This is a genomic window from Streptomyces sp. NPDC026575, assembly GCF_055567415.1.
On sequence record NZ_JBVHQM010000014.1, the window covers coordinates 112290 to 167498 of the forward strand.

56 protein-coding genes (1 of these 56 cut by a window edge) are annotated in these 55209 nt (G+C 72.8%); 39 read left to right on the forward strand and 17 right to left on the reverse strand.

Features of this window, described 5'->3' with window-relative positions; all coding sequences use genetic code 11:
• Positions 1 to 7 precede the first annotated feature (7 nt).
• The 6 genes from ACZ4NB_RS20765 to ACZ4NB_RS20790 all read left to right on the forward strand — a co-directional run bounded on the left by ACZ4NB_RS20765 (position 8) and on the right by ACZ4NB_RS20790 (position 5528).
• Entirely contained in the window at positions 8 to 253 is a 246-nt protein-coding gene (locus ACZ4NB_RS20765; protein WP_393488195.1) for a hypothetical protein, read from the forward strand.
• Positions 254 to 269: 16 nt separating this feature from the next.
• Positions 270 to 473 (forward strand): hypothetical protein, encoded by a 204-nt coding sequence (locus ACZ4NB_RS20770; protein WP_467663505.1) that lies wholly within the window; start codon positions 270 to 272, stop codon positions 471 to 473.
• A gap of 252 nt (positions 474 to 725) precedes the next feature.
• Positions 726 to 1025, forward strand: a complete 300-nt coding sequence (tatA, locus tag ACZ4NB_RS20775) for a Sec-independent protein translocase subunit TatA (protein ID WP_393488192.1) — start codon at positions 726 to 728, stop codon at positions 1023 to 1025.
• A 65-nt stretch (positions 1026 to 1090) separates the two neighbouring features.
• Complete coding sequence (gene tatC / locus ACZ4NB_RS20780; RefSeq protein ID WP_467663507.1) at positions 1091 to 2056, forward strand: twin-arginine translocase subunit TatC; 966 nt, start codon at positions 1091 to 1093, stop codon at positions 2054 to 2056.
• A gap of 149 nt (positions 2057 to 2205) precedes the next feature.
• Positions 2206 to 5025: a DEAD/DEAH box helicase gene (locus tag ACZ4NB_RS20785; protein WP_467663509.1), complete on the forward strand. Its 2820-nt coding sequence runs from the start codon at positions 2206 to 2208 to the stop codon at positions 5023 to 5025.
• A gap of 146 nt (positions 5026 to 5171) precedes the next feature.
• Positions 5172 to 5528, forward strand: coding sequence for an L-rhamnose mutarotase (locus tag ACZ4NB_RS20790; RefSeq protein ID WP_467663511.1), 357 nt, complete (start codon positions 5172 to 5174; stop codon positions 5526 to 5528).
• Positions 5529 to 5575: 47 nt separating this feature from the next.
• Here ACZ4NB_RS20790 and ACZ4NB_RS20795 read toward each other — a convergent pair whose 3' ends face one another.
• Positions 5576 to 6100 (reverse strand): ABA4-like family protein, encoded by a 525-nt coding sequence (locus tag ACZ4NB_RS20795; protein WP_467663513.1) that lies wholly within the window; start codon positions 6098 to 6100, stop codon positions 5576 to 5578.
• On the reverse strand, positions 6097 to 7023 hold the full coding sequence (locus ACZ4NB_RS20800; RefSeq protein ID WP_467663688.1) for a hypothetical protein: 927 nt from the start codon (positions 7021 to 7023) through the stop codon (positions 6097 to 6099). Before ACZ4NB_RS20800 ends, ACZ4NB_RS20795 begins: the two co-directional genes overlap by 4 nt.
• Positions 7024 to 7234: 211 nt before the next feature.
• On the opposite strand from ACZ4NB_RS20800, the gene ACZ4NB_RS20805 reads away from it, so the two are divergent.
• Together ACZ4NB_RS20805 and ACZ4NB_RS20810 are read left to right on the forward strand one after the other, a co-directional pair.
• Positions 7235 to 7858, forward strand: coding sequence for a MerR family transcriptional regulator (locus ACZ4NB_RS20805; protein ID WP_467663515.1), 624 nt, complete (start codon positions 7235 to 7237; stop codon positions 7856 to 7858).
• Positions 7859 to 7957: 99 nt separating this feature from the next.
• The gene (locus ACZ4NB_RS20810) at positions 7958 to 8395 is read left to right on the forward strand and encodes a phage tail protein (protein WP_467663517.1); all 438 of its coding nucleotides are present in this window, start codon (positions 7958 to 7960) and stop codon (positions 8393 to 8395) included.
• A 35-nt stretch (positions 8396 to 8430) separates the two neighbouring features.
• On the opposite strand, the gene ACZ4NB_RS20815 is transcribed toward ACZ4NB_RS20810, so the two are convergent.
• Together ACZ4NB_RS20815 and ACZ4NB_RS20820 are read right to left on the reverse strand one after the other, a co-directional pair.
• Positions 8431 to 9285 carry a siderophore-interacting protein gene (locus tag ACZ4NB_RS20815; protein WP_467663519.1) on the reverse strand — a complete coding sequence of 285 codons (855 nt, stop codon included), beginning with the start codon at positions 9283 to 9285 and terminating at the stop codon, positions 8431 to 8433.
• 48 nt (positions 9286 to 9333) lie between these two features.
• Positions 9334 to 10248 carry a 5'-3' exonuclease gene (locus ACZ4NB_RS20820; protein WP_467663690.1) on the reverse strand — a complete coding sequence of 305 codons (915 nt, stop codon included), beginning with the start codon at positions 10246 to 10248 and terminating at the stop codon, positions 9334 to 9336.
• A 227-nt stretch (positions 10249 to 10475) separates the two neighbouring features.
• On the opposite strand from ACZ4NB_RS20820, the gene ACZ4NB_RS20825 reads away from it, so the two are divergent.
• The 4 genes from ACZ4NB_RS20825 (at position 10476) to ACZ4NB_RS20840 (ending at position 15548) form a co-directional block, all read left to right on the forward strand.
• Entirely contained in the window at positions 10476 to 11639 is a 1164-nt protein-coding gene (locus tag ACZ4NB_RS20825; RefSeq protein ID WP_467663521.1) for a quaternary amine ABC transporter ATP-binding protein, read from the forward strand.
• Complete coding sequence (locus tag ACZ4NB_RS20830) at positions 11632 to 14229, forward strand: ABC transporter permease/substrate binding protein (RefSeq protein ID WP_467663522.1); 2598 nt, start codon at positions 11632 to 11634, stop codon at positions 14227 to 14229. Before ACZ4NB_RS20825 ends, ACZ4NB_RS20830 begins: the two co-directional genes overlap by 8 nt.
• Before the next feature lie 144 nt (positions 14230 to 14373).
• Complete coding sequence (locus ACZ4NB_RS20835; RefSeq protein WP_467663524.1) at positions 14374 to 14805, forward strand: hypothetical protein; 432 nt, start codon at positions 14374 to 14376, stop codon at positions 14803 to 14805.
• Positions 14806 to 14822: 17 nt separating this feature from the next.
• A complete protein-coding gene (locus tag ACZ4NB_RS20840) occupies positions 14823 to 15548 on the forward strand; it encodes a helical backbone metal receptor (protein ID WP_467663525.1) in 726 nt (241 codons plus the stop codon).
• 115 nt (positions 15549 to 15663) lie between these two features.
• On the opposite strand, the gene ACZ4NB_RS20845 is transcribed toward ACZ4NB_RS20840, so the two are convergent.
• Positions 15664 to 15936, reverse strand: a complete 273-nt coding sequence (locus ACZ4NB_RS20845; protein WP_467663527.1) for a hypothetical protein — start codon at positions 15934 to 15936, stop codon at positions 15664 to 15666.
• Between the two features lie 196 nt (positions 15937 to 16132).
• Between ACZ4NB_RS20845 and ACZ4NB_RS20850 the strand changes: the two genes are divergently transcribed.
• Positions 16133 to 16789: a maleylpyruvate isomerase N-terminal domain-containing protein gene (locus ACZ4NB_RS20850; RefSeq protein WP_467663529.1), complete on the forward strand. Its 657-nt coding sequence runs from the start codon at positions 16133 to 16135 to the stop codon at positions 16787 to 16789.
• Positions 16790 to 16823: 34 nt separating this feature from the next.
• Here the strand turns inward: ACZ4NB_RS20850 and ACZ4NB_RS20855 are convergent, their stop codons facing one another.
• On the reverse strand, positions 16824 to 17951 hold the full coding sequence (locus ACZ4NB_RS20855) for a TDT family transporter (RefSeq protein WP_467663531.1): 1128 nt from the start codon (positions 17949 to 17951) through the stop codon (positions 16824 to 16826).
• 83 nt (positions 17952 to 18034) lie between these two features.
• Between ACZ4NB_RS20855 and ACZ4NB_RS20860 the strand changes: the two genes are divergently transcribed.
• Both ACZ4NB_RS20860 and ACZ4NB_RS20865 read left to right on the forward strand, forming a co-directional pair.
• The gene (locus ACZ4NB_RS20860; protein WP_467663533.1) at positions 18035 to 18961 is read left to right on the forward strand and encodes a LysR family transcriptional regulator; all 927 of its coding nucleotides are present in this window, start codon (positions 18035 to 18037) and stop codon (positions 18959 to 18961) included.
• A gap of 158 nt (positions 18962 to 19119) precedes the next feature.
• Complete coding sequence (locus tag ACZ4NB_RS20865; protein ID WP_467663534.1) at positions 19120 to 19479, forward strand: hypothetical protein; 360 nt, start codon at positions 19120 to 19122, stop codon at positions 19477 to 19479.
• Positions 19480 to 19483: 4 nt separating this feature from the next.
• Here the strand turns inward: ACZ4NB_RS20865 and ACZ4NB_RS20870 are convergent, their stop codons facing one another.
• From ACZ4NB_RS20870 to ACZ4NB_RS20880, 3 genes are all read right to left on the reverse strand, one after another.
• Entirely contained in the window at positions 19484 to 20182 is a 699-nt protein-coding gene (locus tag ACZ4NB_RS20870; protein ID WP_467663535.1) for a gamma-glutamyl-gamma-aminobutyrate hydrolase family protein, read from the reverse strand.
• A gap of 86 nt (positions 20183 to 20268) precedes the next feature.
• Complete coding sequence (eat, locus tag ACZ4NB_RS20875) at positions 20269 to 21753, reverse strand: ethanolamine permease (RefSeq protein ID WP_467663537.1); 1485 nt, start codon at positions 21751 to 21753, stop codon at positions 20269 to 20271.
• A gap of 140 nt (positions 21754 to 21893) precedes the next feature.
• Positions 21894 to 22625, reverse strand: coding sequence for a FadR/GntR family transcriptional regulator (locus tag ACZ4NB_RS20880; RefSeq protein WP_393488160.1), 732 nt, complete (start codon positions 22623 to 22625; stop codon positions 21894 to 21896).
• Between the two features lie 73 nt (positions 22626 to 22698).
• Here ACZ4NB_RS20880 and ACZ4NB_RS20885 point away from each other — a divergent pair, with 73 nt between their 5' ends.
• The 4 genes from ACZ4NB_RS20885 (at position 22699) to ACZ4NB_RS20900 (ending at position 27639) form a co-directional block, all read left to right on the forward strand.
• Positions 22699 to 24066 carry a glutamine synthetase family protein gene (locus ACZ4NB_RS20885; RefSeq protein WP_467663539.1) on the forward strand — a complete coding sequence of 456 codons (1368 nt, stop codon included), beginning with the start codon at positions 22699 to 22701 and terminating at the stop codon, positions 24064 to 24066.
• Positions 24067 to 24079: 13 nt separating this feature from the next.
• A complete protein-coding gene (locus ACZ4NB_RS20890; protein WP_467663541.1) occupies positions 24080 to 25447 on the forward strand; it encodes an aldehyde dehydrogenase family protein in 1368 nt (455 codons plus the stop codon).
• Positions 25448 to 26248: a 3-oxoacyl-ACP reductase gene (locus ACZ4NB_RS20895; RefSeq protein WP_393488156.1), complete on the forward strand. Its 801-nt coding sequence runs from the start codon at positions 25448 to 25450 to the stop codon at positions 26246 to 26248.
• Between the two features lie 122 nt (positions 26249 to 26370).
• Positions 26371 to 27639: a haloacid dehalogenase-like hydrolase gene (locus ACZ4NB_RS20900; protein WP_467663543.1), complete on the forward strand. Its 1269-nt coding sequence runs from the start codon at positions 26371 to 26373 to the stop codon at positions 27637 to 27639.
• Between the two features lie 36 nt (positions 27640 to 27675).
• On the opposite strand, the gene ACZ4NB_RS20905 is transcribed toward ACZ4NB_RS20900, so the two are convergent.
• Complete coding sequence (locus ACZ4NB_RS20905; protein WP_467663545.1) at positions 27676 to 28899, reverse strand: amino acid deaminase/aldolase; 1224 nt, start codon at positions 28897 to 28899, stop codon at positions 27676 to 27678.
• 246 nt (positions 28900 to 29145) lie between these two features.
• On the opposite strand from ACZ4NB_RS20905, the gene ACZ4NB_RS20910 reads away from it, so the two are divergent.
• The 4 genes from ACZ4NB_RS20910 (at position 29146) to ACZ4NB_RS20925 (ending at position 33377) form a co-directional block, all read left to right on the forward strand.
• Positions 29146 to 30534 carry a hypothetical protein gene (locus ACZ4NB_RS20910; RefSeq protein WP_467663546.1) on the forward strand — a complete coding sequence of 463 codons (1389 nt, stop codon included), beginning with the start codon at positions 29146 to 29148 and terminating at the stop codon, positions 30532 to 30534.
• Positions 30531 to 31691 (forward strand): type VII secretion-associated serine protease mycosin, encoded by a 1161-nt coding sequence (gene mycP / locus ACZ4NB_RS20915; protein ID WP_467663547.1) that lies wholly within the window; start codon positions 30531 to 30533, stop codon positions 31689 to 31691. Before ACZ4NB_RS20910 ends, mycP begins: the two co-directional genes overlap by 4 nt.
• 51 nt (positions 31692 to 31742) lie before the next feature.
• The gene (locus tag ACZ4NB_RS20920; RefSeq protein ID WP_467663548.1) at positions 31743 to 32474 is read left to right on the forward strand and encodes an SseB family protein; all 732 of its coding nucleotides are present in this window, start codon (positions 31743 to 31745) and stop codon (positions 32472 to 32474) included.
• A 114-nt stretch (positions 32475 to 32588) separates the two neighbouring features.
• The gene (locus ACZ4NB_RS20925) at positions 32589 to 33377 is read left to right on the forward strand and encodes an MIP family channel protein (protein ID WP_467663549.1); all 789 of its coding nucleotides are present in this window, start codon (positions 32589 to 32591) and stop codon (positions 33375 to 33377) included.
• A gap of 85 nt (positions 33378 to 33462) precedes the next feature.
• Here ACZ4NB_RS20925 and ACZ4NB_RS20930 read toward each other — a convergent pair whose 3' ends face one another.
• A complete protein-coding gene (locus tag ACZ4NB_RS20930) occupies positions 33463 to 33843 on the reverse strand; it encodes a DUF1844 domain-containing protein (RefSeq protein WP_467663551.1) in 381 nt (126 codons plus the stop codon).
• A gap of 344 nt (positions 33844 to 34187) precedes the next feature.
• Here ACZ4NB_RS20930 and infC point away from each other — a divergent pair, with 344 nt between their 5' ends.
• The 8 genes from infC (at position 34188) to ACZ4NB_RS20970 (ending at position 43291) form a co-directional block, all read left to right on the forward strand.
• On the forward strand, positions 34188 to 34874 hold the full coding sequence (gene infC / locus ACZ4NB_RS20935; RefSeq protein WP_393488145.1) for a translation initiation factor IF-3: 687 nt from the start codon (positions 34188 to 34190) through the stop codon (positions 34872 to 34874).
• Between the two features lie 121 nt (positions 34875 to 34995).
• The gene (gene rpmI, locus ACZ4NB_RS20940; RefSeq protein ID WP_016576627.1) at positions 34996 to 35190 is read left to right on the forward strand and encodes a 50S ribosomal protein L35; all 195 of its coding nucleotides are present in this window, start codon (positions 34996 to 34998) and stop codon (positions 35188 to 35190) included.
• 104 nt (positions 35191 to 35294) lie between these two features.
• A complete protein-coding gene (rplT, locus tag ACZ4NB_RS20945; RefSeq protein WP_384428642.1) occupies positions 35295 to 35678 on the forward strand; it encodes a 50S ribosomal protein L20 in 384 nt (127 codons plus the stop codon).
• Positions 35679 to 35809: 131 nt separating this feature from the next.
• Positions 35810 to 36664, forward strand: a complete 855-nt coding sequence (locus ACZ4NB_RS20950) for a TrmH family RNA methyltransferase (RefSeq protein ID WP_467663553.1) — start codon at positions 35810 to 35812, stop codon at positions 36662 to 36664.
• Positions 36665 to 36746: 82 nt separating this feature from the next.
• Positions 36747 to 37895: a sensor histidine kinase gene (locus ACZ4NB_RS20955; RefSeq protein WP_467663555.1), complete on the forward strand. Its 1149-nt coding sequence runs from the start codon at positions 36747 to 36749 to the stop codon at positions 37893 to 37895.
• A 193-nt stretch (positions 37896 to 38088) separates the two neighbouring features.
• Positions 38089 to 39213 (forward strand): phenylalanine--tRNA ligase subunit alpha, encoded by a 1125-nt coding sequence (pheS, locus tag ACZ4NB_RS20960; RefSeq protein ID WP_393488141.1) that lies wholly within the window; start codon positions 38089 to 38091, stop codon positions 39211 to 39213.
• Positions 39213 to 41738 carry a phenylalanine--tRNA ligase subunit beta gene (gene pheT / locus ACZ4NB_RS20965; RefSeq protein ID WP_467663557.1) on the forward strand — a complete coding sequence of 842 codons (2526 nt, stop codon included), beginning with the start codon at positions 39213 to 39215 and terminating at the stop codon, positions 41736 to 41738. Before pheS ends, pheT begins: the two co-directional genes overlap by 1 nt.
• A 311-nt stretch (positions 41739 to 42049) precedes the next feature.
• Positions 42050 to 43291 (forward strand): PP2C family protein-serine/threonine phosphatase, encoded by a 1242-nt coding sequence (locus ACZ4NB_RS20970; RefSeq protein ID WP_467663559.1) that lies wholly within the window; start codon positions 42050 to 42052, stop codon positions 43289 to 43291.
• 79 nt (positions 43292 to 43370) lie between these two features.
• Here the strand turns inward: ACZ4NB_RS20970 and ACZ4NB_RS20975 are convergent, their stop codons facing one another.
• A complete protein-coding gene (locus ACZ4NB_RS20975; protein ID WP_467663561.1) occupies positions 43371 to 44306 on the reverse strand; it encodes an oxidoreductase in 936 nt (311 codons plus the stop codon).
• Between the two features lie 81 nt (positions 44307 to 44387).
• On the opposite strand from ACZ4NB_RS20975, the gene ACZ4NB_RS20980 reads away from it, so the two are divergent.
• The 3 genes from ACZ4NB_RS20980 to ACZ4NB_RS20990 all read left to right on the forward strand — a co-directional run bounded on the left by ACZ4NB_RS20980 (position 44388) and on the right by ACZ4NB_RS20990 (position 47077).
• Positions 44388 to 45065 (forward strand): TetR/AcrR family transcriptional regulator, encoded by a 678-nt coding sequence (locus ACZ4NB_RS20980; RefSeq protein WP_467663562.1) that lies wholly within the window; start codon positions 44388 to 44390, stop codon positions 45063 to 45065.
• A 95-nt stretch (positions 45066 to 45160) separates the two neighbouring features.
• Positions 45161 to 46498 carry a transcriptional regulator gene (locus ACZ4NB_RS20985; protein ID WP_467663564.1) on the forward strand — a complete coding sequence of 446 codons (1338 nt, stop codon included), beginning with the start codon at positions 45161 to 45163 and terminating at the stop codon, positions 46496 to 46498.
• A 48-nt stretch (positions 46499 to 46546) separates the two neighbouring features.
• Entirely contained in the window at positions 46547 to 47077 is a 531-nt protein-coding gene (locus ACZ4NB_RS20990; RefSeq protein WP_393488131.1) for an NUDIX domain-containing protein, read from the forward strand.
• A gap of 63 nt (positions 47078 to 47140) precedes the next feature.
• Here the strand turns inward: ACZ4NB_RS20990 and ACZ4NB_RS20995 are convergent, their stop codons facing one another.
• From ACZ4NB_RS20995 to ACZ4NB_RS21005, 3 genes are all read right to left on the reverse strand, one after another.
• Positions 47141 to 47398 carry a hypothetical protein gene (locus ACZ4NB_RS20995; protein ID WP_467663565.1) on the reverse strand — a complete coding sequence of 86 codons (258 nt, stop codon included), beginning with the start codon at positions 47396 to 47398 and terminating at the stop codon, positions 47141 to 47143.
• Between the two features lie 347 nt (positions 47399 to 47745).
• The gene (locus tag ACZ4NB_RS21000) at positions 47746 to 48225 is read right to left on the reverse strand and encodes a GXWXG domain-containing protein (RefSeq protein WP_467663566.1); all 480 of its coding nucleotides are present in this window, start codon (positions 48223 to 48225) and stop codon (positions 47746 to 47748) included.
• A gap of 307 nt (positions 48226 to 48532) precedes the next feature.
• Positions 48533 to 49402: a 3-hydroxybutyryl-CoA dehydrogenase gene (locus tag ACZ4NB_RS21005; RefSeq protein WP_467663567.1), complete on the reverse strand. Its 870-nt coding sequence runs from the start codon at positions 49400 to 49402 to the stop codon at positions 48533 to 48535.
• Between the two features lie 159 nt (positions 49403 to 49561).
• Here ACZ4NB_RS21005 and ACZ4NB_RS21010 point away from each other — a divergent pair, with 159 nt between their 5' ends.
• Entirely contained in the window at positions 49562 to 50791 is a 1230-nt protein-coding gene (locus tag ACZ4NB_RS21010) for a glycoside hydrolase family 10-like protein (protein ID WP_467663569.1), read from the forward strand.
• A gap of 43 nt (positions 50792 to 50834) precedes the next feature.
• Here ACZ4NB_RS21010 and ACZ4NB_RS21015 read toward each other — a convergent pair whose 3' ends face one another.
• Entirely contained in the window at positions 50835 to 51044 is a 210-nt protein-coding gene (locus tag ACZ4NB_RS21015) for a DUF1918 domain-containing protein (protein ID WP_384428818.1), read from the reverse strand.
• A gap of 275 nt (positions 51045 to 51319) precedes the next feature.
• Entirely contained in the window at positions 51320 to 52306 is a 987-nt protein-coding gene (locus ACZ4NB_RS21020; RefSeq protein ID WP_467663571.1) for a DMT family transporter, read from the reverse strand.
• Here ACZ4NB_RS21020 and ACZ4NB_RS21025 point away from each other — a divergent pair.
• The 4 genes from ACZ4NB_RS21025 to ACZ4NB_RS21040 all read left to right on the forward strand — a co-directional run.
• Positions 52305 to 53813 (forward strand): aminotransferase-like domain-containing protein, encoded by a 1509-nt coding sequence (locus tag ACZ4NB_RS21025; RefSeq protein ID WP_467663573.1) that lies wholly within the window; start codon positions 52305 to 52307, stop codon positions 53811 to 53813. The genes ACZ4NB_RS21020 and ACZ4NB_RS21025 overlap by 2 nt on opposite strands.
• An 84-nt stretch (positions 53814 to 53897) precedes the next feature.
• Positions 53898 to 54350, forward strand: a complete 453-nt coding sequence (locus tag ACZ4NB_RS21030) for a GNAT family N-acetyltransferase (RefSeq protein WP_467663574.1) — start codon at positions 53898 to 53900, stop codon at positions 54348 to 54350.
• Positions 54351 to 54393: 43 nt separating this feature from the next.
• A complete protein-coding gene (locus ACZ4NB_RS21035) occupies positions 54394 to 54963 on the forward strand; it encodes a histidine phosphatase family protein (protein ID WP_467663576.1) in 570 nt (189 codons plus the stop codon).
• Between the two features lie 165 nt (positions 54964 to 55128).
• Positions 55129 to 55209, forward strand: the 5' portion of a protein-coding gene (locus tag ACZ4NB_RS21040) for a hypothetical protein (RefSeq protein ID WP_467663578.1). 690 nt of this gene lie beyond the right edge of the window; 81 of the gene's 771 nt are visible here — the first part of the coding sequence; it begins with the start codon at positions 55129 to 55131; the stop codon falls past the right edge of the window.

Sequence of the window (55209 nt, forward strand, 5' to 3'; positions counted from 1 at the left end):
GCGAAGGATGACGACCATGATGGCGGGCGCGACCGCTCCGGTGCTCTTCAAGGCGGCCTGCCCGGACTGCCGGGGCCGCTTCGAGCTGGCCTCGGACGCCTTCCGGCTGGCGATCGGCGCCAGCAGCCGCACCACCTTCTACTCCTTCACCTGCCCCGACTGCGGCCGGGCGGTACGCAAACCGGCCGGCGAGCGGATCGTGGAGCTGCTCACCGACGGCGGGGTGCGCACGCTGCGGCTGCACATCGGCTGACCGATAGGCTCGCTCCATGCTCTGGCCCATGATCGCTATCGCCCTCGGCTTCGCCGGGATCGCCGTGCTCGGCGTCCTCGCCGTCCGCGTCTTCGTCGAGGTGCGGCGGCTGGCCCGCCAGGTCGGTGCGACATCGGAGCGGATCCAGCGGGCGGCCCAGGACCTGGAGCGGGCCGCCACCCCGCTCGCGTCCCGGATGCACGAGACCGGCCGGGACTGATCGCCGGGCGCCCTGTGCGCCGGTCGGCGGCCGGGACGTCGCCGCGGGCGTCGGCGCTCTGCTGCCGGACGGGGGTGGAGAGGTAGGCTGATCCGCGGTTCAGACAGCGCGGCGGTCGGGGCAATCGGGAGTATGCAAGGGGATTGCCCGGCGTTCACCACCGAACGTTACGATCGATGCAGCACCAGCACGCCAGTCCGACCCATCGGCAGGCAACCAGCAGACGCCGCCCCGGCGAGAAGGTAGTCGCACATGCTCAGCAACCTGAGGGCCCCCGAGATCATTCTGATCCTCGTTGTCATTGTGCTGCTGTTCGGCGCGAAGAAGCTGCCGGACATGGCGCGTTCGCTCGGCAAGTCCGCTCGTATCCTCAAGAGCGAGGCCAAGGCGATGAAGAAGGACGGCGAGGCGGAGGGCGGTGCCACCACCGGTACGACGTCCGAGGCTTCCTCCGAGGCCGCCCAGTCGGCCCCTCGTACGATCCAGGCGGCTCCCGGTGATGTGAGCAGCTCGCGCCCCGTGGCCGAGCCGAACACCACCAAGCAGAGCTGACCGAACCGATCCAGTCGCTCCGGCCCGGGGCCGGTCACGGCTGATGCACGAGACGAGGAAGTGGGTTGCTCAAGTCTGCCCGCAAGCAGGAGAAGGACCCCGAGGGGCGGATGCCGCTCGCGGCGCACCTGCGTGAGCTGCGTAACAGGCTGCTGAAGTCGGTGCTGGCGATGGGTGTGGTCACCGCCGTTGCGATGTGGCAGTACGAGTGGATCGCTCACTTCATCACGGGCCCGGTGATCGACACGGTGGGCTGCCCCAAGGGCACCACGGCGGCCGCGCCGCGGGACCATCCCTGCGTCGTGGTCACCGCGAACGGTCTGCTGGCACCGTTCACGATCATGCTCAAGCTCTCCCTCACCACGGGCGTGGTCATCGCCAGCCCGGTGTGGCTCTACCAGCTCTGGGCCTTCCTCGCCCCGGGTCTGCACCGGCACGAGAAGAAGTACGCGCTGAGCTTCGTCGCCGCCGGTGTGCCGCTGTTCCTCGGTGGTGCCTACCTGGCCTACGCGGTGCTGCCCACCACCGCGGGTGCGCTGGTCGGGCTGACGCCCAGCGACTGGGCCAACCAGTTTCCGGCCGACGAGTTCTTCGACATCGTCACGCGTATGGTGCTGGTCTTCGGCCTCGCCTTCGAACTGCCGCTGGTGCTGATACTGCTCAACTTCGGCGGGGTGCTCACCGGCCGCCGGATCATGAGCTGGTGGCGGTTCATGGTGCTGGGCATCACGATCTTCGCGGCGCTGGCCACGCCGACCGGTGACCCGCTCACCATGGGGCTGCTGGCCGCTCCGATCGTGGTGCTGTACTTCGGCGCCGTCGGCATCTGCCTGTTCAACGACCGCCGCCGCAGGCTGGGCAACCCGGACGCGGGGCTGAGCGACGACGAGGCATCCGAGCTGGACCTGACGCCGGAGCGGGTCGGCGGGATCGAGCCGGTGTCGTCCGGGCGGATGCTCCCCGAGCAGGCGAGCGGGGACGCGGGCGACGGCGACGCACCGCGCCGCGGCGGCTACGACGACGTGACGTAGCGGTTCACGACGTGCCGTGACGGCCCCGTGCTCGACGAGCCGGGGTCGTCGCGCTGTGCGGGGCCGGGCCGGGCCGGACGCCCGCTCGGTAAAGGCCGCCCATAAAGATCGGGTCGTTGTCAGAGGTGGCCGGTAGTCTCGTAAGCACGATGACCGAGGACATGTCCCCTGCTGAGCGCTATGCCGCCGCCAAGCTCCGGGCGGCCGAGCAGGCCACCGCACTCGCCCCGTTCCGAGAGATGTACGACTTCGATCTGGATCCGTTCCAGGTCGAGGCATGCCAGGCCCTGGAGGCCGGCAAAGGTGTGCTCGTCGCGGCCCCCACCGGGTCCGGCAAGACGATCGTCGGCGAATTCGCCGTCCATCTGGCCCTGGAGCAGGGCCGCAAATGCTTCTACACCACGCCGATCAAGGCGCTGTCCAACCAGAAGTTCCAGGATCTGGTCAAGCGTTACGGCGCGGACAAGGTCGGTCTGCTGACCGGCGACAACAGCGTCAACTCCGAGGCGCCGGTGATCGTGATGACCACCGAAGTGCTGCGGAACATGCTGTACTCCGGCTCCCAGTCGCTGGTCGGCCTCGGCTATGTGGTCATGGACGAGGTGCACTACCTCTCCGACCGCTTCCGCGGCGCCGTATGGGAAGAGGTGATCATCCATCTCCCGGATTCGGTGACGCTGGTGTCACTGTCGGCGACGGTCTCCAACGCCGAGGAGTTCGGCGACTGGCTGGACACGGTCCGCGGCGACACCGCCGTGATCGTCTCCGAGCACCGCCCGGTGCCGCTGTGGCAGCACGTCTTGGCGGGCCGTCGGATCTACGACCTGTTCGAGGAACGGGACGGCCGCAGCGGCGGCGGCCGCCGCGAGGTCAACCCCGACCTGGAGCGGCTGGCGCGGATGGAGAACAGCCGGCCGACCTTCGGCCGGGACAAGCGCCGGGGCCGCAATCTGCGCGAGGCGGACCGCGAGCGGGAGCGGCGCCAGCGCGCCCGGATCTGGACGCCGAGCCGGCCCGAGGTCATCGACCGCCTGGACAACGAGGGTCTGCTGCCCGCGATCACGTTCATCTTCAGCCGGGCCGGCTGTGAGGCCGCCGTCCAGCAGTGCCTCTATTCGGGCCTGCGGCTCAACGACCAGGAGGGCCGTGAGGAGGTCCGCCGCATAGTGGAGGCGCGGACGGCCGGGATCCCGGACACCGATCTCCATGTGCTGGGCTACTACGAGTGGTTGGAGGGCCTGGAGCGGGGCATCGCCGCGCACCACGCCGGCATGCTGCCGACCTTCAAGGAGGTCGTCGAGGAGCTGTTCGTCAAGGGCCTGGTCAAGGCCGTCTTCGCCACCGAGACGCTGGCCCTGGGCATCAACATGCCCGCGCGGTCGGTGGTGTTGGAGAAGCTGGTGAAGTGGAACGGCGAGCAGCACGCCGACATCACCCCCGGCGAGTACACCCAGCTGACCGGCCGGGCCGGGCGCCGCGGTATCGACGTCGAGGGCCATGCGGTGGTGCTGTGGCAGCGGGGGATGAATCCCGGTGCGCTGGCCGGCCTCGCCGGCACGCGTACGTATCCGCTGCGCTCCTCCTTCAAGCCGTCGTACAACATGGCGGTCAACCTCGTCTCCCAGTTCGGCCGGCACCGCTCGCGGGAGCTGCTGGAGATGTCCTTCGCGCAGTTCCAGGCCGACAAGTCGGTGGTCGGGATATCGCGCCAGGTGCAGAAGAACGAGGAGGGGCTGGCGGGCTACCGCGGCTCGATGACCTGCCATCTCGGCGACTTCGAGGAGTACTCCCGGCTGCGGCGGGAGCTGAAGGACCGCGAGACGGAGCTGGCCAAGCAGGGCGCGGCGCAGCGCCGGGTGGCGGCCGCGGCCGCACTGGAGAAGCTCAAGCCCGGCGATGTCATCCATGTGCCCACCGGAAAGTACGCGGGCCTGGCGCTGGTCCTGGACCCCGGCATGCCCTCGGGGCGGACGAACGGCCACCGCGGCTACGACGCCCAGGACGGCCCCCGGCCGCTGGTGCTGACCGCCGAGCGGCAGGTCAAGCGGCTGGCCTCGATGGACTTCCCGGTGCCGGTCGAGGCGCTGGACCGGATGCGGATCCCCAAGTCGTTCAACGCCCGCAGTCCGCAGTCGCGCCGCGATCTGGCGTCCGCGCTGCGGACGAAGGCGGGCCATATCGTGCCCTCGCGGCATCGCCGGGCCCGTTCGGAGGCGGCCGACGACCGCGAGATCGCCCGGCTCCGTACGGCCCTGCGCGCGCACCCCTGCCATGGCTGCGACGAGCGCGAGGACCACGCCCGCTGGGCGGAGCGCTACCACCGTCTGCTGCGCGACACCCGCCAGTTGGAGCGCCGGATCGAGGGCCGGACGAACACCATCGCCCGTACCTTCGACCGGATCTGCGCGCTGCTGACCGAGCTGGACTACCTCGAAGGCGACACGGTCACCGACGAGGGACGACGGCTGGCCCGGCTCTACGGCGAGCTGGATCTGCTGGCGAGCGAGTGCCTGCGTGAGGGGGTCTGGGAGGGACTGGGCCCGGCGGAGCTGGCGGCCTGCGCCTCGGCGCTGGTGTACGAGGCGCGCCAGGCGGACGACGCGGCGGCCCCCAAGCTGCCGTCCGGCAAGGCCCGGGACGCCCTGGGCGAGATGGTCCGCATCTGGGGCCGGCTGGACGCCCTGGAGGAGGACCACAAGATCAGCCAGGCGGAGGGCGTCGGCCAGCGCGAGCCGGACCTCGGCTTCGCCTGGGCGGCGTACCGCTGGACGTCCGGCTTCGAGCTCGACGAGGTGCTCCGCGAGGCCGAGATGCCGGCCGGCGACTTCGTCCGCTGGTGCAAGCAGCTGGTCGACGTCCTCGGCCAGATAGCGGCGGCCGCCCCGCCCGAGGGCTCGGTGGCGCGGACGGCCCGCCGGGCGATGGACGGTGTGCTGCGGGGCGTGGTGGCGTACTCGTCCGTGGGCTGACCGGCAGGCCCCGGCACCGCGGCGGCGCCGCGTCCCCGTACGGCGGGGGCGCGGCGCCGACCGCGTTCACGGGAGGCGGGGTTCGGGGGCGGGCATCGGCAGGCCAACGGGTGCCGCGGGCGCGGCGGTTGGGGCAGGATGCGCCCATGACTGCGACGAGCGGTGGGGATCAGGCCCCGGTGCGGCGCTTCGGAAAGCTCATCAGGCTGCGGCCGGAGCACCGCGAGGAGTATCTGCGGCTGCACGCGGAGGTCTGGCCGGAGGTGCTGGCGACGATCACCGCCTGCCATCTCCGCAACTACTCGATCTTCCTTGAGGGAGAGACGCTGTTCTCGTACTTCGAGTACACGGGTGAGGACTACGAGGCGGACATGGCCAAGATGGCCGCCGACCCCGTGACCCGGCGGTGGTGGCGGCTGACCGACCCCTGCCAGGAGCAGACGGACGGCGCGGTGCCGGGGGAGTGGTGGACACCGATGCGGGAGGTCTTCCACCACGACTAGGGCCGGTCCGATGGGGCAGGGTCGGAAAGGCCCTGGGAGGCCGTCCGTCAGCCGGCGGCGCCTGCCCGCCGGCTCCTCGTCGTGGTACTTGGCGACGGCCGCTGCCGGGTTCGCGTCGAGCGGTCGTGCCCCGCACCGTCGGCGCCGCGCCCGCGGAGGCGGACGGCCGCGCGCAGGCCGAGGAAGAGCAGTACGCCGATGGGGGAGAGCAGCACGGTCAGCACCAGCAGCGGCCCCATGATCAGCGGATGGATCCCCAGGGCGCGGGCCTCGCGGTACATCCACTGTCCCAGGAACAGATCCCAGGCGATCACCTGCGCCCAGATCGCACCGGCTCCGCCGCCCAGCCGCAGCAACTCCTGGAACCCCGCGAGATCGGGTCGGCTGACGGCGGCCCACAGCTGCGGGAAGACCGGGACGGCCAGGGCCAGATAGACCGCGAGTACCGGCACCATCGGCAGCGGCGAGGCGGCGATCCGGTCGGTCCAGCGCCATCCGGGGGCCAGGACCAGCAGCGCCCAGAACGGCGCCGCGAGGAGGAAGGCCAGGTCGAAGAGGGTGCGGTCGCTCATGAGGTCAACTCCGTTGCGGGGGTGGCGGATTCCGCGGAGGGTTCGTCCTGGGGGGCGGCGTCCGCGGGCCGCCGCAGGGCCGCGTACGCCCCGATCGCGGTGGCCGCCCCGATGGCGCCCAGCGCGCCCAGCGTCGCCCCGTCCGGATGGATCAGTGCCTGGCCGCGCAGCGCCTGCCAGGTCACCAGCGCCAGCAGCGCGGTGAGGAGGCCGGCCGCGACCAGCACCAGCCGCAGCCGCACCCGCTCGTGCCGCAGTCGGGCGAACCGGCCGGCCAGTGCCTCGATCGCGTACAGGAACAGCGGCAGTGCCTGGAGGGCGTGCATGCCGACGAAGTGCGGGACGCGCAGATCGCCGCCGGTGGTGTTCCAGCCGGTCAGTGGCATGGCCGGACCGCCGTCGGGAACGCCGACGCTGTGTGCGCCGATGGCGGTGGCCAGCCGGCCCGCGGCCTGCTGCTGCGGGGTGGGCGCCAGCATCAGCCCGCCGAGCAGCAGCCCGGCCAGGGCGATCAGCAGGCCGAGCCGGATCGCCCAGGTCGTGGCGCGGTCGCCGAGGCGGGCCCGGAAGAGCAGCAGCGCGATGACGAGGGTGGCCGTCCACAGGACCACGATGGTCAGGCCCATGACCACGAACAGGCCCTGGTCCAGGGGTGTTTCGATGTTGAAGTGGCTGCGCCGGCCGCGGATCGCCTGGCCGGTGATGATCGCCATCTCGATGGTCCCGGCGACCACGACGGTGTGTGCGGCCCATTGGCCGGCCCGGCCCCGGGTCGGGCGCCGGGACAGCATCCAGGCGAGCGTCAGCCCGTAGGCCACGAACGACACCGCGAACTTCAGCGGCTTGAACCAGATCGGCGCCCCGAGCAGGACCCGGTCGTCGACGATCAGGCCGACCGCGGCGACCACCGCGAGCGCGGCCATCGCCCAGGAGAAGGCGAGCAGCGAACGGTATCTGGACATACGGGTCCCCCTGAACCGCAGAATGGATAGTGGCGCTTACCGCTATCTGATAGCTGGACTATCTATGATGGAGGCCGGATTGGCAAGGCCGGGAGGGGGCGGGGCGCCCCGGGAGGCAAGGAGCGCCGGGCGGTGGCCGGGCGCGGGAAAGGGCGGCATGCGCATCGGGGAGTTGAGTCGCGCGACGGGCGTCGCGGTCCCGACGATCAAGTACTACGTCCGGGAGGGGCTGCTGCCCGCGGGCCGGCTGACCAGCCCCAACCAGGCGAGCTACGACGAGGGCCATGTGCGCAGACTGCGGTTGATCCGCGGGCTGATGGACGTCGGCGGGCTCTCGGTCTCGGCCGTCCGCGAGGTGCTGGCCGCCGTCGACTCGCCCGGCGAGTCCGTGCACAAGGTGCTCGGCGCGGCCCAGCTGGCGATCACCCCGCCGCCGACCGCCACCCCGGACGGGATGGAGGAGGCGCGGGGAAAGGTCGCGGACCTGATCCGCCGGCGCGGCTGGCGGGTGGAGCTGGAGAATCCGGCGGTCGAGGCGCTGGCCGTCGCGCTCGCCACCTTCCAGGGCATCGGGCACGCCGAGTTCGAGGAGGTCGTCGACGACTACGCCGACGCCTGCGAACGGGTCGCCGCCGCCGATCTCGACTGGGTCGGCCGCAACGCGGAGGTCGACGGCATGGTGGAGAGCGTCGTGGTGGGGACGGTACTGGGGGACGCGGTCCTGATGGCGATGCGGCGGCTGGCGCATGTGGAGGCGTCGGCGCGCAGGTACGAGCAGTGGCCGGACCAGGGCTGAGGTGCGCTACCTGGCCTGGTGTCGGTCGTTGTGAGGGGTGGTCAGGCGGCCGGGGGGCGTCCCCGGCCGCCCACGCGCGAACAGCAGGAGGACCCGCCCATGTTGACCGGCGATGCTCTCACCAGCCACACCTTCACGATCGAACTCGGCAAGTTCCAGGTCGAGACCCTCCAGGACGTCTCCGGGCTGACCATGGGGCTGGACGTGGTCGAAACGCGGCAGGTCTCGCCGACCGGCGAACTGATCGTGCGCAAGCAGCCGGGCGCCCGCCAGGCCGGCGAGGTCACCCTCACCCGCGGTATGGACAAGAGCGCGGTGTTCACCGACTGGATCAGGACCAGCCTGGACGGCGACCTCGACGGCGCACGGCAGAACGTGACCATCACCGTGCGCGACGCCGACAAGCAGCCGGTCCGGCGGTTCCGTCTCGCCAACGCCTGGGCCTCGTCCTGGACGGGCCCGGACCTGGACGCGACCGCCTCCGGGCCCGCCACCGAGACGGTGACCCTCACCTACGAGGACATCTCCGTGGAGTAGCGGGGCGCCGTGGCGGGGCGCTGGGTGACGCCGGGTCAGGCCGCGGCCGCGGGCGACTCCTGCTCGGCCTCCACCTGCTGGTTCCAGTCGCGCTTGGATGCCTGCCAGCCGTCCTCGTCGTGGCCGGCGCGCCAGTAGCCGGAGATGGAGAGGGACTCGCGCGGGACGCCGCGCTCGACGCGCAGCAGGCGGCGGAGCTCCTTGACGAAACCGGCCTCGCCGTGGACGAACGCCTGGACCTCGCCGGCCGGGAAGTCCAGCGCCCGTACGGCGGCGACCAGTTCGCGGCCGACGGGGGCACCGCCGCGGTGGAGCCAGGTGATCTCGGCGCCGGCCGGGGCGGTGAGGTCCTGCCGCTCCTCCGGGCCGGCGACCTCGATGAAGGCGTGCACCGCTGCGCCCGCGGGCATCCGGGCCAGGGAGGCCGCGATGGCGGGCAGCGCGCTCTCGTCGCCGGCGAGGAGGTGCCAGTCGGCGCCGGGCTCGGGAGCGTAGGCGCCGCCGGGGCCGAGCAGGAAGATCTCCTCGCCCGGCTGCGCGGCGGCGGCCCAGGGGCCGGCCAGGCCCTGGTCACCGTGCACCACGAAATCCACGGTCAGCTCGCGGGCGTCGCCGTCCCAGTCGCGCACGGTGTACGTACGGGTCCGGGGCCAGCGGTCGCGCGGGAACTCGGCGCGGATCTGCGCGATGTCGAACGGCTCGGGGTAGCGCACGCCGGGCAGCGGGAAGACCAGCTTGACGTAGTGGTCGGAGAACTCGCCCGCGGCGAACTCCGCCAGCCCCTCACCGCCCAGCACCACCCGGACCATGTGCGGGGTGAGCCGCTCGGTGCGCTGTACCCGGGCGCGGTGCACGGCGGGCTTCTTGCGGGACGGGCGCTCTGCTGCCACGGCGGTCTCCCTGATCCGATGCTTGTTAGGTATACCTAACCTAACAGGTCATCGGTGGAGCGTGACGAGCAAACGGTGCAGGGCGCCGCCCAGGCCCCACTGCGCGGCGAGCGCATCCAGCCGCTCGGGGTCGGCCGGCTCGGTGGGCAGGGCGTGATCGGCGTCGGGGACGGCGACGTCGGAGGCCACCTTGACGACCTTCGGGGCGACGGCGACGTACGGGCGCGCCTCCAGCAGGCGCTTGCGCTGGGCGGGGGTCACCTTCGAGGCGGGGTCCTCGGCGGCGGCCATGATGCCCGCGAGGTCGCCGTACGCGGCGAGCAGCTTGGCGGCGGTCTTCTCGCCGATCCCCGGGACGCCGGGCAGTCCGTCGCTGGGGTCGCCGCGCAGCAGCGCCAGATCGGCGTAGCCGGGGCCGTCCACGCCGTACTTCTCGCGCAGCAGCCCCTCGTCGGTGATCTGGAGCGTGCCGACGCCCTTGAGGGGGTACAGCACGCGGATCCCGCGCCGGTCGTCGACGAGCTGGAAGAGGTCGCGGTCGCCGGTGACGATGTCCACCGGGCCCTTGGCCTGCGCGGTCAGGGTGCCGATGATGTCGTCGGCCTCGTAGCCGGCCGCGCCGATACGGGAGATGCCGAGCGCGTCCAGGACGTCCTCGATGATCGGGACCTGCGGCGAGAGGGTGTCGGGGACCTCCTCCTCGTCGGGCTCCGCGGACCCGGCCGGGGCCTCTTCGGCGACCCGGTGCGCCTTGTAGGTGGGGATCAGATCGACCCGCCACTGGGGGCGCCAGTCGAAGTCCATGCAGGCCACCAGGTCGTCGGGGTGGTGGTCCTGGACGAGCCGGGCGATGAAGTCCAGCAGGCCGCGTACCGCGTTCACCGGCGTACCGTCCGGCGCCTTGACCGATTCCGGTACCCCGAAATAGGCGCGGAAGTAGAGAGAGGCGGTGTCGAGGAGCATCAGGCGTCGAGTCACACCCCGCATGATGCCGTATGCCCCATACGTCGCAGCGTTGTGATCTAGAACACCGTCTTGTTTGAGCCGCATAAAGGCGGGCAGGCGCGCGCCTGGAGCGGACCCGGTGGAGATCCAAACTGTTCACCGGTAAAGGCGGGCGGAACCCGTCCCGCACCACGACCTGCCGGCGGGGGTGGCAGGTCGTTTCTCGTGCGACAAGAGAGGTTTATGTGTCCAGGCTGCAAGCCGAGCACCTGTACAAGGTGTTCGGTAGAAGACCCGAGGACGCGGTCCGCTCCCTCGAAGCCGGCGCGAGCCGGGACGAGCTGCGGGCCGAAGGCACCACCGCCGCCGTGATCGACGCGTCGATCGAGGTGGACGAGGGCCAGATCTTCGTCGTCATGGGTCTGTCCGGATCCGGTAAGTCGACGCTGCTGCGCATGCTCAACGGGCTGCTGGAGCCGACCGCCGGAACCGTCCGCTTCGACGGCCAGGACCTCACCTCCCTCAGCGACCGGGCACTGCGCAAGGTCCGCTCCGAGAAGATCTCCATGGTCTTCCAGCACTTCGCGCTCTTCCCGCACCGCAGCGTGCTGGAGAACGCCGCCTACGGGCTGGAGGTGCAGGGCGTACCGCGCGCCGAGCGCGAGCGGCGCGCCACCGAGGCGCTGGCCCTGACCGGGCTGGCGGGCTGGGAGAAGTCCTGGCCCGACGAGCTGTCCGGCGGTATGCAGCAGCGTGTGGGCCTGGCCCGGGCGCTGGCCACCGACGCCGACCTGCTGCTGATGGACGAGTCCTTCAGCGCGCTCGACCCGCTGATCCGCCGCGATATGCAGGACCAGCTGCTGGAGCTGCAGAAGACCCTGAAGAAGACCATCGTCTTCATCACCCACGACCTCAACGAGGCGATGCGCCTCGGCGACAAGATCGCGGTGATGCGGGACGGGCGGATCGTCCAGACCGGCAGCGCCGAGGACATCCTCGTCCGGCCCGCCAACGACTATGTCGCGTCCTTCATCCAGGACGTGGACCGCAGCCGGGTGCTGACCGCGGGCGCGGTCATGACCGGGACCGGCACCGTGCTGGGCACCACGACCCCGGACGGGCGCACGCTCGCCACCGAGGCGGAGTTCCGGGCCGCCGCGCCCGCGACCGTCGGCGTCGACACCCCGCTGGCCGAACTGTTCGCCCCCTGCTCCACCAGCACCGTTCCCGTCGCCGTGACCGGCGACGACGGCGCCCTGGTCGGTGCCGTGGCGGCCGAGCGGCTGCTGGCCGTGCTCGGCGAGTCCGGCGAGGACGCGGCCCCGGCCGCTCCCGCCCGGACCGGCGCGAAGACCGCGGCGACGGCCGAGGACAACGAGGCCGAGGGCAAGGTGATCGCCGGTGCCTAGGATCCAGATAGGCAGCTGGGCCGAAGGCGCCGTCAACTGGCTGCGCGACAACCTCGACTGGCTCTTCACCCTCGTCACGAAGGTCCTCGGCGGCCTCTACGACGGCATCCACACGGTCCTCGCCGCGCCCGAACCGCTGCTGCTGGCCGGCATCCTCGCGGTGCTCGCCTGGTGGCTGCGCGGTCTGCCGGCCGCCCTGCTCACCTTCCTCGGGTTCGCGCTGATCGACTCGATCGAGCAGTGGGGTCCGACCGTCGAGTCGCTCTCGCTGGTCCTGGTGGCCTGCCTGATCACCGTCGCGGTCGCCGTGCCGCTCGGCATCTGGGCGGCCCGCAGCCGGGTCGTCGGCGGTGCGCTGCGCCCGGTCCTGGACCTGATGCAGACCATGCCGGCGATGGTCTACCTCATCCCCGGCATCCTCTTCTTCGGCCTCGGTGTGGTCCCCGGCATCGTCGCCACCATCGTCTTCTCCATGCCGCCCGCGGTCCGGATGACCGAGCTGGGCATCCGGCAGGTCGACGAGGAACTGGTCGAGGCCGCCGAGGCGTTCGGCACCCACCCGCGGCGCACGCTCTTCCGTGTGCAGCTGCCGCTGGCGCTGCCCACGATCATGGCCGGTATCAACCAGGTCATCATGCTGGCGCTGTCCATGGTCGTCATCGCCGGCATGGTCGGCGGCGGCGGGCTCGGCTCGTCCGTCTACAACGCGATCAGCTCGGTCGATGTGGCGCTGGGCGCCGAGGCGGGCCTCGCGGTCGTCATCCTCGCCATGTACCTGGACCGGATGACCGGCGCGCTCAACCAGCGGGTCTCCCCGCTCGGCCGGCGGGCGCTGGCCAAGGCGCAGGCGGCGCTCGGCGGGATGAAGTTCCTGCGGTGGCGGCCCGCCACGTCCGTGGCGATGGTCGGCGTGGTCGTCCTCGCGCTGGTCGCCGGCGGGATGAGCGTGTTCGGCAAGGGCGCCGGCCAGGGCGGCGGCAACGGCCGTCCGATCAGCCTCGGCTACGTCAACTGGGACGAGGGCAAGGCCACCACGTACCTGTGGAAGGAGATCCTGGAGCAGCGCGGCTACCAGCCCAAGGTCCAGGCCCTGGAGGCCGGCCCGCTGTTCGCCGGGCAGGCCCGCGGCGACATCGACGTCCAGACCAACGCCTGGCTGCCGACCACCCACGCCTCGTACTGGAAGAAGTACCACGACCAGCTGGAGGACCTCGGCGCCTGGTACGACAAGACGTCGCTGGAGATCGCGGTGCCGTCGTACGTCAAGGGCGTCAAGACCCTCGACGACCTCAAGGGCAAGGGCGGCGAGTTCGGCGGCAAGATCACCGGCATCGAGCCGGGTGCCGGCGAGATGAAGATCCTCAAGGACAAGGTCCTCAAGGACTACGGCCTGGGCGGCGAGTACCGGGTCCAGGAGTCCAGCACCGCCTCGATGCTCAGCGAGCTGGACCGCGCCGTCCACCAGAAGAAGCCGATCGCGGTGACCTTGTGGTCGCCGCACTGGGCCTACGACAAGTACCCGCTCACCAAGCTCAAGGACCCCAAGGGCTCGTTCGGCTCCGGTGACGGCCTGCACCTGCTGGGCCGCAAGGGCTTCGCGCAGGACGAGCCCGAGGTCGCCCGGTGGATGAAGAACTTCCACCTGGACGAGAAGCAGCTCACCAGCCTTGAGAACGACATCAAGAGCGCCGGTGAGGGGCATGAGCAGGACGGCGTCCGCACCTGGCTGAAGAAGAACCCCGGCCTGGTCGACAAGGTCGCGCCCGGCGGCAGGACCACCTACGCCAAGGGCCGGGACGCGGGCAGGGCGCCGAACATCGGCTACCCCGCCTGGGACGAGGGCATCGCCACCACCTACCTGTGGAAGAACGTCCTGGAGAAGCGCGGCTACCGGCCGAACATCCGCAACCTCGACATCGGGCCGATGTGGACCGGGCTGTCCACGGGGCAGATCGACGTGGAGACCGACGCCTGGCTGCCGGTCGCGCAGAAGCAGTACTGGGACAGGTACCGGAAGGACCTCGTCGACGTCGGCGCCTGGTACGACAAGACCTCGCTGGAGATCGCGGTGCCGTCCTACGTCAAGGGCGTCAAGACCCTCGACGACCTGCGTGCCCACAAGGACGAGTTCAAGGGCAAGATCATCGGAATCGAGCCCGGTACCGGCGAGATGAAGCGGCTCAAGGACACCGTCGCGCCGGCCTACGGCCTGGACGACTTCGAGGTCACCTCGGCCGGTACCAGCGCCATGCTCGCCGAGCTGGACCGGGCGTACCAGAAGAAGGAGCCCGTCGCGGTCGTCCTGTGGTCGCCGCACTGGGCGTACAGCAAGTACAAGCTGACCAAGCTCGCCGACCCCAAGGGCACCTGGGGCGCCAACAACCAGATCAAGACGGTCGGCAACGAGAGCTTCCCCGAGAAGTTCCCGGAGTTCCACGGCTGGCTGAAGAACTGGAAGATGAGCCCCGACGAGCTCGGCAGCCTGGAGAAGGCGATCCAGGACGCCGGCAAGGGCAACGAGGACAAGGGCGTCGAGAAGTGGATCGACGCCCACCCGGGCATCGTCGACAAGATGGCGCCGGTGAAGTAGGCGCGCTCGACACGTAGTTCACCTGTGGGGCGGCGGGCCCCGCGCCGGCGGTTCGCCGGGGCGGGGCCCGCCGCCGTCCCGCGGCTCACCCGGGCGGGCGCGGGTAGCGCGCCGGACGGCGGGGCGGATGATTGGCTGGAGTGCGTGAAACCCGCGCACGTAGCCGCCGCCCTGATCGGCGCGGCCACCCTGGGGATCGCCGCGCCCGTCGCGACGGCGCAGGTCGAGCCCGATCCGATGGTGGCCGGCCAACGGGTGAGCATCAGCGACAGCAGGCGGTGCGCGCCGGCTTCGGGCGCGCGGGCGCACTCGGCGCTCTTCGGCCCGGTGGTGCTGCGGCCGGGCGCGCGCGGCCTGGCCGCCGACGCCACGGTCGCCGAAGCGGCCAGGCCGGGGCGCTACCAGGTCACCATCGAATGCGCGCCGGGCGGAGCGCGGTTCACCGAGACCGTGACCGTGCAGGACAGCCGGGTGGAGGGAGTGAACGTGACACAGGCGGCCGGTGGTCTGGTGCTGTTCGTGCTGGCCGGCAGCGCGGCGTATCTGCTGCGCCGCAGGGCGGGCGGGCGCGCCTGAGGTCGTACCGTGGACGGATGACCGTGCAGCGCGTGGTGTCCCTGGTGCCGTCCCTCACCGAGGCGGTGGCCGCCTGCGCGCCCGAGTTGCTGGTCGGGGTCACCGACTGGTGCAGCCACCCGGCCGGGCTGGCGGCCGCCCGGGTCGGCGGCACCAAGAACCCCGACGTCCGGCGGATCGCCGCCCTGGCGCCCGGCCTCGTGCTCGCCAACGAGGAGGAGAACCGCCCCCAGGACCTGGCCGCGCTGCGGGCCGCGGGCCTGGACGTCCTGGTCACCGAGGTCCGGACGCTGGACCAGGGGCTGCGCGAGCTGGACCGCGTACTGGTCGCGGGCTGCGGACTGCCCCGCCCCGACTGGCTCGACGCCGCCGAGGCCGCATGGCGCGAGCTGCCGGCCCGGCCGGCGCGGCGTACCGCGGTGGTGCCGATCTGGCGCCGGCCGTGGATGGTGCTCGGCCGGGACACCTTCGCCGGGGACCTGCTGGCCCGTCTCGGCGTGCGCAATCTCTACGCCGGCCATGCCGACCGCTATCCGAGGATCGCCCTCGACGCGCTCAACGCCGGTCCGGCCGACCTCGTGGTCCTCCCCGACGAGCCCTACCGCTTCACCGCCGAGGACGGCCCCGAGGCGTTCCCCGGCCTGCCCGCCGCGCTGGTCAGCGGGCGCCATCTGACCTGGTACGGACCGTCGTTGGCGCAGGCTCCGGCCGTATTGGCCACGGCCCTGGCCGCGGCGCGCTGAAGCGACCGGGGCGCCGGCACGGGACGCGCGCTGCCCGCCGGCGAAGACCGGCGGGCAGACGGCGGGACGCGCCGCCGCACCCCGGAGCGGCGTGCCGCGGGCTGCGGCGGCGGTGTCAGCGGCGGCCTCGCCCGCCGGAGCGAACGGCCGTGCCCTCGATGTCGCCCCCGGCGGTCTGCTTGAGAATGGCGACCGTCCGGTGGTTGTCGATGAGGATGTTCGTGAGGCAACCGTCCTGGGGGAACAGGAGGCTGAAGGTCGGCGCGCAGTGCACGTCCTCGTCGAAGAACCCGGCGGACCAGCCCTTGGCGCTGGCCGTGCCGGTCGCCGACATCAGCAGCGCACCGGCCCCGAGGGCGCCCGCGACCATCCGCATTGCCTTACCCATGACGGAACTTCCTTCCTGTCTGGACCCGGTCCGCTGCCGGGATCACCGCGCTAACGAACCAGCAACGAATTGATTACGTTGCGTTACTCCGTCATGGTGACGACGTCACCGGGCGTGACCGGGGGAGCGGGGCGGCACCACCTCCGGTCGCCCCATCCGGTTGTCCGCCCTTCCGGCACCGCACTACCTTGCCGAGGTGGATCTCTTCTCACTCTCCTGGGCGGCGCTGCGCACGGCGGTCGCCGAGCTCCCCGACGAGGACTTCGAGCGGCCGTCCGGCTGCACCGGCTGGCTCGTACGGGACCTCGTCTGCCACCTGGTCATCGACGCACAGGACGTCCTGATCACCCTCGTCACCCCCGCCGAAGCGGAACCCACCGTGAACGCGGTGACGTACTGGAAGGTCGGGGACGCACCGCCGACCGGCCGGGACCCGCTCGACGCGCTGATCGTCCGGCTGGCCGCCGCGTACGAGGAACCGCATCTGCTCAAGTTCCACCTCGACGACGTCGGCTCCGCCGCCGGCCGCGCCGCCGAACTCGCCGACCCCGCCGCCCGGGTGAGCACCCAGGACGAGGTCCTCACCGCGGGCGACTACCTCGGCGCCTACGTCCTGGAGTGGACGCTGCACCACCTCGACCTGATCGCGCACCTCCCGGATGCGCCCCGGCCGCCCGCGGAGGCCCTGGCCCGGACCCGGGCGATGCTGGAGGAGATCGCCGGCGCCGCGTTGCCCGCGTCGTTCAGCGACCAGGACGCCCTTCTGGTCGGCACCGGCCGCCGGGCGCCGACCGACGAGGAGCGGGCCGCGCTCGGCGAAGTGGCCGCGAGGCTGCCGCTCTTCCTGGGCTGAACCGCCGGCGCGCCGTGGTTCGGCGCGCCGCCGCTCAGCGCGCGGCCGGCGGCGGTGCCAGCAGCCGGCCGTGCGCCAGGCCCGAGGCGGTGCGGGCGGCGGTCACCGCCACCGCCGTCAGCAGTACGGCGAACAGTGCGCCGGCCAGCCCGTCGAACACGCCCAACCCGGTGTGCCGGGCCAGGCCCGCCGCGCCCGTGACGCAGGTCCCCAGGGGGAAGGTGAAGCCCCACCAGGTCATGGCGAAGCCCATGCCGCGGCGGAAGGCGCGGACCACCATCGCCGTCGCGATCGCCAGCCAGAGCAGCGCGAAGCCCATCACGGGCACGCCGTAGAGGACCGCGAAGGCGCTCATGGCGTGGGCGGAGGAGGCGTCCACGACTCCCGGGGCGACATCGGCGAGGTTGTTCACGGCGGTGGTGGACTGGCCGAGCGGGCCGAGGACGAGGAACAGGGTCGGGGTGAGGGCCAGCGGCAGGGCGCCGTGGTGGAGCAGCCGGGACAGCACCAGCGGCAGGACCAGCAGGGTGGCCAGCAGGGACATGCCGAAGAGTGCGTAGCAGCCGAGCAGCATCGCCGTGCGCCACTGGCCGGGCGGCAGATGGGGCACCAGGGCGGGCCCCAGCGCCGCCGAGACCATGGGGGCGACCAGCGGCAGGATCCACACGGGGGTGGCGCCGGCCGGCTCGACGCGGTGCCGGGTCACCATCAGATACGGGATCACCGCGGCGCCCGTGAGGCCGACGAGCGTGCCCAGGGTCCACAGGGCGGCGTCGGCGGCCACCGCGGCCGGTTCGCCGATGACGTCCCGGCCGACCGCGAGCGTGCCGCCGCCGACCGCCAGCAGCGCCATGGCCAGGCAGCCGTAGAACGGGGCGACGGCGGGGTCGAGGAGGTGGCGGCGGGCCTGGTCGGGGTGCCGGCGCCAGTGGACGGCGCGGGCGGCCAGCAGCGTCAGCAGCAGTACCGCCGACAGCGCCCAGACGACCGTGTAGGCGCGGCGCAGGCCGGTCGCCGTGAGCGGGAGGGCGGCGCCGGCGTTGGCGACGATCGCCGTGCCCATGACGGTGGCGTACCAGTTCGGGCCGAGGTGGCGGACCGATCCGGGGGTACGGGGGGCCGCGGGGGTGGTGCGGGAAGGTGCTTGCGCGAGTGTTGCCATGAGAAGAGCCTGACTCCTCCCAACGGCCCCCACCAGGGACATTGTCTCTATGGGGGCATAAGCTGAGGTGATGTGTTGGGGGAATGATGGGTGAGGCCCGGTCCACCTCGCTGGCGCACCGGGTCCCGGACCTCGGCGCGCTGGAGCTGCTGCTCGCCATCGCCCGGCTCGGCAGCCTGGGGCGGGCCGCCCGCGCGCGCGGGATCAGCCAGCCGGCCGCCAGCAGCCGCCTTCGCGCCATGGAGCGGCAGCTGGGGGTGGCGCTGGTCGAGCGGTCGCCGCGGGGCTCCCGGCTGACCGACGCCGGGGTGCTGGTGACGGACTGGGCGCGGCGGGTGGTCGAGGCCGCCGAGGCGTTCGACGCGGGCGCCCAGGCGCTGCGCGGGCGCCGCGACTCCCGGCTGCGGGTCGCGGCGAGCATGACGATCGCCGAGTACCTGCTTCCGGGGTGGCTGGTCTCGCTGCGGGCGGAGCTGCCCGGGACGGCCGTCTCGCTGCTGGCGGGGAACTCCAGCGCGGTGGCCGAGCGGCTGGCGCGGGGCGAGGCGGATCTGGGTTTCGTGGAGGGGCTTCAGGTGCCGGCGGGGCTGGACGGCGCGGTCATCGGGCACGACCGGCTGGTCGTGGTCGCCGCGCCGTCGCACCGCTGGGCGCGCCGCCGTACGGAGCTGACCGCCGCCGAGCTGGCCGCGACCCCGCTGATCCTGCGCGAGCGCGGCTCCGGCACCCGGCAGGTGCTGGACGCGGCGCTCGGCGAGCACGGCGGGCTGGCCGAACCGCTGCTGGAGCTCGCCTCGACCACCGCAGTGAAGGCGGCCGTGGTGAGCGAGGCGGCGCCGTCGGTGCTCAGCGAGCTGGCGGTCGGTGAGGAGCTGAGTGCCCGGCGGCTGGTGGAGATCCCGGTGCGGGGGCTGCGGCTCGGCCGCGATCTGCGGGCCGTGTGGCCGGCCGGGCAGCGGCCGGTGGGGCCGGCCCGTCACTTGCTGGGGCTGACCCGCGCGACCTCCTGAGGCGGGCGGGGCCGGCCCTGGTGGGGGTGGCGGACGGATCGCGGGGCTGAGGGAACCGGCCGCCGCCGGATCCGCCGTGCGTTAGTGTGTTCGAATCCTTGATCGCGTGCGCGCGACGGGACCTGACCATGCGTCAACTACCACTACGGGGACCACACATGAAGAGGAAGACGTCGGCCGGGATCATCGCCGCCACGGCTCTGCTCGGCACCGCGCTGGCCGGCGGTGCCGCCACGGCCGCCACGCCGACCGCCGCGCACCCGACCGCCGCGGCCACCACCGCGACGGCCGCCTGCGTCAACGCCGAGGCGCAGGAGAACGTGAAGATCCGCAAGGAGCGCAAGCTGAACAGCACCGCGGTCGGGCTGTTCACCAAGGGCGCCACGACCTGCATCCGCGACAAGGCCACGGGGCAGTCGTACCACCTCTGCGGACGCTCGGGCACCGACTGGATGAAGATCACCTACCGGGGCAACACCGGCTGGATCCCCGGCGCCTGCGGCTCCCGACAGGTCTGAGCCCTCACACCTCCGGGGACGCCCCGCGTGCCGCCGCCACCAGCGCGTCCATCACGCGGGTGTCGTCCCCGGCCTCCGGGTGCCACTGCACCGCCAGCGTGAAGCCGCGCGCGTCCGGCAGCTCCAGCGCCTCGATCGTGCCGTCCTCCGCGTACGCCGAGGCCAGCAGCCCGCGCCCGAGGCGGTCCACCGCCTGGTGGTGGTAGGTCGGTACCGCCACCGGCTCGGGCAGCGCGCGGCCCAGCAGCGTCCCAGGCACCGGCTTGATGTCGTGCCGCCCGAAGACCCCGGGCGGCCCGGCGTGCCCGTCGAGGTGCTGGACGAGGGTGCCGCCCAGCGCCACGTTCAGCAGCTGGAGCCCGCGGCAGATGCCCAGCAGCGGTACGCCGCCCGCCAGCGCGGCCTCGATCAGGGCGAGTTCCCAGGCGTCCCGGTCCAGGGCGGGCGGACCGGTCCGGGGGTGCGGCTCCGCTCCGTAGCGCGCCGGCGCCACATCCGCGCCGCCGGCGATCACCAGCCCGTCCAGCCGGGCCACCGCCGCGGCGGCCGTCGCCGGATCACCCGGCGGCAGCAGGGCGGCCAGCCCGCCCGAACGCTGCACCAGCTGCGGATAGCCGGCCGGCACCAGCGCGGCCGGCTGGGTCCATACGCCCCAGCGGGCCTCTTCCTGGTAGGTGCTGATGCCGATGAGGGGCTGGGACATGGGGTGGGGTCCTCCGTGCGTGCGGATCGGGATCGGATCGCCGGTGCCGGCCGGCCGGGCAGCCCGTCCGCCCGGCACCGGGTGTGTCAGTCGCGTTCGAGCTCGGCCTCGGCCGCCGCCAGCGCCGCGAACTCCTCCTCGGGCGCCGCGGCGACCAGCCGGTGCCGGGAGTAGAACGCGAAGTACGCCAGCGCCACGACGTAGACGCCGAGCGCGATGAAGGCGGCGTCCTTGTCGACCAGGAACGTCGCCACCAGCGCCGAGCAGGCCAGGACGAAGGCGACGGACGAGGTCAGCATGCCGCCCGGGGTCCGGTAGGGGCGGGGCAGACCGGGCTCGCGGCGGCGCAGCACGATGTGCGAGAGCGCCATCAGGGCGTAGGAGATGGTGGCGCCGAAGACCGCGACGTTCAGCATCCGGGCGCCGTCGCCGGTGGCCGCGGCCAGCGCGAAGCCCAGCGCGCCGGGCACCAGCAGGCCCAGGTAGGGGGCCTTGCGGCGGCTGGTGAGGGAGAGGAAGCGGGGCAGGTAGCCGGCCCGGGACAGCGCGAACAGCTGCCGGGACCCGGCGAAGATGAGGGAGAAGAAGGACGCCACCAGGCCCGCCAGACCGGCGTAGTTGACGATCCGGCCGACGGTCGTGGGCTTGCCGTCCGGCTGGAGCGCCTGGACCAGCGGATCGCCCACAGACTGGATCGCGGCCGAGCCCCGCGCGCCGGTCGCGGCGACGAAGGTGATCAGCGCGAGCAGCAGCAGGATGCCCATCGCGGCGGCCATCGCCCGGGGCAGCGACCGGGCCGGGTCCTTGGTCTCCTCCGCGGCCAGCGGTACGCCCTCGATGCCGAGGAAGAACCACATGCCGAACGGGAAGGCCGCCCAGATTCCGAGGACGCCGAACGGGAGCCAGGAGTTGGCGCCGAAGGCACCGGCCTCGACGGGGATGTCGTTGAGCGCGTCCACATGGAAGTCGGTGAGGGCGGCGAGCGCGAAGACGACGATCGCGGCGACCGCGACCGCGGTGACGATCAGGCTGAAGCGCAGCGCCTCGCCGACGCCCCACAGGTGGATGCCGATGAACAGCACGAAACAGGCGAGGTAGACCGGCCAGCTGGAGTGCAGTCCGAAGAGGCCGAGCGATTCGACGTAGTCGCCGATGAAGATGGAGATCGCGGCGGGCGCCAGGACGTATTCGATCAGGATGGCGGTGCCGGTGAGGAAGCCGCCCCAGGTGCCCAGGGCCCGCCGGGCGAAGCCGTAGCCGCCGCCCGCGGTGGGCAGGATCGAGGCCAGCTCCGCCAGCGCGAAGACCAGGCAGGTGTACATCAGGCCCATCAGGACGGCGGCGATCGCCAGACCGCCGAAGCCGCCGTGCGCCAGTCCGTTGTTCCAGCCCGAGAAGTCGCCGGAGACGACGTAGGCGACGCCCAGGCCGGTCAGCAGCAGCGGTCCCGCGCTGCCGCGGCGCAGGGTGCGCCGCTCCAGATAGGTCTCGTCGGGCGAGCTGCCGCCCGGTGCGCTGCCTTCCGCTGACGCGGTGGGCGGTGCGGTCTGCGATTCCGTGCTGTCGGCCATGAGCCGCTCCTGCCTCGCCGGAGGGGAAATCGAGCAAAGGTTCAGCGGCATACCTTTGCTCCGGGGGTCGCTCCGGCGCAAGACCCGTGCGTAAAAGAATGGTTAACAGGCGAGCTCGCGGGGGTCCGGCGGGACCGGGATCAGGCCGCCGGACCGGTCAGGAAGCCGCGCAGCAGCGCCGCGGTCCCGCAGCAGTGCTCGCGCATCACCTCGCGCGCGCCGTCCGCGTCGCCCTCCAGCACCGCCTCCACCAGCGCGCTGTGCTGCGTCTGGGAGTGCTCCAGATTGCGCACCAGCAGCGGAATGCAGTCCAGCAGGTCGTTCACGCTCGCCCGCACCGCCGCGTACTGCGCCGCCAGCGACGGCGAGCCGGACAGCTCCGCCAGCGTCAGATGCAGCAGGGTGTCGCGCCGGCGGTAGTCCGCGAGCGGCGCGTCCTGGGTCGCGGCCAGGGCCCGCCGCAGCCGGTCGGCCTGTTCCCCGGTCAGCCCGTGGGCCGCGCACAGGCCCGCCGCGCCCACCTCCAGCACCTCCCGGAACCGCAGGGTGTCCTCGACGTCGATCTTCTCGATCCGGCGCCGCAGCTCGTCCTCGCCCTGGTTCTCCTTGCGGGCGCGCACGAACGTGCCCCCGTAGCGCCCGCGCCGGCTCTCCACCAGGCCCTCGTCCTGGAGCACCTTGAGCACCTCGCGCAGGGTGACCCGGCTGATCTGCAGCCGCTCGGCCAACTCCCGCTCCGCGGGCAGCCGTTCACCCTGGGGCACCAGGCCGAGCCGGACGATCTGGAGTATCTGCTCCAGCGCCTCCTCGAAACCGTTGCCCGCGCGCACCGGCCGCAGCACGGGTGCCAGCCGGTCAGCCGCACCGTCCATCGCCACCCCTTCCCAATCAATGGTTCGTGTGCCTACCTTATGACCTCCGGATGCAGTGACAGGAGGCAACACCGTGGCAGACCGCACGCCCCCACTCTCCGTCGAGGAGCTCAGAGTCCTCGTCGACGCCGGGGAGATCGACACTGTCGTCCTCGCCTTCACCGATATGCAAGGCAGGCTCCAGGGCAAGCGGTTCGCGGCCCGATACTTCCTCGACACCGTCCTTGAGCACGGCACGGAGGGCTGCAACTACCTCCTCGCCGTCGACGTCGACCTCAACACCGTCGACGGCTACCAGATGTCCTCCTGGGAGCGCGGCTACGGCGACTTCGCCATGCACGGCGACACCGCCACCCTGCGCCGCACCCCCTGGAACCCCGGCACCGCCCTGATCACCGCCGACCTGGCCTGGCACGACGGCTCGCCGGTCGTCGCCTCGCCCCGGCAGATCCTGCGCCGCCAGCTCGACCGCCTGGCCGAGCGCGGCTGGCGGGCGTACGCCGGCACCGAGCTGGAGTTCATGCTCTTCAAGGACACCTACGAGGACGCCTGGTCCCGCGGCTACCGCCAGATGACCCCGGCCAACCAGTACAACGGCGACTACTCCGTCCTCGGCACCGGCCGCGTCGAGCCCGTCCTGCGCCGCATCCGCAACGAGATGGGCGCGGCCGGGATGACCGTGGAGTCCGCCAAGGGCGAGTGCAACCTCGGCCAGCACGAGATCGTGTTCGTCTACGACGAGGCGCTCACCACCTGCGACCAGCACTCCATCTACAAGACCGGCGCCAAGGAGATCGCCGCCCAGGAGGGCATGGCGCTCACCTTCATGGCGAAGTACGACGAGCGCGAGGGCAACTCCTGTCATATCCACCTCTCGCTCCAGGACGAGCAGGGGCGGCCCGTACTGGCCGACGACTCCGGCCCGTACGGCATGTCCCGCACCATGCAGCACTTCCTCGCCGGGCAGATCGCCGCGATGCGCGACTTCACGCTCTTCTACGCGCCCAACATCAACTCCTACAAGCGCTTCCGCCCCGGCTCCTTCGCCCCCACCGCCGTCGCCTGGGGCCCCGACAACCGCACCTGCGCGCTGCGGGTCGTCGGCCACGGCCGCGCCCACCGCCTGGAGAACCGCCTGCCCGGCGGCGATGTGAACCCCTACCTCGCGGTCGCCGCCATGGTCGCGGCCGGCCTGTACGGCATAGAACACGAGCTGGAGCTCCCCGAGGCGACCACCGGCAACGCCTACGCCGGCGACGCCGCGCATGTCCCCACCACGCTGCGCGAGGCCGCCGAGCGGTGGGAGAACAGCCCGATCGCCCGGGAGGCATTCGGCGACGAGGTCGTCGACCACTACCGCCACATGGCCCGCGTCGAACAGGACGCCTACGACGCCGCCGTCACGGACTGGGAGCGCTTCCGCTCCTTCGAGCGCATGTAAGGAACCACCACCCGTGCTGAACGAGCTGAAGATCCTCAACCCGGCCACCGAGGAAGTGGTGGCCACCGTCCCCACCACCTCCCCCGAAGAGGTCGACGCCGCGGTCCGCCGGGCGGCCGCGGCCCAGGTGGCCTGGGCCGCCGTCGCACCCGGCGACCGGGCCCGCCTGCTGCGCCGCTTCGCCGAGGTCGTCGACGCCCAGATCGACCCGCTCGCCGAACTCGAACTGCGCGAGGCCGGCCACCCGCTGGGCAACGCCCGGTGGGAGGCGGGCAACGTCCGCGATCTGCTGCACTACGCCGCCGGGGGCGTGGAGCGCCTGACCGGCACCCAGATCCCGGTCGCCGGCGGTCTCAACATCACCGTCCAGGAGCCGCTCGGCGTGGTCGCCGTGATCGCGCCCTGGAACTTCCCGATGCCGATCGCCGCCTGGGGCGCCGCCCCGGCCCTCGCGGCCGGCAACGCCGTCCTGCTCAAGCCCGCCGAGACCACCCCGCTCACCGCGCTCCGGCTCGCCGAGCTGGCCCTGGAGGCCGGGCTGCCCGAGGGCCTCTTCCAGGTCCTGCCCGGTGAGGGGCCGGTCACCGGCACCGCGCTGGTCGACCACCCCGGCGTCGCCAAGGTCGTCTTCACCGGCTCCACCGCCACCGGCCGGCAGATCGCCGCCCGCTGCGCGGCCCAGACCAAGCGGCTCACCCTCGAACTCGGCGGCAAGAGCCCCAACATCGTCTTCGCCGACGCCGACATCGAGGCCGCCGCGGCCGCCGCCCCCGGCTCCTTCCTCGACAACACCGGCCAGGACTGCTGCGCCCGCAGCCGCATCCTCGTCCAGCGCGGCGTCTACGACCGCTTCATGGAGCTGCTGGAACCGGCGGTCAAGTCCTTCGCGGTCGGCGACCCGGCCGATCCCGCCACCCAGATGGGCCCGCTGATCTCCGCCGCCCAGCGCGAGCGGGTCCGGTCCTACGTCCCCGAGGACGCCCCGGCCGCCATCCGCGGCGAGGCCCCCGCCGGCAAGGGCTTCTGGTACCCGGCCACCGTCCTGGAGGGCCGCCCCGAGGACCGCACGGCCGTCGAGGAGATCTTCGGGCCGGTCGCCGTGGTCCTCCCCTTCGACGACGAGGCCGAGGCGGTACGGCTCGCCAACGCCACCGACTACGGCCTGTCCGGCTCGCTGTGGACCCGCGACGTCGGCCGTGCGCTGCGCGTCTCGCGGGCCGTCGCGGCCGGCAACCTCTCCGTCAACTCCCACAGCAGCGTGCGCTACTGGACCCCCTTCGGCGGGTTCAAGCAGTCCGGTCTCGGCCGTGAGCTGGGCCCGGACGCGCTCGCCGCCTTCACCGAGACCAAGAACATCTTCATCAGCACAGAGGAGCGCTAAGTGACCGACCAGACCGCAGTGTGCCGCCGCCTCGTCGGCCGTACCGCCGTGATCACCGGAGCCGGCAGCGGCATCGGCCTGGCCACCGCCCGCCGACTCGCCTCCGAAGGCGCCAACGTCGTCTGCGCCGACATCGACGAGACGGCCGGCAAGGCCGCCGCCGAAGAGGTCGGCGGCACCTTCGTCCAGGTCGACGTGACCGACTCCGAGCAGGTCGAGGCGCTCTACAAGACCGCCTTCGACACCTACGGCTCGGTCGACGTCACCTTCAACAACGCCGGCATCTCGCCGCCCGACGACGACTCGATCCTCACCACCGGCCTCGACGCCTGGAAGCGCGTCCAGGAGGTCAACCTGACCTCGGTCTACCTGTGCTGCAAGCACGCGCTGCCCTACATGCAGAGCCAGTTCCAGCGGACCGGCCGCGGCGGCTCCATCATCAACACCGCCTCCTTCGTCGCCGTCATGGGCGCCGCCACCTCCCAGATCAGCTACACCGCCTCCAAGGGCGGCGTGCTGGCGATGTCCCGTGAACTGGGCGTGCAGTTCGCCCGCGAGGGCATCCGGGTCAACGCCCTGTGCCCGGGGCCGGTCAACACCCCGCTGCTCAAGGAGCTGTTCGCCAAGGACCCCGAGCGCGCCGCGCGCCGCCTGGTGCACGTGCCCGTCGGGCGGTTCGCCGAGCCCGAGGAGATCGCCGCCGCGGTCGCCTTCCTCGCCAGCGACGACTCCTCGTTCGTCAACGCCGCCGAGTTCCTGGTCGACGGCGGTATCGCGGGCGCGTACGTCACCCCGCTGTAAGCCACTCGCTGTTCACTTCCGGGTAAGCGCCATGGCGGCCGGACGTCGCTCGACGTCCGGCCGCCATGCGCTAGCGTCCGCCTTCGGTTCTTCGTTCGACAGGTTCGACAGGAGTGCGTTCCATGCTCAACAAGCGTCGCTGGCTGGCAGCCGGTGCTGCCCTCGCCGTCGCCGGAGGCGGCGTCGCCGTCGCCCAGACGGCCACCGCCGGACCGGCCCCGCGCCACTGCCCCACCCTCCACGTGTCCAAGGGCTGGTACGGCGACAACCACGCCAAGCTCCAGAAGATGATCGACGAGAGCGGCAGCTGCTCCGGGAGCGGGGGAGCGCGCCCGGTCGCGACCTTCGACTGGGACAACACCGTCGTCAAGAACGACATCTCCGACGCCACGCTGGCCTGGATGCTGCGCCACGACAAGGTGCTCCGCCCCGCCAGCTGGAAGGCCACCAACAAGTGGCTGACCGACGACGCCGCCCGCGCGCTCACCGAGGCGTGCGGCACGCAGGTACCCGCCGGCCACCCGCTGCCGACGTCGACCGACACCGGCTGCACCGACGAGATCCTCGACGTCTACAACGACGAGAAGACCTCGGACGGCAAGCCCGCGTTCGCGGGCGAGTGGAACCACCGGCGCACGGTGCCCTCCTACGTCTGGATCACCCAGCTGTTCGCCGGGCACAGCCCGGCCACCCTGACCTCGTACGCTGCCAAGGCGCGCAAGCAGAACCTCGCCGCGCCGATCGGTACGGAGCAGACGGTCGGCACGCACAAGTGGGCCGGATACATCCGCTACTACGAGCAGCAGCGCGACCTCATCGGCACCCTCAAGAAGGCCGGTTTCGACGTCTACATCGTCTCCGCCTCCGCGGAGCCGCTGGTACGCGCCTGGGCGCCCGGTGTGGGCATCGACCGCGACCACGTCATCGGCATCCGCAACCTCGTCCGCGGCGGCAAGCTCACCACCGGCGTCCAGGGCTGCGGCGACGTCAAGGACACCAACGGCGAGGTCCTGACGTACATGGACGGTAAGCGCTGCTGGATCAACCAGGAGATCTTCCACGTCAAGGGCGCCAAGGCGTGGCAGAAGCAGGACCCGGCGCACCGTGCCGCCTTCGCGGCGGGCGACGCCGAGACCGATGTGACGTTCGTCGGCGATGCCACCGCCGGCCACCTGGCCATCAACCGCAACAAGACCGAGCTGATGTGCCGGGCGTACGACAACAGCGACCACCGCTGGATCATCAACCCGATGTTCATCGAGCCGAAGAAGCGCAAGACCGACGCGTACCCGTGCTCGACCGCCGGCTCCGTCCAGCCGGACGGCACCCTCGCCCCGATTCACCGCCCCGACGGCTCGGTGATCCCCGACCAGCAGGACAGCGTGTACTGACCGCACCGATCCGTACCCGGGGAGGCCCGCGCCGGGTCACAGGAAGGCGTGGCCCTCCCCGCGGTACGTCGGCACCGTGTCCACCACCCGGTCCCCGTCGACGAGTTGCAGCCGGTCGAACCGCTCGCACAGCTCACCGGCCTTGGCATGCCGGAACCACACCTTGTCGCCGATCGCCAGCCGGTCCGCGGCCGGCCCCAGCAGCGGCGTCTGCACCTCGCCGGGCCCCTCCTGCGGGTCGTAGCGCAGCCCGGCGGGCAGATGCGGCACCGGCAGCCGGTCCGCGCCCGCCACCCCCGACGCCGGATAGCCCCCGCCCAGCACCGTCACCACGCCCGGACCGGGCCGGCGCACCACCGGCTGGGCGAACAGCGCCGCCGGACGCCCGCTGAACGAACGGAAGTTGTCGAACAGCCGCGGTACATACAGCCCCGACCCGGCCGCGATCTCGGTGACCGCCGCCTCCGCCGCCGTGTGCTGCACACTGCCGGTCCCACCGCCGTTGACGAACTCCAGCCGCGGGGCCACCGCCCGCACCGCCCGTACGGCCTCCCAGCGGCGCCGGGCCAGCTCCTTGCGCGCCGCGGCCTGCATCACCCGGACCGTCCGCGAGAACACCGGCTTGCCGGCGACCTCGTCGCCCACACCCGCCACATGCCCCTCGTACGCCATCAGCCCCACCAGCCGGAACCCGGGACGGCGCGCCACCGTCCGGGCCAGCGCGGCGAGTTGGGCCGGCGCCCGCAGCGGCGAGCGCCGCGCGCCGACCCGCACCCCGCCGCCCAGCAGGCGGAAGGAGGTGTCCAGTTCCAGGCACACCCGCACCTCCTCGCCGCCGCGGCCACCGCCCGGGCGGGCCGCGTCGATCAGATCGAGCTGCGCCGGATCGTCGACCATCACCGTCACCGCGCCGGCGAGCGAGGCATCGGCGGTCAGCTCGGCGAAGCCGGCCCGGTCCACCGACGGGTACGCCAGCAGCACGTCCGTGAAGCCCGAGCGGGCCAGCCACAGCGATTCGGCCAGCGTGAAACTCATGATCCCGGCGAACCCCTCCCGCGCCAGCACCCGCTCCAGCAGGGCCCGGCAGCGCACCGACTTGCTCGCCACCCGGATCGGCTTCCCCTTCGAGCGGCGCACCAGATCGGCGGCGTTGGCGTCGAAGGACTGCAGGTCGACGACGGCCAGCGGCGCGTCGAGGTGTGCGGTGGCCCGGTCGTAACGGGCTTTGTCGCCATCCGCGTCGGCTGTGTGCTGGGGCATGGTCCGCAGCCTGCCACGCCTGTTTACCACTGGGTAGGGGAGAGATCGCGACAGAGCGGACATGGCGGCGACTGGGGGCATCCCCTGCTCCTTCAGAGCTCGGGGGAGGGTTGGAGCGCCGACGGCGCCAGCCCTTAGAGTGGCCCGACACCGCAACCAGCAGGTCAGCGGCGTGTTGTCCGGATACCAGTCACCCTGCCCCGATTGCGGATCGGGTCCGGGGCCACGGTGCAAGGGGGAGCGCGGGTGAGCACCGACGCTGATTTCGCCGATGCGCGGCACATCCCGCCCATACCCCCGCGGCCGCCCCGGCAGCCCCCGGTGACCCCGGCGCCGCAACCGCACACGGACCCCCGTACGACCGTGCTGCGCCGGGTGCCGAGCGCGCCGCCCGCCCCGCCCGCCCCGCCCGTCAGGGCGCAGGCCGCGCAGCCCCCGGCCGCCGACCCGACACCGCCCCGACGGCCCGCGCCTCCCGCCGACCCGGCCGTCCCGCCGCGCCCCAGCGCGCCGCCACCGGCGCCGCCCACCGGACAGCCCCCGCGCCCGCACCACGCGCCCGGCTCCCCGGCGCCCACCACACCGCCGCCCCGGCGCCCGGACGCCTTCCGGGACACCGCCGCCTTCCACCTGGCCAACAGCCAGGACCTGTGGAACGGCGGCCCCGCGCCCGCGGCCGGCACCCCGCCGCGGTCCCGCAAGCCCGCCTCCGCCACCCCGTCCGCGGCGCCCGGCAGCGAGCCGCCGGCGCCCGCGGCCGAGCGCCCGCAGCAGCCGCCCTGGCCCCGCACGCCCCTGCCGCAGCAGACGCCCGGGGCGACCGTCGGCATGCCCGCCGGGACCCGGCCGCGGCCCTCGACCGGCCGCCGCCTCCGCGGCCCGGTGGGCGCCGCCGCGGCCTGCCTCGTCCTCGGCATCGGCCTCATCGGCGGTGCGGCGGTGGGCAGTTGGCTCACCGCCGACTCCGCCGACGCCCCGCCCACCCCCGAGGCCGCCTTCGCCGCGGGCCGCGACGTCTGGCGCAACACCCCCGTCGACACGCTCTTCCCGCGCACCATCCAGGGCCTGGGCGTCGGCCCCGGCGGCGCCGACCGGACCTGGACCCGGATCGCCGTCGCCCCCGACAGCGGCTGCACCGGCGCCTACGACCGCCCGCTCGCCCAGGCGCTCGCCCGCGCGGGCTGCGTCCGCCTGCTGCGGGCCACCTACCTCGACGCCACCCGCTCCAGCGTCATCACGGTCGGTGTGCAGACCGCCAAGGCCGACGCGGCCGGAATGATGGCCCTCAACACCCGCTTCAGCACCAAGAGCCTGGGCAGCCGCACCGACCTGATGCCGGTGCCGTACGCCGCCAAGGGCACCCCGGCCGAGGGCTTCGGGCGCGCCCAGCGGGCCAGTTGGACCGTCCGGGTGCTCACCGACATCCCGGTGATCGTCTTCGCCGTCTCCGGCTTCGCCGACGGCCGCGCCGTCTCCGCACCGCAGTCCGCCGAGGCCGCGGTCCGGCCGGGCGCCACCACCGCCCCGGCCGAGTCGGGCCTCGGCCACGACGCCAAGGACATCGCGGACCGCATCGCGACGGACTTCCGCACGGCGTCCGGCATCGCCCCGCACACCACGGAGTCCTCGCCATGACGAAGACCACCCTGCGCGGCGTCGCCGTCGCGCTGGCCGCCGCCGCGCTCGCCGTGCTGCCCTCCGTGCCCGCCCACGCCGATGTGATCCGCGCCCAGGAGTGGGGCCTGCAGGCCATCCACGCCCAGCAGGCATGGCGCACGACCAAGGGCGCGGGCGTCACCGTCGCCGTCCTGGACACCGGCGTCGACGCCCACCACCCCGACCTGGCGGGCCAGGTCCTGCCCGAGAAGGACCTGGTCGGCTTCGGCGCCGGCCCGGGAGACGGGGCATGGGCCCGGCACGGCACCGGAATGGCCAGCGTCATCGCGGGCCGGGGGCACGGCCAGGGCCGCCAGGACGGCGTGCTCGGCGTCGCCCCCGAAGCAAAGATCCTCCCGGTCCGGGTGATCCTGGAGGACAACGATCCGCAGCGCGGGCGGGCCCGCACGGAGAAGGCCGGCGCGCTCGCCGACGGCATCCGCTGGGCCGCCGACCACGGCGCCGACGTGATCAGCATGTCGCTCGGCGACGACAGCGAGTCCGCACACCCCGAGCCGCGCGAGGACGCCGCCATCCAGTACGCCCTCGGCAAGGGCATCCCCGTCGTCGCCTCCGCGGGCAACGGCGGCGAGAAGGGCGACCACGTCTCCTACCCCGCCGCCTACCCGGGCGTCATCGCCGCCACCGCCGTCAACTACCGGCGCGAACGCGCCGACTTCTCCACCCGCCACTGGTACGCCACGGTCAGCGCACCCGGCGACGAGATCGCCATGGCCGGCAACGGCAGCGCCTATGTCTCGGGCTGGGGCACCAGCCCCGCCGCCGCCTTCGTCTCCGGCGCCATCGCGCTGATCCGCTCCGCCCACCCCGATCTGAGCCCCGCCCAGATCCGCCGCCTGCTCACCGCCACCGCCCAGGACACCCCCGAGGGCGGTCGCGACGACGACTACGGCGCCGGCCTGATCGACCCCGCCGCCGCCCTCAAGGCCGCCCCCGCCCTCAAGCCCGCACCCCAGAAGCCGGTTCCCGCCGACTACTCCGCTCGCTACTTCGGCCCCGGCCCCACCACGGACGACCCCGCCGACACCCCCGTCGACTGGGTCCCCTGGACCGCCGGCGCCCTCGGCCTGGCCCTCGTCGCCGCCGCGGCCGTCATCTGGCGGACCCGCACCTGAAGCCCCCGGGCGCACGACGGCGCGGGAAGCCGGCCCGATACGCTCGCCGGCGTGCAGAAGAACATCCCCGACCCCGGCTTCTCCGACGACGACGGCTCGGCCGACCCCGCGCTGGCGGCCGCCCTGGCGGCGTACGACGACGACCGCGGCGCCGAGCCGCAACTCCTCGCGGCGCTGGCCGGCGCCCGCGTCCTCGTCCCGGTGGTCGCCCTCCTCGGCGAGGTCGAAACCGGCCCGGACGGCCTGCGCCGTGAGAAGACCAGCGATATGGCGGTCCCCACCCTCAAGGCCCCGGACGGCCGCCGCGCCCTGCCCGCCTTCACGTCGATGGAGACGCTGAAGCGCTGGCGCCCGGACGCCCGCCCGGTGGCGGTCCCGCTCCACCAGGCGCTGCTGGCCGCCTCCCACGAGCAGGCCGACACCCTCGTCATCGACCTGGCGGGCCCGGTCACCTACCAGCTCACCGGCCCCGCGCTGCGCGCCCTGGCGGAGGGCCGCACGACCGCCGACCCGCTCGCCGACCCGGCCGTCACCGACGCCCTGCGCGCCCTGCTCGCCGCCGAGCCCGCCGTGCTCGTCGCCCATCTCGCACCGTCCGAGGAGACCGACGGCACGCTCGCGCTCGGCCTCGCCGCCGGGGCACCGACCGCCGAGGTCGCCCAGCGCCTGGCGCAGGCGCTGGCCACCGACGAGGTGCTCCGCGCCCGGCTGGTACGGGGCCTGGACCTGGCCCTTCTCCCGCCCGGCGGCCCGACGGGCGGGCAGCCGCTCTACCGGCGCTGAGCCGCCGCTCCGGGGCCCGGCATCCCGCCCGGGCCCGGGGCCGCCAACGGGCGGGGTCGTCTCCAGGGCCGCACAATGCGAGGAGAGCTCAAGATCCACGCGAGGAGAGCCCCCATGGAGAAATCCGAGACGGAGAGGGAGGCGGCGACCTCCACGATTCTGACCCGCGTCGTCGTGGCCGAGTTCCTCGGCACGCTGCTTCTGGTGTTCTTCGGCGTCGGCTCGGTGGTGCTGGCCGGCGAGTACATCGGCACCTTCGGCATCGCCCTGGCCTTCGGCTTCACGATGCTGGCCCTGGCCTACGCCATCGGCCCGATCTCCGGATGCCACATCAACCCCGCGGTGACGCTCGGCATCCTGCTGGCCCGCCGCATCACGGTGCGCACCGCCGTCGAGTACTGGATCGCCCAGGTCCTGGGCGCCATCGTCGGCTCCGCGCTGCTCCTCCTGGTCGCCACGCAGATCCCGGGCCTGCAGACGCACGGGGCCTTCGGCACCAACGGCTGGGGCGACCGCTCGGCGGTGCACATCAACCTCGGCGGTGCCTTCGTCATCGAGATCGTGATGACCTTCCTGTTCGTCTTCGTGGTGCTGTCGGCCACCCACAAGGTGGCCGTGCTCGGCTTCGGCGGACTGGCGATCGGTCTGGCGCTGGCCATCGTCCACCTCGTCGGCATCCCGTTGACCGGCACCTCCGTGAATCCGGCGCGGTCCATCGGCCCGGCCCTGTTCGCCGGCGGCGCGGCCATCACCCAGCTGTGGCTGTTCATCGTCGCGCCGCTGATCGGCGGTGCCCTGGCGGCCGTGGTCCATCAGGTCACCCATCCGGCCCACGAGCCGCTCATCGTCGCCGACGAGGGCATGCCGGCCGATGCCGCGAGCGGTCCCGGCGGGCGGCCCTGAGTCCGGGCGCCACCCGCACCGCACACCCGAAGGGCCCCGACCGTCTCCCGGTCGGGGCCCTTCGTCCGTACGGAAGATCCGCGGCTCAGCCGTAAACGGGGCCGGTGAACTTCTCCCCGGGACCCTGGCCCGGCTCGTCCGGGACGACCGACGCCTCGCGGAACGCCAGCTGCAGCGACTTCAGCCCGTCCCGCAGCGGGGCCGCGTGGTACGAGCCGATCTCGGTGGCGCTGGCGGTGACCAGCCCGGCGAGCGCCTGGATGAGCTTGCGCGCCTCGTCGAGGTCCTTGTGCGCCGCGCCGTCCTCGGCGAGCCCCAGGTTGACCGCCGCCGAGCTCATCAGATGCACCGCGACCGTGGTGATCACCTCGACGGCCGGCACCTCGGCGATGTCACGGGTCATGGCGTCGAAGTCGGGTTGCGCCGCGCTCGTGGGGTCGGGCTGCTGCGGGGTCTGGTCGCTCATGTCTTCGGGCTTCTTCCTGCTGAGGGGTCGGCTCCAGCCTATGGGCAGCGCCGACGGGCCCCGCGTCCGGGAGTGTCCTCCTGGGCGCGGAGGGCCTGCGCGCCGCCACCGGTGCCCGCACAGGAGTGGGTGGCACCCCTTGACTCGTGTATTCTGGTGTTCCGACCGGCCGGACACGCATGTGACCGGCCCACAAGTGGAGGCTCCGTTCTCCCACCCGACCGACCTCAGGTTGGCGGGTCAACGGTCCGGCTGCGCCCCGCGGAGACTTCGCGGCGGTGCTCCAGATCTATGTGGAGCCCCGCCTGTGTCCCGTCCGGGGCGTTTTGCATGTACCGGCGCGGTTGGTCACACCGAACAGACGTTACGCGGCAGTCCGCCAGGCCGTCGCGTGGTGCTACCGAGGAGGATCCATCAGCGCCGAGCCCCGCATCAACGACCGGATTCGCGTCCCCGAGGTGCGACTCGTCGGTCCCAGTGGCGAGCAGGTCGGCATTGTGCCGCTTGCCAAGGCCCTGGAGCTTGCGCAGGAGTACGACCTCGACCTGGTCGAGGTGGCGGCGAACGCCCGTCCGCCGGTCTGCAAGCTCATGGACTACGGAAAGTTCAAGTACGAGTCGGCCATGAAGGCCCGTGAGGCGCGCAAGAACCAGGCGCACACGGTCATCAAGGAGATGAAGCTCCGGCCGAAGATCGACCCGCACGACTACGACACCAAGAAGGGTCACGTCGTTCGGTTCCTCAAGCAGGGTGACAAGGTCAAGATCACGATCATGTTCCGTGGTCGCGAGCAGTCCCGCCCCGAGCTGGGCTTCCGGCTGCTGCAGCGGCTCGCGTCCGACGTGGAGGACCTCGGCTTCATCGAGTCGAATCCGAAGCAGGACGGCCGAAACATGATCATGGTCCTCGGTCCGCACAAGAAGAAGACCGAGGCGATGGCCGAGGCCCGTGAGGCGCAGGCCGCCCGCAAGGCGGAGCGCCAGGGCGGTGCTCCCGCGGAGGAGCCCGCCGAGGAGCCCGCCGAGGCGTGATCTCTGGGCGAGCCCCGGATCCATGCCGGGGCACCCGCCCCGGATACCAACCGATACATCTGACGCTCCCGCTAGCCGGTCCGTGCCGGTGGGAGCGCCACTGACGAGGAGAGAACGGCGCATGCCGAAGAACAAGACGCACAGCGGTGCCAGCAAGCGCTTCAAGGTCACCGGCTCCGGCAAGGTGCTGCGCGAGCGCGCCGGCAAGCGCCACCTGCTCGAGCACAAGTCGTCCCGCGTGACGCGTCGCCTCACCGGCAACGCCGAGATGGCCCCGGGCGACGCCGCGAAGATCAAGAAGCTTCTCGGCAAGTGAGCCGCCGCGCCCCACTCGACGACCGGGGCGCGCGACTCGGACCGGGACTCAATCGACTCGGGTCGTGTGACGACAACCACGGCCCCGCTACAAGGAGTTAACAAGTGGCACGCGTCAAGCGGGCAGTCAACGCCCACAAGAAGCGCCGGGCGATCCTGGAGCAGGCCAGCGGCTACCGCGGCCAGCGCTCCCGCCTGTACCGCAAGGCGAAGGAGCAGGTCACCCACTCCCTCGTCTACAACTACAACGACCGCAAGAAGCGCAAGGGCGACTTCCGTCAGCTGTGGATCCAGCGCATCAACGCCGCTGCCCGCCAGAACGGCATGACCTACAACCGCTTCATCCAGGGTCTGAAGGCCGCCAACATCGAGGTCGACCGCAAGATCCTCGCGGACCTCGCGGTCAACGACATGAACGCGTTCGCCGCGCTCGTCGAGGCCGCCCAGAAGGCGCTTCCCAGCGACGTCAACGCCCCGAAGGCTGCCTGAACCCCAGCCTGACGACGTGGTGACGCGGACCCGCAGGCCCCGGCCTGCGGGTCCGCCGCATTTCCGGACGGGCGCCGACGGACCGGCCCCCGTCCCCGCACGCACCGAACAACAGAAGTGAGCCGCCGCCCATGGGCACCCCCGAGCTGATCTCCCCGCGTTCCCCGCGCGTCACCGCCGCCCGGCGGCTGGCCCGCCGTGCCTTCCGCGGCAAGGAGCGCCGGTTCATCGCCGAGGGCCCGCAGGCCGTACGGGAGGCCATCGCGCACCGCGTCGACGGCGCGCCCACGCTCATCGAGCTGTTCGCCACCGTCGAGGCCGCCGAGCGGCACGCCGAGATCGTCGAGGCGGCCCGCGCGGCCGGCGTACCGGTGCACTTCGCCGACGACCGGACCGTCGCGGACATCTCCCAGACCGTCACGCCGCAGGGCCTGCTCGGCGTCTGCCTGTTCCTGGACTCGCCGTTCGAGGAGATCCTCGCCGCCCGCCCGCAGTTGGTCGCGGTGCTCGCCAACGTCCGCGACCCCGGCAACGCCGGTACGGTGCTGCGCTGCGCGGACGCCGCCGGCGCGGACGCGGTCGTGCTGACCGACGCCTCGGTGGACCTGTACAACCCCAAGTCGGTGCGCGCCTCGGTCGGTTCGCTCTTCCACCTGCCGGTGGCCGTCGGCGTACCGGTCCAGCGCGTGGTGGAGGGGCTGCGGACCGCCGGCGTGCGCATCCTGGCCGCCGACGGCGCGGGCGACCGCGACCTGGACGCCGAACTGGACACCGGCTCCATGGGCGGGCCCACCGCCTGGGTCTTCGGCAACGAGGCATGGGGCCTGCCCGAGGAGACCCGGGCGCTCGCGGACGCCGTCGTACGGGTGCCCATCCACGGCAAGGCGGAGAGCCTCAACCTCGCCACCGCCGCCGCGGTCTGCCTCTACGCCTCCGCCCGCGCCCAGCGCAGCGCCGGTGGCTGCCGCGCGGTGTCACCCGCCTGAGGGGCGTGGGCCGGATCGTCCCGGCACATCCGAGGCGAGCTAGTAGTCTTGCGTGCCGGGGGCCCGGGAGGGGGTAACGGGGATGAGTGTGAGGACTTCCGGCATCACAGTCGCCACTGACAGCGGTCCGGCCGGCGGAGCCGGGCGCGGACCGTCGCCCGCCACCGCACCGGACGCGTACGGGGCGGGACTCGACCCCGACGATCTGCCCGACGGCCTGGTCGTCTCCGACGAGACCGGCCTGGTGGTCTGCTTCAACGCAGCGGCCGCCAGGATCACCGGAATCGCCGCCGAGGACGCGCTCGGCCGCCCCTTCGAAGCGGCCCTGCCGCTCCAGGACGTCGAGGGCCGCCGCTGGTGGCGGCTCACCGACCCCTATGGCGGGCTCGCCATCCGCCGCGGCCAGCCCGAGCGCAATCTGCTGCTCGGCGGCCGCGAGGTGCTGGTCTCCGCCCGCTACGTCCGCAGCCGGCCCACGGGGCCCGTGCAGCGGCTGGTGATCGCGCTGCGCGGCACGGAGGCCCGGCGGCGTACGGAGCTGAGCCACGCCGAGCTGATCGCCACCGTCGCCCATGAACTGCGCTCGCCGCTGACCTCCGTCAAGGGGTTCACCGCCACCCTCCTCCAAAAGTGGGAACGCTTCACCGACGACCAGAAGCGGCTGATGCTGGAGACGGTGGACGCCGACGCCAACCGCGTCACCCGCCTGATCGCCGAGCTGCTGGACATCTCCCGGATCGACTCCGGGCGGCTGGAGGTCCGCCGGCAGCGCGTCGACATGATCGCCGCGGTCCGCCGGCACGTCCAGGCGCAGACCACCGCCGGCCAGCAGCCGGACCGCTTCCTGATCCGGATGCGGGAGCCGCTGCCGGATCTGTGGGCGGACCCGGACAAGGTCGACCAGGTGCTGGGCAATCTGCTGGAAAATGCGGTGCGCCACGGCGAGGGAACCGTCACCATCGAGGTCGGACCGGCAACGGACGCGACCAGCACGGAGGGGACGAGCGTCACCGTGAGCGACGAGGGACCCGGCATTCCCGAGGAGTCGATGAGCCGCGTGTTCACCCGCTTCTGGCGGGGCAGCAAGCGCGGCGGCACGGGCCTGGGCCTGTACATCGTCAAGGGCATCGTCGAGGCGCACGGCGGCACGATCACGGTCGGCCGGGCCCCCGCCGGCGGCGCCCAGTTCCGATTCAGCCTGCCCGTCGCGACGCCGGCCTTCCTGGCCTAGGAGCTCGCGGCGGGCGCCCCGCCCCGGGGACCTCGGGCCTGCCGCGCTGCCCGTCCCCCTTAGACTTGACCTTTGGCACCTTTGGCGCACAGGCATCGCGGGCACAGCGCGGGCTCGGCATCCGACCTTTGTGATCGAAGAGCCGAGGCGAAGCGAGCCAAGCCAAGCCAGTCCACCGGAAGCACGGGAAGAGATGTCCGCACCCAATAAGTCGTACGACCCTGTCGAGGTCGAAGCCCTGAAACCGGAAGAGATCGCCGCCCGGCTGGACGAGGCGCTGGCCGCCATCGCCGCCGCGGGCGACCTCGACGCGCTCGCCCAGGCGAAGATCGCGCACACCGGTGGCACCTCGCCGCTCGCGCTCGCCAACCGCGAGATCGGCGCCCTGCCCCCGCAGGCCAAGGCGGAGGCCGGCAAGCGCGTCGGCCAGGCCCGCGGCCGGGTGAACCAGGCGCTCAAGGCCCGCCAGGAGGAGCTGGAGGCGGAGCGCGACGCACGGGTGCTCGTCGAGGAGGCGGTGGATGTCACGCTGCCCTACGACCGCACCCCGGCCGGCGCCCGGCACCCGCTCACCACGTTCATGGAGCGGGTCGCCGACGTCTTCGTCGCGATGGGCTACGAGGTCGCCGAGGGCCCCGAGGTCGAGGCGGAGTGGTTCAACTTCGACGCCCTGAACTTCGTGCCCGACCACCCGGCGCGCCAGATGCAGGACACCTTCTTCGTCCAGGGCAACGGCACCGAGGGCGATGAGAGCGGCGTCGTGCTGCGCACCCACACCTCGCCGGTGCAGGCCCGTACGCTCGTCGACCGCGAGCCGCCCGTCTACGTCGTCTGCCCGGGGCGGGTCTACCGCACCGACGAGCTGGACGCCACGCACTCCCCGGTCTTCCACCAGATCGAGCTGCTCGCCGTCGACGAGGGCCTGACCATGGCCGACCTCAAGGGCACCCTCGACCACATGGTCCGGGCGCTGTTCGGCCCGGACATGAAGACCCGGCTGCGGCCGAACTACTTCCCGTTCACCGAGCCGTCCGCCGAGATGGACATGGTCTGCTACGTCTGCCGTGGCGAGTCCGTGGGCAACCCCGACCGCCCCTGCCGCACCTGCTCCAGCGAGGGCTGGATCGAGCTGGGCGGCTGCGGAATGGTCAACCCCAAGGTGCTCGTCGCCTGCGGCGTCGACCCCGAGAAGTACAGCGGCTTCGCCTTCGGGTTCGGCATCGACCGGATGCTGATGTTCCGGCACAACGTGGAAGACATGCGCGACATGTTCGAGGGCGACGTCCGGTTCACCCGGCCGTTCGGGATGGAGATCTGATGCGGGTCCCGCTTTCTTGGCTGCGGGAGTACGTCGACCTGCCGGCGACCGAGTCCGGCCGTGACGTACAGGCCAAGCTCATTGCCGTCGGCCTGGAGGTCGAGACCGTCGAGCGGCTCGGCGAGGGCCTCAAGGGCCCGCTCGTCGTCGGCCAGGTGCTGACCATCGAGGAGCTGGAGGGCTTCAAGAAGCCGATCCGCTTCTGCACCGTCGACGTCGGCCAGGCCAATGGCACCGGCGAGCCGCAGGAGATCGTCTGCGGCGCCCGCAACTTCTCCGTCGGCGACAAGGTCGTGGTGGTCCTCCCGGGCGCCGTGCTGCCCGGCGACTTCAAGATCGCCGCGCGCAAGACGTACGGCAGGAAGTCGCACGGCATGATCTGCTCCGGCGACGAGCTGGGCATGGGCGACGACGGCTCGGGCGGCATCATCGTGCTGCCCCCCGAGTACGAGGTGGGCACCGACGCCATCGAGCTGCTGGAGCTCGTCGACGAGGTGCTGGACATCGCCGTCACCCCGGACCGCGGCTACTGCCTGTCGATGCGCGGTGTCGCCCGCGAGGCCGCCATCGCCTACGGGCTGCCGCTGCGCGACCCGGCCCTGCTGGACGTGCCGCCGCCGAACTCGGCCGGCTACCCGGTCAAGGTCTCCGACCCCATCGGCTGCGACCGCTTCACGGCCCGCACGGTCACCGGCCTGGAGCCGGAGGCGCGTTCCCCGATCTGGCTGCAGCGCCGGCTGCAGAAGGCCGGGATGCGCCCGATCTCCCTCGCCGTCGACATCACCAACTACGTGATGCTGGAGCTCGGCCAGCCGCTGCACGCCTACGACCGCGCCACCGTGGAGGGCCCGATCGGCGTCCGCCGCGCCACCGCGGGCGAGCAGCTGACCACCCTGGACGGCACCAAGCGGGTGCTGGACGCCGAGGACCTGGTCATCACCGACAACCGCGGCCCGATCGGGCTGGCCGGTGTCATGGGCGGCGCCAACACGGAGATCGCCGGCCCGGTCGCCGACCCGGAGACCGGCCAGCCGCGCGGCACCACCGACATCGTGGTGGAGGCCGCGCACTTCGACGCGATCTCCATCGCCCGCACGGCCCGCCGGCACAAGCTGTCCTCGGAGGCGGCGAAGCGCTTCGAGCGCGGCGTCGACCCGGAGGCCGCGTCGGCCGCGGCGCAGCGGACCGTCGACCTGCTGGTGCTGCTCGGCGGCGGCACCGCCGAGGACGGCGTCACCGAGGTCGTCTCGCCCCGCGGGCCGCGCACCCTCACCATCCCCGCCGACCACCCGGACAAGGTCGCCGGCGTCGCCTACGGCCGGGAGACCGTCGTCCGCCGCCTCCAGCAGGTCGGCTGCGACGTCTACGGCCAGGACGAGCTGGTCGTGACCGTGCCGTCCTGGCGGCCCGACCTCAGCGACCCCAACGACCTGGCCGAGGAGGTCATCCGGCTGGAGGGCTACGAGAACCTGCCCTCCACGCTCCCCAAGCCGCCGGCCGGCCGCGGGCTGACCGAGCGTCAGCGGCTGCACCGCCGGGTCGGCCGGGCGCTGGCCGGCGCCGGCTACGTCGAGGCGCTGAACTACCCCTTCACCGGCTCGCACGTTCTCGACCAGCTGGGCATCGAGGCGGACGACCCGCGGCGCGCGGCGGTCACCCTCGTCAACCCGCTGTCCGACGAGGAGCCCGACCTCCGTACGACCCTGATCCCGGGGCTGCTCGGCGCGCTGCGCCGCAACTACGGCCGGGGCACGCACGATCTCGCGCTCTTCGAGACCGGGCCGGTCTTCCGGGCGACCGGTGACGAGAAGCCGGCCACCCGGCTGGTCGTCGACCGCCGGCCGACCGACGACGAGATCGCCTCGCTGGACGCCTCCCTCCCGCAGCAGCCGCGGCGCGCCGCCGTGGTGCTCGCCGGGGGCCGTGAGCAGGCCGGCTGGTGGGGCGAGGGGCGGCCCGGGACCTGGGCGGACGCCATCGAGGCGGGCCGTACGGTCGCACGGGAGGCCGGCGTCGAGCTGATCGTCCGTCAGGACCAGCACGCGCCGTTCCACCCGGGCCGGTGCGCGGCGCTGCTCGCCCTCGTCGACGGCGAGGAGGTGCTCGTCGGCAACGCCGGTGAGCTGCACCCGCGCGTCATCAAGTCGCTCGCGCTGCCGGAGCGCACCTGCGCGATGGAGATCGACCTGGACCGCCTGGAGCGGGCCGGTGCCGGTCCGCTGCGCGCGCCGAAGATCTCGGCCTTCCCGGTCGCGACCCAGGACGTCGCGCTGGTCGTCGACGACTCGGTCCCGGCGGCGGACGTCGAGAGCGCGCTGCGCGACGGTGCGGGCGAACTGCTGGAGTCGCTGCGGCTCTTCGATGTCTTCACCGGCGAGCAGCTCGGTGCGGGCAAGAAGTCCCTGGCGTACGCGCTGCGCTTCCGCGCCGCGGACCGCACGCTGACCGCGGAGGAGGCCTCGGCCGCCCGCGACGCGGCGGTGGCCGTGGCCGTGGAGCGGACCGGAGCGGTGCTGCGCGGCTGAGCCGCCGGCTGCCTGTGTGAGGGGCGAGGGCGCGGAGGGTGTGAACCTTCCGCGCCCTCGCCCCTTCGTATGCGAGGGGTTCGGTCTCCGGTGGGTGGGCCATGTGGCGCCTGTGAGGGACCGGACGGGGCGAGGAGACCGGCCGATCCCTGCGCCATCACCCAATCGAGTGGTTATTTACCTATCGTCGTGGGATGGCCACATAACGTCGCGAGAATCGACGAGGTCGATGAGGCCCGCCTGACCGCGGCAGCGGGCCGACCGATCGGCGCAACGCCTGCAAGGGGCCACCGGCTAGGGGGACCAACGGCATGATCCGAACGAGGACGCGGGGCGCGGCACGCGTCGGCGCGGCCCGTGTCCGGCGGGCCGTGGTCTTCGTCCTGCCGGGCCTGTGGGTGCTCGGCGTGGTGGGCTGGGAGCTGTCCCACTCGACCAGCGGTCAACTGCTGCAACTCCTCGCCGCCGCACCGGCCATCGCCTGCGCGGGCACCGGCCGCCGCCAGTGCGTCCTGCTGGGCGGGGTGTGCGCACTGCTCGCCCTTGTGCCGTTCGGTGCGGCGGCGCCCGGGGCCGAGCCCGGCACCCGCGCGCTGACCTGCGGTGCGATCCTCGCGGTGGTCGGCGCCAGCTATCTGACGGCCGGTCGGCGGCTGCGGCTGGTGCGGGAGCTGGAGCGCACCCGCGAGGTCGCCACGGCCGCGCAGCGGGTGCTGCTGCGACCGCTGCCGCCCCGGATCGACGGGCTGGTGCTGGCGGCCGATCACCTCTCGGCGAGCGAGGGCGCGGTGGTCGGCGGGGACCTGTACGAGGTCGTGGGGACCCGGCACGGCGTCCGGGTGGTGATCGGGGATGTGCGCGGGCACGGCCTGGAGGCCATGGGCATGGTCGCGGCGATGCTCGGCAGCTTCCGCGAGGTGGTGCACGACGAGACCGAACTCACCGGTGTGCTGCGGAGGTTGGAGCGCTCGCACCAGCGGCATCTGCGGGAGCGGGGGCGCGTCGAGCAGCCGGTGGGCGGTGCGGAGGCGGTGAGCCCGCTCGCGGAGGAGTTCGTGACGCTGCTGCTGGTGCAGATCGCGCAGGACGGGTCGGTCACCGCGCTGAACTGCGGGCATCCATGGCCGTATCGGATCGACCACGGGGCGGTCGCGGCCCTCGCCCCGGCCGATCCGATGCCGCCGCTGGGGCTGTTTCCGCTGCCGGAGGAGCTGTCGGCGGTGCGGTGCGGTCGGCTGGAGCCCGGATCGTCGCTGTTCCTGCACACCGACGGGGCGGTGGACGCGCGGGACGCGGCGGGGGAGTTCTTCCCGCTGACGGAGGCGTTGCGCGACGGCGTCGAGGCGGCCGGGTCGCCCCGCGCTCCCGCGCCGTCCGGGGTGGTGGGCGAGGTGCGCGAGGCGCTGCTGCGGCATGCCGGCGGGCGGCTGACGGACGATGTGGCGCTGCTGATGCTCTGCAACGACCGGGCGCGGCTGCCGGCCCGTGCCGCCGGGGCGGGCCGGTGTTCGCTGTCGCTCGGCGGGCGCGGAACCGGCGGGGACGCCTCCTAGGGGCCGTCCGACGGGGCACGGGCGGACCGGCGCTCAGATCCGGCCGAGCCCGCCGTGCGCGCTCCTCGTACCCCCGCGCTCAGTGCCCGTCCTCCGCGGCGGCCGCCTTGCCGCTCAGTGACGGGAAGCCGACGCCGGTCAGCTCCTCGGAGGCATCCCAGAGGCGCATGGCGCTCTGCGGGTCGCTGGCCGCGGCCGATCTGCCGACCATCGTCGGCCCGCCGCGCATCTCGCCGATCCCGTCGGGGCCCAGATAGGCGGCACCGGGCAGGTCCTGGGTGGCGGCGTACAGCGTCGGGAGCGCGCCGGCCCTGTCGTCCTGGGCGATCACCTTGTTGCCGACCCGCATCAGCGCACGCCGGACCGCGCTGGCGTCGTGGCTCGACAGGTTGGTGGCGGCGTAGCCGGGGTGGGCGGCGAGGGCGCGCACGGGGGAGCCCGCCGCGGTCAGCCGGCGCTGCAGTTCCAGGGTGAACAGCAGATTGGCCAGCTTGGCCTGCGAGTACGCCCGGACGGGGGTGTACTCACCGGTCAGGTCCAGGTTCTCGAAGTGGATGCGGGTGCCGGGGGCCTTGTGCGCCATGGACGCCACCGTGACCACCCGGTCCGTGAGGTGCGGCAGCAGCAGGTTGGTCAGCGCGAAGTGGCCGAGGTGGTTGGTGCCGAACTGCATCTCGAAGCCGTCCTTGGTGCGGGACTCCGGGACGGCCATCACTCCGGCGTTGTTGATCAGCAGGTCCAGTCCGCCCTGCCAGGACTCGGCGAACGCGCGCACGGAGGCGAGGTCGGCGAGGTCGAGGCGGCGCACTTCGAGCGTGCCCTTGGTGCCCTTGACGGTGGCGGCGGCCTCCTTGCCGCGCCCGGCGTCCCGTACGGCGAGCACGACATGCGCGCCGGCCCGTGCGAGGGCGTCGACGGTGGCGAGACCGAGCCCGCTGTTGGCGCCGGTGACCACGGCGGTGCGGCCGGTCTGGTCGGGGAGGCGGGCGGCGTTCCAGGTGGGTGTGTGAGCCATGCCCTCAATGTAGGCAGCGCCAACAATGCTGTCAATGACAACAATGTAGCCAGTGAATACATCGGCGGTAGGATGGCGGCCATGCAGACTCGTCGCTACCACCACGGAGACCTGCGCGCCGCGCTGCTGGACCGCGCCGAGCAGACGCTCCGCGAGAAGGGCCCCGGAGCCCTCTCGCTGCGGGAACTCGCCCGCGACCTCGGCGTCAGCCACGCCGCGCCGAGCCGGCACTTCAAGGACAAGCAGGCGCTGCTGGACGCGCTGGCGCTCACCGGGTTCGAGCGCATGGAGTCGGCCCTGACCGCGTCCCAGGAGGCGGCGGGCGAGTCCTTCGCCGAGCGGCTCGGCGCGCTCGCCCGCGCCTACGTGGACTTCGCCACCGCCAACGCGGCACTCCTCGACCTGATGTACACGGTCAAACACGAGCCGGAGGCGTCCGAGGCGCTGATCGCGGCCGCGCACCGGCTCGCGGCGATGGCCGTGGAGCTGGCCGCGGACGGGCAGCGCAGCGGCGACGTACGGGACGGGCCCGTCGAACGGATCGCGATGCCGCTGTTCACCACCCTGCACGGCTTCGCCGGGTTCGCCGCCGGCGGCGTGCTCTCCGCGGACGAGGCCGCCTCCGGCCTCGACGACGTGATCGCGTACATGCTGCGGGGCTGCGCGGCGGACGGCCGCGAGGTCACCTGGTCCGAAGGGGCGCCCGGCCTCCACTGCCTGGTCCCGCGCTCGCCCCGGGGCCCTTCACACCCCGTGTGAAGCGGGGTTCACTACGCTCGACTGGCGGAGTGGTGAAGTCGACAAGGCCATGAGCGGGGAGCCCCGGTGGCGGGTCCGCTCACCGGGAGGCCGTTGTGGAGCCCAATACCCTGCTCGATGCGATTCTCGACGAGGCCGGAATCTCGCACGCCGGGCTGGCCGCCCGGATCAACGGCCTGGGGCGGCAGCGCGGGCTGGCGCTGAGGTACGAACACACCGCGGTGGCCCGGTGGTTGAAGGGCCAGCGGCCGCGCGGCCAGGTACCGGACCTGATCTGCGAGATCCTCGGCGAGCGGCTGCACCGGCCGGTCGGACTCGACGACATCGGGCTGAGCCGCCCGGGGCGCCAGAGCGCCCCCGACACCCCGCTGTCCGGCTTCGTCGAGCGGGCCACCGCGCTGTGGCGGTCCGACGAGCAGCAGCGGCCGCATGTGCTCGCCGCCCCCGCGCTCACCGGCACCTCGGCGGTCATCCCCGTATGGGAGTGGGAGAACCCGCCCGAGGACTCCGACGTCTCGCGCGACGGGCTGACCCGGGTGGGCCTCGCCGACATCGAGATGCTGCGCGCCGCGCGCACCCACTACGAGCAGATGTACCGCAAGGCGGGCGGTATCGCGACCAGAGCGCGCATCGTGGGATTCCTCAACGCCGAGGCGGCGCCGCTGCTGCGGGGCAGCTACAGCGATACGACGGGGCGCCAGCTCCACCGGGCGACCGGCGGACTGGTCGCCGTCGCCGGCATCTGCGCCTACGACTCCGACGCCCTCGGGCTCGCCCAGCGCTACTTCCATCAGGCACTGCGGCTGGCCAAGGCCAGCGGGGACCGCGGCCTCGGCGCGTACGTCATCGCGCTGCTGGTCAACCAGTCCCTCTTCGTACGGGAGTACCGCCAGGCGGTGGCCTTCGCGGAGGCCGCGCTGCGGGCCGCGGGGCCGCAGATCACCCCGGCGCTCTCCGCGGACCTCTATGCGATGCAGGCCAAGTCCTACGCCCGGCTCGGCGACGGAGCCAGCGCGCTGGCGTGCATCCGGCGCGCGGAGGCGGCCGCGGAGCGCATCCGGCCCGGGCTGGAGCCGGCCGAGACGGGCTATGTGCAGCCCGGCCTGGTCAACGTACAAGTGGCGGAGGCACTCCTCAGCCTCGGTGACCTGCGGGCCGCCCGGGAGCAGGCGGACGCCGCCGTCGACACCCCCGCCCACGACCGCGGCCGGGTCCACCGGCTGGCCATGCTCACCCATATCGAGCTGCGCCAGGGCGATGCGGACCGGGCCGTGGCCAACGCCGCCCAGATGACGGAGCAGGCGCGCGGCATGGAGTCGCAGCGGTTGCGGGACCGGCTGCGGGCGGTACGCGAGCACCTGGCGGAGACCGGGAGCTCCGCGACGGACGAGGCGGCCGATCTCATCGACGAGGTGCTGCGCGTTCCGCTCTGACCGGGCACGTGTCACCTTGCCGGTCCAACAGCGGAAGGTGGCAGTTACGTGCGGTGGAACAATCTCAGCGAGAAGCCCGTCTATGCGAACCCGTGGTTCCGGGTCAACCTGGCCGATGTGGCGCTGCCTGACGGCCGCCACCTGGACCACTTCCTGATCCGGATGCGGCCGGTCGCCGTCGCCACGGTGGTCAACGCGGCCCACGAGGTGCTGCTGCTGTGGCGGCACCGCTTCATCACCGACACCTGGGGATGGGAGCTGGCGGCCGGGGTCGTCGAGGACGGCGAGGACGTCGCGGCCGCGGCCGCGCGGGAGATGGAGGAGGAGACCGGGTGGCGTCCCGGCCCGCTCAGGCACCTGCTCACCGTGGAGCCGTCCAACGGCCTCACCGACGCGCGGCATCACATCTACTGGTCCGACGAGGGGGAGTACCTCGGCCTGCCGCAGGACGACTTCGAGTCCGAGCGGCGCGAGTGGGTGCCGCTGAAGCTGGTGCCCGACATGGTGGGGCGAGGGGAGGTGCCGGCCGCCGGCATGGCCGCGGCCCTGCTGATGCTGCACCACATCCACCTGGGCTGAGCCGGATTCCGGGCCGGCCGGCCGCGGACGGGGCGAACTCGCCGTCCGCCCGCGGCCGGGGGCTCATCGGCCGAGCGCCTGCCACAGGGCGACCACCAGTGCCGCGATTCCCGTGAGCGCGGCGAGGGACGGCAGTGGCCAGCGGGTGCTCTCCAACCGCGTGACGCGGGCGGTCAGTTCGTCCGCGTCACGCTCGCTCTGCTCGGTGCGCTGCGCCTGCAGCGCGAGTTGGCCGTCGACCCTTGCGGTGCGTACGTCGAGCAGACGCCGCAGCTCCGCTAAGTCGGCGGTGGTCAGGTCGGGTTCGGGGTGGGCGGTCACGGTCCGCTCCTCATTCCTTCGGTCAGGGACTTCGTCGTGCGTACGCGCCTCAGTCAACTGCGCTGCGCCGATGGGCGGGAGCGTGTGCGGTGGGCAGATGCGTGTCCGCCCTTCACACCCCGTGTGAAGTGACCGTGGGTGACGCCGCGACCGCGTTCGCACGGGGTGTGAACCCCGCACCCCCGACGGGTCCCCGCACACGCTCCCGCGGCCGCGCGCAGGGGAGTTGAATCGAAGTCCCCACGGGGAACCGAAGCCGGCGGACGGGCGCCCGCCGGCCCGGAGTCCGCCCGCCGAAACTCCCCCGAGCGGCGGGCGGACGGCTCCTCCCGAGGATCCCGTTCTCCTTACCCGCCGCTGCGTCCATGGGGAAGCCGCGTAGCAGGGTTCCTTGCGCTCCCCGTACGACCAGCCGAAGGTGAGGACCGCTTTGACGACGTCTCCCGCCATGGACGGTGGTCGAGTACGGGCTGCCCGTCGTAGACCATCGTGGCGGTCGTCTCCCCGCGGAACTCCACCATCCACAGGCTTGCTGCGCCTTTGGCCAGCTCCGAGTGGGAGAAGAGCGCACCGTGCTCGTCGCGGCAGATCAGCGGCTCGACATGGTCGACGGAGTGGAAGGTCTTGCCGTACCAGTCGGCCTGGGCGAGCAGGCCCTCCACCCGGTGACCGGTGCTGATCCCGGAGCTCTTCCAAGTGCCGAGGATCTCCTCAGGACGCACGGTCGGTAACGCCGCCCACAACCGGTCCAACTCGCCGGTGTCCGACACCATGTCAGCGGTCGTCCGTATGGCGTCTATACGGGCCCGGGCCTGCTCGGCGTCCATGAAGCGCTCACTCCTCGTCGTCGGTTCACCTGACCCTCACGCGACCGGCAGTGCGGTCGGTTGGCCGAACCGACAAGGCCGCACTTCACGACTCCGAACTCGTGAAGAACGCGGCGAACCCGCCTCCCGCCGCGGCAGGTCGGCGGACCCGAGCAGGCCGGGAAGCCGAAGCGCCGACCGGGCACGGTTGCGGGTACGAGGCTCCGGCGCCGGCAGCGGGCACCACCCGCGGCGCCGGGCCGCCATCGGCGCTGCTCCGGGCGAATTCGCCCTTGCGCAGCGCCACATGGCGGCGTCGCGGCACCTTCTAGTACGAGTAGAACCCCGACCCCGACTTCCGCCCCAGCCGGCCCGCGTCGACCATGCGCTGGAGGAGCGGGGGAGCGGCGTAGAGCGGTTCCTTGTACTCGTGGTACATGGAGTCGGCGACCGAGACCACGGTGTCCAGGCCGATCAGGTCGGACAGCTTCAGGGGGCCCATCGGGTGGGCGCAGCCCATCTCCATGCCGTTGTCGATGTCCTCGCGGCTGGCGATGCCCGACTCGAACATCCGGATCGCGGAGAGCAGATACGGGATGAGCAGGGCGTTGACGACGAAGCCGGAGCGGTCCTGGGCGCGGATGGCGTGCTTGCCCAGCACGTCCTGCACCAGGGCCTCGGCGCGCTTGATGGTCTCCTCGCCGGTGGTGAGGGCGGGGATGAGCTCCACCAGCTTCTGCACCGGGGCCGGGTTGAAGAAGTGGATGCCGATGACCTGGTCGGGGCGGGAAGTGGCGACCGCCAGCTTCACCAGCGGGATCGACGAGGTGTTGGACGCCAGGATCGCGTCCGGCCGAGTGATCACCTGATCGAGGACCTGGAAGATCTCGGTCTTGACCTGCTCGTTCTCCACGACGGCCTCGATGACGAGATCGCGGTCGGCGAACTCACCGAGGTCGGTGGTGAAGTTGAGCCGGTCGAGCGTCGCGTCGCGCTCGGCGACGGTGATCTTGCCGCGCTCGGCGGCCTTGCCGAGGGAGTTGGTCAAGCGGGTGCGGCCCAGCTCCAGAGCCTCGCCGGTGGTCTCGGCGACCATGACGTCCAGCCCGGCGCGGGCGCACACCTCGGCGATGCCTGCGCCCATCTGGCCGCAACCGACCACTCCGACGCGTGCAATGTCGGCAAATGAGTCCGTCACCTCGTGCCTTTCGCTGTTCTTCAGGACCGGCGGTACGCCGTAAGGGTCCGACGCCCGCCTCGGCCCCGACGTTACTCCGCGCGGTGCTGTGCTACGGCCGCCGGGGCGGGCATTCTGAGCCCTCAGGACAGGATGAAACGGACAAGCTGGGGTCTTTTGATGAGACGGATCACACGAAGGGGCTTCGCGGTGGCCGCGCTCGGCGCGGCCTCCTCGCTGCTGGCGACGGGGGCCGCGGCGCCCTCGGCGGGTGGGGCGCGGCGCGAGATGCGGGGCATGTGGCTGGCGACCGTCGGCAACCTGGACTGGCCCTCCAGCGCGCGGCTCTCCCCCGCCGAGCAACAGCGCGAGCTGCGCGCCCACTTCGACTCGGCCGTCAAGCACCGGCTCAACACGGTCTTCTTCCAGGTGCGCGCCACCGCGGACGCGCTGTGGCCCTCCCCGTACGAGCCGTGGGCCCAGTCCCTGACCGGTCAGCAGGGCCGTGATCCCGGGTGGGACCCGCTGGACTTCGCGGTCCGCGAGGCGCACCGCCGCGGGCTGGAACTGCACGCGTGGTGCAACCCGTACCGGATCGCCCACCACACCGATCCGGAGCGGCTGGCCGCCGGCCACCCGGCCCGCCGGAACTGGTGGTGGACGGTCGCCTACGGCGGCAAGCTCTACTACAACCCCGGGCTGCCGGAGGTCCGCGCCTTCGTCCAGGACGCGATGCTGGACGCGGTCGCCCGCTACCCCGTCGACGGGCTGCACTTCGACGACTACTTCTATCCGTATCCGGTGGCCGGCGCGCGCTTCGACGACGACGAGGCGTACGACGCGTACGGCGGCGACTTCGACAGCCGGGCCGACTGGCGGCGGGACAACATCGACCGGCTGGTCCACGAGACGGCGCAGCGGCTCAAGGAGGGGGGCGCGCGCTCCGGGCGCCGGGTGCGGTTCGGCGTCAGCCCGTTCGCGGTCTGGCGCAATGAGAGCACCGACCCGCAGGGCTCCCGGACGCGGGCCGGGGTGGAGACCTACGACGACATGTACGCCGACACCCGCCGCTGGGTGCGCGAGCGCTGGCTGGACTACATCGCGCCGCAGGTCTACTGGCCGCTCGGCACCGAGGGCGCCGACTACGCCGAGCTGGTGCCCTGGTGGTCACGGACCGTCGAGGGCACCGGCGTCGACCTCTACATCGGCGAGGCGCTCTACAAGGCCGGCACCAGTGAGCCGGCCGCCTGGAAGAACCCGGCCGAACTCTCCCGGCATCTCACCTTCGCCCGCCGCTACCCGCAGGTCGGCGGGCACATCTACTTCTCGGCGAAGGAGGTGGCCGGGGACCGGACGGGTGCGCTGGCGCGCGTCGTACACGATCATTACGGCAGCCCGAGACGGGCGTAGCGGCCTTCCGCCACGGCCGTCGCGGAACCCGTGTGCGGTGGCCTTACCGGCCGGGGTCGATGTCGGAGGTCTTCGCGTGCCGGACGACCGAGTCGGGGCCGGGCGACATGATCGCTTCGTGTCCGTCCTCGGCACGGACACGGTACGGCGGATCGCCGTTCGTCCCCAGTACCTCGATGATCTCGACGACCCGGTCGTGATGTCCCACGGTCCTGCCGTGCACCACCAGCCGGTCGCCCTTGGTCGCGTGCATCAGGGGTCCTCCACGCTTCGGGCGGCCATGGATCCGTACGGCCGACGACGCGGACGGCCGAGCGGTTGAACGGCCAACGATTTCAACGGTTGACGGGCCGGACGCGGCCCGGACGGCGCTACATGCCATCGCGGCAAGTTTACGTCCGGAGGCGGGGGGCGCACCTTGGAAGGTCGTGCGTGGATTCCCGCTCGCGGTTACCCCTCCGCCCACCCCCCAAAGGGGGGTGGGCGGGCCTGGGGCGCGGGTACGCGGCGCCTCCCGGTGGGCGGCGGTCACCCCCGTGCCCTCTGGGTGACCGCGATGCAGGCCAGGACCGCCAGCGCGGCCGCGGGGGCGGCCGGCGGCAGCTGCTCGCCGAGCAGCAGGACGGACCACACCAGGGTCAGCAGAGGCTGGGCGAGTTGGAGCTGGCTGGCCTTGGCGATGCCGATCGCGGCCATTCCCCGGTACCAGACGACCATGCCGAGGAACTGCGAGCCGAACGCCAGCCACAGCAGGCCCCCGACCGCGTGCGCGGTCAGCCGCAGCGGTTCGGTGGAGAGCGCGACCGCCGCGCCCGCCACCGTCACCGGGAGCGCCAGCACCAGCGCCCAGCCGATCACCTGCCAGCCCGGCATATGGCGGGCCAGCCGGCCGCCCTCCGTATAGCCGGCCGCGCACACCAGCAGCGCCGCGAACAGGAACAGATCGCCGCGACTCGGCGCCCCGCCGCTCTGCTGCACCGCGAAGCCGATGACGACGACGGCGCCGATCAGCGAGGCGGTCCAGAAGGTGCGGGAGGGTCGGGCGCCGGTCCGGATGGCGGAGCCGGCGGCGGTGGCCAACGGCAGCAGGCCGATCACCACGGCCGCATGAGAGGTGGTGGAGGTCTCCAGGGCGAGCGTGGTCAGCAGCGGGAAGCCGAGGACCACACCGCCGGTGACGACCGCGATCCCCGCCCAGTGGCGGCGCTCCGGGACGCGCACCCTGAACACCGCGAGCGCGCCGCCGGCCAGCGTGGCGGCCAGCACGCTGCGCAGCATCACCACCGTCCAGGGGCCCATGCCCTCCAGCGCCCAGGAGGTCGCGGGGAGGGTGAGCGAGAAGGCGGCGACGCCGAGGGCGGCGAGCAGGACGCCGCGGGTGGCCATGGAGCCGCCGGCGGCGGGGGCGGCCGTGCGGGTGCCCGCGGCCGCGCGGGGCGGGGCGCCCTGGCCGGTGGTGGACGGGGCGTCGACCGCTATCGCATCCGGGACAGTAGCGCTATCGTTGGCTCTCATGCATGAGCGTAGCAGTGGTGCAGAACTCGCCGCGATCCTCCGCAGGGAGCTGGACCGCTACTCCCCGGGTGAGAAACTGCCATCGAGCCGTGCTCTCGTGGAGCGGCATCGGGTCAGTCCGGTGACGGTCTCGCGGGCGCTCGCGGAGCTGGCCGCCGAGGGCCTGGTCGTCACCCGGCCCGGCGCCGGCGCCTTCCGGGCCGAGCCCCGCGCCGAGGCGCCGCGACCGCTGGACACCTCCTGGCAGGAGATCGCGCTGAGCGCGGAGCCGGCCGCCGACCAGGTGCCGCGCAGTGTGGACGCCTCCGGCGTGCTGGCCACGCTCGCCAGACCGGCCCCCGGAGTGATCGAGCTCAACGGCGGCTACCTCCACCCCGGTCTGCAGCCCGAGCGTGCCCTGGCCGCCGCACTGGCGCGGGCCGGACGCCGGCCGGGCGCCTGGGGGCGGCCGCCGGTCGAGGGCGTGCCGGAGCTGCGCGCCTGGTTCGCGCGGGAGATCGGCGGCCCCGGCGGCGCGCTCGCCGCGAGCGACGTCCTGGTCACCGCGGGCGGCCAGAACGCGCTGACCGCGGCGCTTCGCGCGCTCGCCGCGCCCGGCGCTCCGGTGCTCGTCGAGTCCCCGACCTACCCGGGCATGCTCGCCGTCGCCCGCGCCTCCGGTGTGCGGCCGGTGCCGGTGCCGATGGACGCCGACGGGGTGCGTACGGATCTGCTCGCCGACGCCTTCCGTGCCAGCGGCGCGCGGCTCTTCGTCTGCCAGCCGCTGTTCCAGAACCCGTCCGGGGTGGTGCTCGCGGGGGAGCGGCGGCGCGAGGTGCTGCGGGTGGCCCGCGCGGCCGGCGCGTTCGTCATCGAGGACGACTTCGCGCGGCTGCTGGGCCATGACGACGCGCCCGCGCTCCCGCCGACCCTGATGGCGGAGGACCACGACGGCACGGTCGTGCACATCCGCTCCCTGACCAAGGTCACCTCGCCCAACCTCCGGGTGGGCGTCCTCGCCGCCCGCGGCCCGGTCCTCGACCGGCTCCGCGCCGTCCAGGTCGTCGACAACTTCTTCGTCCCGGGGCCGCTGCAGGAGGCCGCCCTGGAACTCGTCGGCTCGACCGCCTGGCCGCGCCATCTGCGGCTGGTCGCGGGCGAGTTGACCGCCCGCCGCAACGCGCTGACCGCCGCCCTGCGCACGCGGCTGCCCGCGCTGGTCGAGCAGGGGCCCGGCCCCGGGACGGCGTACGGCCGGGACCGCGGACGGCCCGGCGGCCTGCACATTCCGCCGGGCGGGTTCCACCTCTGGCTGCGGCTGCCGGACGGTACCGACGAGGCGGCGCTGACCGGCGCGGCGCTGCGGGCCGGCGTCGCGGTCGCGGCCGGCCGGCCGTACTTCGCCGCCGAGCCGCCGGCCGGGCATCTGCGCATCAGCTTCGCGGCCGCGGCCGGCACCGGCGAACTCACCGAGGGCGTCCGCAGGCTGCGCATGGCCTGCGAGGAGGTGGGGGTGCCGGTGAGCTGAGCGCCGCGGGCGGGCCGCGGCGCCCCGGCATGCACCGCCGCGGCGGGTTCGACGCGGCCCCGGCTCCTCTGCGAACCTCCCGGCATGACTGATCACGCCCTCGACGGCTACGAGCTCGCCACCGACCCGGCCCGGCTCGACGCCGACCTGGTCCACCGCTGGCTGTCCACCGACGCCTACTGGGCCCTGGACCGCCCCCGGGAGCTGCATGACCGCGCCGTCGCGGGCTCGCTCAACTTCGGCCTGTACGAGTCCGGGTCCGGCCGCCAGGTCGCCTATGCCCGGGTGGTCACCGACCACGCCACCTTCGCCTGGCTGTGCGATGTCTACGTCTGCCGCGACGACCGCGGCAGGGGCCTGGGCACGGCCCTGGTGGAGGCCATAGCCGAGCATCTGACGCCCTGCGGGCTGAGCCGGCTGACGCTCGCCACGAAGGACGCCCACGGCGTGTACGAGAAGGTCGGCTTCCGGCCGCTGGTGGCGCCGGAGCAGTGGATGACGCTCGGGCTGATCGACCCCGGACCTATCGTGATCTGACCAACAGGAGCGTTCGGGGCGGCGGTGCTCTTACCATCGGCGAATGAGCGTTCGACTCAAGCTGCTCGCCGCGGCCCGCAGCTCCTCGCTGCTCGCGACGCGGTTCGACGACGAACGTCCGCTCGACGCCGCCGGATGGCACGCGGCCGAGCGGGCGGCCCCCGTGCTGTGCCGCCTGGCCGCCGCCGAACTGCGCTACTGCTCGCCGTCGGCCCGCTGCCGGGAGACCGGCGAGGCGCTGGGCCTGACCCCGCTCGCCCAACCGGCGCTACGGGACTGCGACATGGGGCGCTGGCGCGGCCGCACCCTGGGCGAGGTGACCGCCGCCGAGCCCGACGCGGTGGAGACCTGGCTCGCCGACCCGGGCTCCGCCCCGCACGGCGGGGAGTCGCTGGTGGCCTTCATCACCCGCGTCGGCGGCTGGCTGGAGACCCGGCCGGCCGGGGACACCGCCGGCCTGCTCGCGGTCGCCGAGCCCGGCGTGGTCCGTGCCGCCCTGGTCTACGCGCTCCAGGCGCCGCCGCACTCGTACTGGCGCATCGACGTCCAGCCGCTGTCGGTGACCACCCTCACCCGCCGCTCCGGCTCGTGGAACCTGCAGTTGGAGGGCTGAGCCGCGCCACCCGGAAAGCCCATCCCGCCGCCTCGGCCGCCCGAGGCGGGCGCGCCCGTGTGACCTGCGGGAAGAGCGTGCGGAGGTCCGTCGCCCCGCTACAGGGCCCCGTGGGCGGCGCACCATCGAGGTGCGCACTCCCCGGCCTGGCGCTTGTCTCGTTCTATGCACATACGTCACATTCCTCTGTATGCGCTGGCGGCCGGTGCCCTGGCGGTGACCCTCCTGCTCTTCGGCGGCGGCGAC

Excerpts from the sequence above, each read along its gene's own strand:
- ACZ4NB_RS20790 (WP_467663511.1), top strand. The coding sequence starts at position 5,172 with ATGACTGCGACGAGCGGTGGGGATCAGGCCCCGGTGCGGCGCTTCGGA.
- ACZ4NB_RS20770 (WP_467663505.1), top strand. The coding sequence starts at position 270 with ATGCTCTGGCCCATGATCGCTATCGCCCTCGGCTTCGCCGGGATCGCC.
- ACZ4NB_RS20950 (WP_467663553.1), top strand. The coding sequence starts at position 35,810 with ATGGGCACCCCCGAGCTGATCTCCCCGCGTTCCCCGCGCGTCACCGCC.
- ACZ4NB_RS20810 (WP_467663517.1), top strand. The coding sequence starts at position 7,958 with ATGTTGACCGGCGATGCTCTCACCAGCCACACCTTCACGATCGAACTC.
- ACZ4NB_RS20820 (WP_467663690.1), bottom strand. The coding sequence starts at position 10,248 with ATGCTCCTCGACACCGCCTCTCTCTACTTCCGCGCCTATTTCGGGGTA.
- ACZ4NB_RS20980 (WP_467663562.1), top strand. The coding sequence starts at position 44,388 with ATGCAGACTCGTCGCTACCACCACGGAGACCTGCGCGCCGCGCTGCTG.
- ACZ4NB_RS21030 (WP_467663574.1), top strand. The coding sequence starts at position 53,898 with ATGACTGATCACGCCCTCGACGGCTACGAGCTCGCCACCGACCCGGCC.
- ACZ4NB_RS20925 (WP_467663549.1), top strand. The coding sequence starts at position 32,589 with ATGGAGAAATCCGAGACGGAGAGGGAGGCGGCGACCTCCACGATTCTG.
- ACZ4NB_RS21010 (WP_467663569.1), top strand. The coding sequence starts at position 49,562 with ATGAGACGGATCACACGAAGGGGCTTCGCGGTGGCCGCGCTCGGCGCG.
- pheT (WP_467663557.1), top strand. The coding sequence starts at position 39,213 with ATGCGGGTCCCGCTTTCTTGGCTGCGGGAGTACGTCGACCTGCCGGCG.
- ACZ4NB_RS20855 (WP_467663531.1), bottom strand. The coding sequence starts at position 17,951 with ATGGCAACACTCGCGCAAGCACCTTCCCGCACCACCCCCGCGGCCCCC.
- ACZ4NB_RS21035 (WP_467663576.1), top strand. The coding sequence starts at position 54,394 with ATGAGCGTTCGACTCAAGCTGCTCGCCGCGGCCCGCAGCTCCTCGCTG.
- eat (WP_467663537.1), bottom strand. The coding sequence starts at position 21,753 with ATGGCCGACAGCACGGAATCGCAGACCGCACCGCCCACCGCGTCAGCG.
- ACZ4NB_RS20765 (WP_393488195.1), top strand. The coding sequence starts at position 8 with ATGACGACCATGATGGCGGGCGCGACCGCTCCGGTGCTCTTCAAGGCG.
- pheS (WP_393488141.1), top strand. The coding sequence starts at position 38,089 with ATGTCCGCACCCAATAAGTCGTACGACCCTGTCGAGGTCGAAGCCCTG.
- ACZ4NB_RS20900 (WP_467663543.1), top strand. The coding sequence starts at position 26,371 with ATGCTCAACAAGCGTCGCTGGCTGGCAGCCGGTGCTGCCCTCGCCGTC.
- ACZ4NB_RS20840 (WP_467663525.1), top strand. The coding sequence starts at position 14,823 with ATGACCGTGCAGCGCGTGGTGTCCCTGGTGCCGTCCCTCACCGAGGCG.
- ACZ4NB_RS21015 (WP_384428818.1), bottom strand. The coding sequence starts at position 51,044 with ATGCACGCGACCAAGGGCGACCGGCTGGTGGTGCACGGCAGGACCGTG.
- ACZ4NB_RS20785 (WP_467663509.1), top strand. The coding sequence starts at position 2,206 with ATGACCGAGGACATGTCCCCTGCTGAGCGCTATGCCGCCGCCAAGCTC.
- ACZ4NB_RS20905 (WP_467663545.1), bottom strand. The coding sequence starts at position 28,899 with ATGCCCCAGCACACAGCCGACGCGGATGGCGACAAAGCCCGTTACGAC.
- ACZ4NB_RS21000 (WP_467663566.1), bottom strand. The coding sequence starts at position 48,225 with ATGGACGCCGAGCAGGCCCGGGCCCGTATAGACGCCATACGGACGACC.
- ACZ4NB_RS20970 (WP_467663559.1), top strand. The coding sequence starts at position 42,050 with ATGATCCGAACGAGGACGCGGGGCGCGGCACGCGTCGGCGCGGCCCGT.
- ACZ4NB_RS20930 (WP_467663551.1), bottom strand. The coding sequence starts at position 33,843 with ATGAGCGACCAGACCCCGCAGCAGCCCGACCCCACGAGCGCGGCGCAA.
- ACZ4NB_RS20795 (WP_467663513.1), bottom strand. The coding sequence starts at position 6,100 with ATGAGCGACCGCACCCTCTTCGACCTGGCCTTCCTCCTCGCGGCGCCG.
- ACZ4NB_RS20800 (WP_467663688.1), bottom strand. The coding sequence starts at position 7,023 with ATGGCCGCGCTCGCGGTGGTCGCCGCGGTCGGCCTGATCGTCGACGAC.
- ACZ4NB_RS21020 (WP_467663571.1), bottom strand. The coding sequence starts at position 52,306 with ATGAGAGCCAACGATAGCGCTACTGTCCCGGATGCGATAGCGGTCGAC.
- ACZ4NB_RS20860 (WP_467663533.1), top strand. The coding sequence starts at position 18,035 with ATGATGGGTGAGGCCCGGTCCACCTCGCTGGCGCACCGGGTCCCGGAC.
- ACZ4NB_RS20955 (WP_467663555.1), top strand. The coding sequence starts at position 36,747 with ATGAGTGTGAGGACTTCCGGCATCACAGTCGCCACTGACAGCGGTCCG.
- rpmI (WP_016576627.1), top strand. The coding sequence starts at position 34,996 with ATGCCGAAGAACAAGACGCACAGCGGTGCCAGCAAGCGCTTCAAGGTC.
- ACZ4NB_RS20845 (WP_467663527.1), bottom strand. The coding sequence starts at position 15,936 with ATGGGTAAGGCAATGCGGATGGTCGCGGGCGCCCTCGGGGCCGGTGCG.
- ACZ4NB_RS20880 (WP_393488160.1), bottom strand. The coding sequence starts at position 22,625 with ATGGACGGTGCGGCTGACCGGCTGGCACCCGTGCTGCGGCCGGTGCGC.
- ACZ4NB_RS20865 (WP_467663534.1), top strand. The coding sequence starts at position 19,120 with ATGAAGAGGAAGACGTCGGCCGGGATCATCGCCGCCACGGCTCTGCTC.
- ACZ4NB_RS20870 (WP_467663535.1), bottom strand. The coding sequence starts at position 20,182 with ATGTCCCAGCCCCTCATCGGCATCAGCACCTACCAGGAAGAGGCCCGC.
- mycP (WP_467663547.1), top strand. The coding sequence starts at position 30,531 with ATGACGAAGACCACCCTGCGCGGCGTCGCCGTCGCGCTGGCCGCCGCC.
- tatA (WP_393488192.1), top strand. The coding sequence starts at position 726 with ATGCTCAGCAACCTGAGGGCCCCCGAGATCATTCTGATCCTCGTTGTC.
- ACZ4NB_RS21025 (WP_467663573.1), top strand. The coding sequence starts at position 52,305 with ATGCATGAGCGTAGCAGTGGTGCAGAACTCGCCGCGATCCTCCGCAGG.
- ACZ4NB_RS20975 (WP_467663561.1), bottom strand. The coding sequence starts at position 44,306 with ATGGCTCACACACCCACCTGGAACGCCGCCCGCCTCCCCGACCAGACC.